Annotated in this window: 56 protein-coding genes (2 of these 56 cut by a window edge); 22 read left to right on the forward strand and 34 right to left on the reverse strand. The window is 51.0% G+C overall.

Annotated features, from left to right (window positions below):
* From OGX86_RS10865 to apbC, 5 genes are all read right to left on the reverse strand, one after another.
* Positions 1–299, reverse strand: partial view of a fimbrial biogenesis outer membrane usher protein gene (locus tag OGX86_RS10865; protein WP_286640032.1) — the start only. Its footprint begins 2,188 nt before the window's first position; the window shows 299 of its 2,487 coding nt (coding positions 1–299); it begins with the start codon at positions 297–299; the stop codon falls past the left edge of the window.
* A 14-nt stretch (positions 300–313) separates the two neighbouring features.
* Positions 314–997: a fimbria/pilus periplasmic chaperone gene (locus OGX86_RS10870; protein ID WP_048215930.1), complete on the reverse strand. Its 684-nt coding sequence runs from the start codon at positions 995–997 to the stop codon at positions 314–316.
* Between the two features lie 63 nt (positions 998–1,060).
* Positions 1,061–1,639, reverse strand: a complete 579-nt coding sequence (locus OGX86_RS10875; RefSeq protein WP_071692570.1) for a fimbrial protein — start codon at positions 1,637–1,639, stop codon at positions 1,061–1,063.
* A gap of 272 nt (positions 1,640–1,911) precedes the next feature.
* A complete protein-coding gene (locus OGX86_RS10880) occupies positions 1,912–2,196 on the reverse strand; it encodes a DUF2574 family protein (RefSeq protein WP_153753966.1) in 285 nt (94 codons plus the stop codon).
* A 265-nt stretch (positions 2,197–2,461) separates the two neighbouring features.
* Positions 2,462–3,571, reverse strand: coding sequence for an iron-sulfur cluster carrier protein ApbC (gene apbC / locus OGX86_RS10885; RefSeq protein WP_003027343.1), 1,110 nt, complete (start codon positions 3,569–3,571; stop codon positions 2,462–2,464).
* A 164-nt stretch (positions 3,572–3,735) separates the two neighbouring features.
* Between apbC and metG the strand changes: the two genes are divergently transcribed.
* Complete coding sequence (metG, locus tag OGX86_RS10890) at positions 3,736–5,769, forward strand: methionine--tRNA ligase (RefSeq protein ID WP_048224563.1); 2,034 nt, start codon at positions 3,736–3,738, stop codon at positions 5,767–5,769.
* Positions 5,770–5,974: 205 nt separating this feature from the next.
* A complete protein-coding gene (locus tag OGX86_RS10895; RefSeq protein WP_032943976.1) occupies positions 5,975–6,433 on the forward strand; it encodes a YehR family lipoprotein in 459 nt (152 codons plus the stop codon).
* Between the two features lie 43 nt (positions 6,434–6,476).
* Here OGX86_RS10895 and OGX86_RS10900 read toward each other — a convergent pair whose 3' ends face one another.
* The 3 genes from OGX86_RS10900 to OGX86_RS10910 are packed head-to-tail and all read right to left on the reverse strand — an operon-like array spanning position 6,477 to position 9,395.
* Entirely contained in the window at positions 6,477–6,947 is a 471-nt protein-coding gene (locus OGX86_RS10900; RefSeq protein ID WP_003834454.1) for a YehS family protein, read from the reverse strand.
* Positions 6,948–6,993: 46 nt separating this feature from the next.
* Complete coding sequence (gene btsR, locus OGX86_RS10905) at positions 6,994–7,713, reverse strand: two-component system response regulator BtsR (RefSeq protein WP_003840155.1); 720 nt, start codon at positions 7,711–7,713, stop codon at positions 6,994–6,996.
* Complete coding sequence (locus OGX86_RS10910; protein WP_003834458.1) at positions 7,710–9,395, reverse strand: sensor histidine kinase; 1,686 nt, start codon at positions 9,393–9,395, stop codon at positions 7,710–7,712. The genes btsR and OGX86_RS10910 overlap by 4 nt, the downstream gene beginning before the upstream one ends.
* 225 nt (positions 9,396–9,620) lie before the next feature.
* Here OGX86_RS10910 and mlrA point away from each other — a divergent pair, with 225 nt between their 5' ends.
* On the forward strand, positions 9,621–10,352 hold the full coding sequence (gene mlrA, locus OGX86_RS10915) for an HTH-type transcriptional regulator MlrA (RefSeq protein ID WP_048224569.1): 732 nt from the start codon (positions 9,621–9,623) through the stop codon (positions 10,350–10,352).
* Between the two features lie 51 nt (positions 10,353–10,403).
* On the forward strand, positions 10,404–10,511 hold the full coding sequence (locus OGX86_RS10920; protein ID WP_003027354.1) for a protein YohO: 108 nt from the start codon (positions 10,404–10,406) through the stop codon (positions 10,509–10,511).
* Here OGX86_RS10920 and OGX86_RS10925 read toward each other — a convergent pair.
* The 5 genes from OGX86_RS10925 to bglX form a co-directional block, all read right to left on the reverse strand.
* The gene (locus OGX86_RS10925) at positions 10,492–11,223 is read right to left on the reverse strand and encodes an ABC transporter permease (protein ID WP_128316781.1); all 732 of its coding nucleotides are present in this window, start codon (positions 11,221–11,223) and stop codon (positions 10,492–10,494) included. The genes OGX86_RS10920 and OGX86_RS10925 overlap by 20 nt on opposite strands.
* Complete coding sequence (locus OGX86_RS10930; protein WP_286640035.1) at positions 11,207–12,154, reverse strand: ABC transporter ATP-binding protein; 948 nt, start codon at positions 12,152–12,154, stop codon at positions 11,207–11,209. The genes OGX86_RS10925 and OGX86_RS10930 overlap by 17 nt, the downstream gene beginning before the upstream one ends.
* Positions 12,147–13,313 (reverse strand): ABC transporter permease, encoded by a 1,167-nt coding sequence (locus OGX86_RS10935; RefSeq protein WP_275052637.1) that lies wholly within the window; start codon positions 13,311–13,313, stop codon positions 12,147–12,149. Before OGX86_RS10935 ends, OGX86_RS10930 begins: the two co-directional genes overlap by 8 nt.
* Positions 13,314–13,328: 15 nt before the next feature.
* Positions 13,329–14,246 (reverse strand): glycine betaine ABC transporter substrate-binding protein OsmF, encoded by a 918-nt coding sequence (gene osmF / locus OGX86_RS10940; RefSeq protein WP_103014210.1) that lies wholly within the window; start codon positions 14,244–14,246, stop codon positions 13,329–13,331.
* Positions 14,247–14,478: 232 nt separating this feature from the next.
* Complete coding sequence (gene bglX / locus OGX86_RS10945) at positions 14,479–16,776, reverse strand: beta-glucosidase BglX (protein WP_075551243.1); 2,298 nt, start codon at positions 16,774–16,776, stop codon at positions 14,479–14,481.
* 232 nt (positions 16,777–17,008) lie between these two features.
* On the opposite strand from bglX, the gene dld reads away from it, so the two are divergent.
* On the forward strand, positions 17,009–18,718 hold the full coding sequence (gene dld, locus OGX86_RS10950) for a D-lactate dehydrogenase (RefSeq protein ID WP_020996666.1): 1,710 nt from the start codon (positions 17,009–17,011) through the stop codon (positions 18,716–18,718).
* Positions 18,719–18,819: 101 nt separating this feature from the next.
* Here the strand turns inward: dld and pbpG are convergent, their stop codons facing one another.
* Both pbpG and OGX86_RS10960 read right to left on the reverse strand, forming a co-directional pair.
* On the reverse strand, positions 18,820–19,767 hold the full coding sequence (gene pbpG / locus OGX86_RS10955; protein WP_048215922.1) for a D-alanyl-D-alanine endopeptidase: 948 nt from the start codon (positions 19,765–19,767) through the stop codon (positions 18,820–18,822).
* Positions 19,768–19,947: 180 nt separating this feature from the next.
* Positions 19,948–20,535 carry a Yip1 family protein gene (locus tag OGX86_RS10960; RefSeq protein ID WP_003834475.1) on the reverse strand — a complete coding sequence of 196 codons (588 nt, stop codon included), beginning with the start codon at positions 20,533–20,535 and terminating at the stop codon, positions 19,948–19,950.
* 240 nt (positions 20,536–20,775) lie between these two features.
* Here OGX86_RS10960 and OGX86_RS10965 point away from each other — a divergent pair, with 240 nt between their 5' ends.
* Positions 20,776–21,345 carry a DedA family protein gene (locus OGX86_RS10965; RefSeq protein ID WP_003834476.1) on the forward strand — a complete coding sequence of 190 codons (570 nt, stop codon included), beginning with the start codon at positions 20,776–20,778 and terminating at the stop codon, positions 21,343–21,345.
* 37 nt (positions 21,346–21,382) lie between these two features.
* Here the strand turns inward: OGX86_RS10965 and mdtQ are convergent, their stop codons facing one another.
* Positions 21,383–22,822: a multidrug resistance outer membrane protein MdtQ gene (mdtQ, locus tag OGX86_RS10970; protein WP_286640038.1), complete on the reverse strand. Its 1,440-nt coding sequence runs from the start codon at positions 22,820–22,822 to the stop codon at positions 21,383–21,385.
* A 169-nt stretch (positions 22,823–22,991) separates the two neighbouring features.
* Here mdtQ and OGX86_RS10975 point away from each other — a divergent pair, with 169 nt between their 5' ends.
* Positions 22,992–23,726: a class I SAM-dependent methyltransferase gene (locus OGX86_RS10975; protein WP_286640040.1), complete on the forward strand. Its 735-nt coding sequence runs from the start codon at positions 22,992–22,994 to the stop codon at positions 23,724–23,726.
* 70 nt (positions 23,727–23,796) lie between these two features.
* A complete protein-coding gene (gene yohP / locus OGX86_RS22840) occupies positions 23,797–23,880 on the forward strand; it encodes a small membrane protein YohP (protein ID WP_015572324.1) in 84 nt (27 codons plus the stop codon).
* 103 nt (positions 23,881–23,983) lie between these two features.
* On the opposite strand, the gene dusC is transcribed toward yohP, so the two are convergent.
* The 6 genes from dusC to mhbT form a co-directional block, all read right to left on the reverse strand.
* Positions 23,984–24,928 (reverse strand): tRNA dihydrouridine(16) synthase DusC, encoded by a 945-nt coding sequence (gene dusC / locus OGX86_RS10980; RefSeq protein WP_048215919.1) that lies wholly within the window; start codon positions 24,926–24,928, stop codon positions 23,984–23,986.
* Between the two features lie 61 nt (positions 24,929–24,989).
* On the reverse strand, positions 24,990–26,183 hold the full coding sequence (locus tag OGX86_RS10985; protein ID WP_032943986.1) for a 3-hydroxybenzoate 6-monooxygenase: 1,194 nt from the start codon (positions 26,181–26,183) through the stop codon (positions 24,990–24,992).
* Positions 26,184–26,197: 14 nt separating this feature from the next.
* Positions 26,198–26,842, reverse strand: coding sequence for a maleylacetoacetate isomerase (gene maiA / locus OGX86_RS10990; RefSeq protein ID WP_048224588.1), 645 nt, complete (start codon positions 26,840–26,842; stop codon positions 26,198–26,200).
* Between the two features lie 8 nt (positions 26,843–26,850).
* Positions 26,851–27,552: a fumarylacetoacetate hydrolase family protein gene (locus OGX86_RS10995; protein WP_204192145.1), complete on the reverse strand. Its 702-nt coding sequence runs from the start codon at positions 27,550–27,552 to the stop codon at positions 26,851–26,853.
* Positions 27,553–27,567: 15 nt separating this feature from the next.
* On the reverse strand, positions 27,568–28,605 hold the full coding sequence (gene gtdA / locus OGX86_RS11000; protein WP_048215915.1) for a gentisate 1,2-dioxygenase: 1,038 nt from the start codon (positions 28,603–28,605) through the stop codon (positions 27,568–27,570).
* Positions 28,606–28,616: 11 nt separating this feature from the next.
* Entirely contained in the window at positions 28,617–29,975 is a 1,359-nt protein-coding gene (gene mhbT / locus OGX86_RS11005) for a 3-hydroxybenzoate transporter MhbT (RefSeq protein ID WP_008785261.1), read from the reverse strand.
* Between the two features lie 126 nt (positions 29,976–30,101).
* On the opposite strand from mhbT, the gene OGX86_RS11010 reads away from it, so the two are divergent.
* The 6 genes from OGX86_RS11010 to OGX86_RS11035 all read left to right on the forward strand — a co-directional run bounded on the left by OGX86_RS11010 (position 30,102) and on the right by OGX86_RS11035 (position 34,396).
* Positions 30,102–31,010 (forward strand): LysR substrate-binding domain-containing protein, encoded by a 909-nt coding sequence (locus OGX86_RS11010; RefSeq protein ID WP_048224594.1) that lies wholly within the window; start codon positions 30,102–30,104, stop codon positions 31,008–31,010.
* Positions 31,011–31,141: 131 nt separating this feature from the next.
* Positions 31,142–31,546 (forward strand): CidA/LrgA family protein, encoded by a 405-nt coding sequence (locus OGX86_RS11015; RefSeq protein ID WP_003834497.1) that lies wholly within the window; start codon positions 31,142–31,144, stop codon positions 31,544–31,546.
* Positions 31,543–32,238, forward strand: coding sequence for a CidB/LrgB family autolysis modulator (locus tag OGX86_RS11020; protein WP_003027380.1), 696 nt, complete (start codon positions 31,543–31,545; stop codon positions 32,236–32,238). Before OGX86_RS11015 ends, OGX86_RS11020 begins: the two co-directional genes overlap by 4 nt.
* Before the next feature lie 148 nt (positions 32,239–32,386).
* Entirely contained in the window at positions 32,387–33,271 is an 885-nt protein-coding gene (gene cdd / locus OGX86_RS11025; protein ID WP_008785263.1) for a cytidine deaminase, read from the forward strand.
* Between the two features lie 163 nt (positions 33,272–33,434).
* Entirely contained in the window at positions 33,435–34,154 is a 720-nt protein-coding gene (gene sanA / locus OGX86_RS11030) for an outer membrane permeability protein SanA (protein WP_003027383.1), read from the forward strand.
* A gap of 2 nt (positions 34,155–34,156) precedes the next feature.
* Entirely contained in the window at positions 34,157–34,396 is a 240-nt protein-coding gene (locus OGX86_RS11035; RefSeq protein WP_003834502.1) for a DUF2542 family protein, read from the forward strand.
* A 51-nt stretch (positions 34,397–34,447) separates the two neighbouring features.
* On the opposite strand, the gene mglC is transcribed toward OGX86_RS11035, so the two are convergent.
* The 6 genes from mglC to folE all read right to left on the reverse strand — a co-directional run bounded on the left by mglC (position 34,448) and on the right by folE (position 41,367).
* Positions 34,448–35,458, reverse strand: a complete 1,011-nt coding sequence (mglC, locus tag OGX86_RS11040) for a galactose/methyl galactoside ABC transporter permease MglC (RefSeq protein WP_003027393.1) — start codon at positions 35,456–35,458, stop codon at positions 34,448–34,450.
* A gap of 15 nt (positions 35,459–35,473) precedes the next feature.
* Positions 35,474–36,994, reverse strand: a complete 1,521-nt coding sequence (gene mglA / locus OGX86_RS11045) for a galactose/methyl galactoside ABC transporter ATP-binding protein MglA (protein ID WP_003027396.1) — start codon at positions 36,992–36,994, stop codon at positions 35,474–35,476.
* Positions 36,995–37,065: 71 nt separating this feature from the next.
* A complete protein-coding gene (mglB, locus tag OGX86_RS11050) occupies positions 37,066–38,064 on the reverse strand; it encodes a galactose/glucose ABC transporter substrate-binding protein MglB (RefSeq protein WP_003027399.1) in 999 nt (332 codons plus the stop codon).
* Positions 38,065–38,356: 292 nt separating this feature from the next.
* A complete protein-coding gene (gene galS, locus OGX86_RS11055; protein WP_032943995.1) occupies positions 38,357–39,382 on the reverse strand; it encodes an HTH-type transcriptional regulator GalS in 1,026 nt (341 codons plus the stop codon).
* A gap of 144 nt (positions 39,383–39,526) precedes the next feature.
* Positions 39,527–40,684 (reverse strand): DUF418 domain-containing protein YeiB, encoded by a 1,158-nt coding sequence (gene yeiB, locus OGX86_RS11060; RefSeq protein ID WP_286640043.1) that lies wholly within the window; start codon positions 40,682–40,684, stop codon positions 39,527–39,529.
* Between the two features lie 14 nt (positions 40,685–40,698).
* Positions 40,699–41,367 (reverse strand): GTP cyclohydrolase I FolE, encoded by a 669-nt coding sequence (folE, locus tag OGX86_RS11065; protein WP_003027410.1) that lies wholly within the window; start codon positions 41,365–41,367, stop codon positions 40,699–40,701.
* Between the two features lie 322 nt (positions 41,368–41,689).
* Here folE and fghA point away from each other — a divergent pair, with 322 nt between their 5' ends.
* Entirely contained in the window at positions 41,690–42,526 is an 837-nt protein-coding gene (gene fghA / locus OGX86_RS11070; RefSeq protein ID WP_008785267.1) for an S-formylglutathione hydrolase, read from the forward strand.
* Here the strand turns inward: fghA and OGX86_RS11075 are convergent, their stop codons facing one another.
* Both OGX86_RS11075 and OGX86_RS11080 read right to left on the reverse strand, forming a co-directional pair.
* Positions 42,527–42,916: a helix-turn-helix domain-containing protein gene (locus OGX86_RS11075; protein WP_048224602.1), complete on the reverse strand. Its 390-nt coding sequence runs from the start codon at positions 42,914–42,916 to the stop codon at positions 42,527–42,529.
* Entirely contained in the window at positions 42,894–44,276 is a 1,383-nt protein-coding gene (locus OGX86_RS11080; protein ID WP_095533120.1) for an L-serine ammonia-lyase, read from the reverse strand. The genes OGX86_RS11075 and OGX86_RS11080 overlap by 23 nt, the downstream gene beginning before the upstream one ends.
* Positions 44,277–44,492: 216 nt before the next feature.
* On the opposite strand from OGX86_RS11080, the gene serB reads away from it, so the two are divergent.
* From serB to OGX86_RS11095, 3 genes are all read left to right on the forward strand, one after another.
* Positions 44,493–45,380 (forward strand): phosphoserine phosphatase SerB, encoded by an 888-nt coding sequence (gene serB / locus OGX86_RS11085; protein WP_128316792.1) that lies wholly within the window; start codon positions 44,493–44,495, stop codon positions 45,378–45,380.
* Positions 45,381–45,411: 31 nt separating this feature from the next.
* Positions 45,412–46,734 (forward strand): MFS transporter, encoded by a 1,323-nt coding sequence (locus OGX86_RS11090; protein ID WP_286640047.1) that lies wholly within the window; start codon positions 45,412–45,414, stop codon positions 46,732–46,734.
* 335 nt (positions 46,735–47,069) lie between these two features.
* A complete protein-coding gene (locus OGX86_RS11095; protein ID WP_128316793.1) occupies positions 47,070–49,055 on the forward strand; it encodes a ligand-gated channel protein in 1,986 nt (661 codons plus the stop codon).
* Positions 49,056–49,127: 72 nt separating this feature from the next.
* Here OGX86_RS11095 and lysP read toward each other — a convergent pair whose 3' ends face one another.
* Positions 49,128–50,597, reverse strand: a complete 1,470-nt coding sequence (gene lysP / locus OGX86_RS11100) for a lysine-specific permease (RefSeq protein WP_003834517.1) — start codon at positions 50,595–50,597, stop codon at positions 49,128–49,130.
* A 193-nt stretch (positions 50,598–50,790) separates the two neighbouring features.
* Positions 50,791–51,672 (reverse strand): DNA-binding transcriptional regulator YeiE, encoded by an 882-nt coding sequence (gene yieE / locus OGX86_RS11105; protein WP_003834519.1) that lies wholly within the window; start codon positions 51,670–51,672, stop codon positions 50,791–50,793.
* 315 nt (positions 51,673–51,987) lie between these two features.
* On the opposite strand from yieE, the gene OGX86_RS11110 reads away from it, so the two are divergent.
* Both OGX86_RS11110 and nfo read left to right on the forward strand, forming a co-directional pair.
* The gene (locus OGX86_RS11110; RefSeq protein WP_008785269.1) at positions 51,988–53,037 is read left to right on the forward strand and encodes a YeiH family protein; all 1,050 of its coding nucleotides are present in this window, start codon (positions 51,988–51,990) and stop codon (positions 53,035–53,037) included.
* A gap of 71 nt (positions 53,038–53,108) precedes the next feature.
* Positions 53,109–53,966: a deoxyribonuclease IV gene (gene nfo / locus OGX86_RS11115; protein WP_286640048.1), complete on the forward strand. Its 858-nt coding sequence runs from the start codon at positions 53,109–53,111 to the stop codon at positions 53,964–53,966.
* 32 nt (positions 53,967–53,998) lie between these two features.
* Here the strand turns inward: nfo and hypT are convergent, their stop codons facing one another.
* Entirely contained in the window at positions 53,999–54,910 is a 912-nt protein-coding gene (hypT, locus tag OGX86_RS11120) for a hypochlorite stress DNA-binding transcriptional regulator HypT (protein ID WP_284105874.1), read from the reverse strand.
* Positions 54,911–55,263: 353 nt separating this feature from the next.
* Here hypT and cuyB point away from each other — a divergent pair, with 353 nt between their 5' ends.
* Together cuyB and OGX86_RS11130 are read left to right on the forward strand one after the other, a co-directional pair.
* Entirely contained in the window at positions 55,264–55,983 is a 720-nt protein-coding gene (gene cuyB / locus OGX86_RS11125; protein ID WP_048224619.1) for a cysteate racemase, read from the forward strand.
* 75 nt (positions 55,984–56,058) lie between these two features.
* Complete coding sequence (locus OGX86_RS11130; protein WP_008785273.1) at positions 56,059–57,357, forward strand: anaerobic C4-dicarboxylate transporter; 1,299 nt, start codon at positions 56,059–56,061, stop codon at positions 57,355–57,357.
* 105 nt (positions 57,358–57,462) lie between these two features.
* Here OGX86_RS11130 and fruA read toward each other — a convergent pair whose 3' ends face one another.
* Positions 57,463–57,671 carry the end of a PTS fructose transporter subunit IIBC gene (fruA, locus tag OGX86_RS11135; protein ID WP_048215908.1) on the reverse strand. 1,480 nt of this gene lie beyond the right edge of the window, so 209 of the gene's 1,689 nt are visible here — the last part of the coding sequence; its start codon lies beyond the right edge, outside the window — the gene reads right to left on this strand; its stop codon occupies positions 57,463–57,465.

Below are 57,671 nucleotides of genomic sequence, written 5' to 3' on the forward strand. Positions count from 1 at the left end.
ACTTTAATCCCTTCAGACTTAATCCCAAGACGATGAACGAGATCCCACGTCAAACACGTGTCATCAGGTTCATCTTTGACATTCAATTCATATTTCCCACGCCATTGGTTGTTAAGATAAATATCTAGATCATAGGTTCCGGAAATCGGTTTTTCACCATCAAATCTAAAGTCACTGACCTTTTCACCCTTTAATCCCCCCATCATAAAATAGGTATCAAATGTTTCTTCTTCAGCAAATAGTTGACCCGAGAACAACAGAAAAAATATCGCGGAAGCAAGTGGAGTTATCCTTAACATGGCCACACCTCATATTATTTAACTCTGATCGTATCGCTAACATAATTACCGCGATCATCAATAATAGTCACAACATACTGATTGCTGCCATTGTTTCTCAGTTGGAGAAGTTGACTGGATAATGGTGGCAATAAAATAGTTTTACCATTTAACTGAACTTTGTTCGCTTCAATCTTGGGGATGGTAATCCAGTTCGCAGTAGCATTATTTAAATTTAACCCGCCATTGCCGCGAGAAAAACTTAACTTTTTAATGCTATTTTGTGTGACCGACTCAATACCCTTAGGTCGGTACAGCATTTTTAATCTGTTCTGCATGGCAAATTTTAGCGTATTCTTCCCATCTTGATTATTTGTATTTGGGGGTATATCCAGCACATTAAAATAAAAAAGACTTTCTTTATCATTTGGTAAGTTATTGGCGATTTTTTTGATTTTTATTTGCTGACCTGAATTACCTTTAACACGGATAACCGGCGGAGTCAGCAAAAATGGTACATCTATTTTTTCCGGAGGTAATGTAGTATCGCCATCATCAATCCAAGATTGTACCAGTGATGCCCTGGTACTCTCATTCATCAACTGAACGACAATTTCTTTTTGATCAGCCGGATAAATAACACGGGTGCCATAAATCACGATATCAGCGTGTGCCGGGAGCGTCAGTGCTATCAGGCCTGAAAGTAAAATCCGTTTCATAATACACTACCTTATTGATAGCGCTATATTGTCGAGTCATCCCGACAATATAGCCATTTAGAATTAATCAGTTTCAACAGTAAATTTTATCGTAGATTTTACATCGCCAGCTTTAACAACCTGAGCCAGTCGCGCCCATCGCGCATCAAATTTCAAGGTGTACTTGACACCTTCATTTCCAATGGACTCACCTTTCAACCCGCTAACATCCACAACCTGGTCGTTCTCGTTGATATTAACGAAACTCGTGGCGGTGTTATAAAAATCAACAGCGAACCCTACGCCGGTAGTATCGCCACCATCATCCTGTAATAATCCCGGATGTTCCGAGAATTTAGTTGGTGAAAAGGTAATATTTTTCAACTCTACCGTAGACGGACAAATAATTTCAATTGAATCTGCATCGGTATTCCACACTTTTGTACTGCTAACAGCACCGATACCAATTTTATACACATCAGAAGTTGAAATTGTACCCATGTCAATAATTGCAGAGTCACCACCATTGGAATTAAAATGACAAGATGACCCTTCTACTGTCGCTTGAATGATTAACTGTCCCTCATCAGTAATTTCAGCAGCATGCGCCATACCGACAGATAAAAATGGTAACATCGCCAAAGAAATAATGGATCTTTTCATAGGTCATTCCTTATTAATTTTAATAAATACATCCTTTTAACAACTTCGAAATCAAAATGTCACGAGAATAATTTTGACGCAATGTGAAATGATGTTTTATTTGATTTAACGCAAATTTCACTAAGCATTATTTAAGCATAAGATAATACTTATTTAAGTAATTCACGATAATAATAAATAACGGAAAGCAAATGTAATAGAAGGGAAAATTAAAGAAGCGGCAGTATTACGCTGGGTAAAACTGCCGTTTGACAAGATTCATTCTGAGGTCATTAATCGTAGGTATTGAGCACTATTTGCCGTGTCGTATCACCCGGTAACATCACACGTTGCGTATTGACACCCCGGTAGTTTGGTTTGTCGCTTCCAACCGTCAATCGAGCCGCATCTGCCTGGCAATCATTTTGAGGCTCACCACCTGTCATATCGATATGGCAGGTGGACTCAACAACATGCCCGATGATTGTTAACTTTCCATCGATTGTATCAGAAGCCAAAGCCTGCAAACTCATTCCATAAGCCAGAGTAATAACTCCCAAGAATAAACTTTTCTTCATTGTGTTCATTATTCCTGTAATGGGTGGGAAACAGCGTACAAGCCGCCTGCACTGAGTATTATCAGTTAACTCCCCTATTTGAACCAATTGAAATTGTAGATTAATGGGATAGATTTGATCAATTGTAATGATGCATTGAGGTGATTTATTCGGAAAAAGGCATGAATTATAAACGCAGAATGAACAATATCGTGAGATTTTTAAATTTAATATATTCACCGCATCAATAATACATTGATGCGGTGAATATCTGTAACGCTATAAATTACACCGCGCGGAAGGCAATTTCGCCCGGAATAACCTCTCCCTGCCAGTAGAGCTGTGCAGCCACTCGTCCTGCCAGGTCGCGGTAAATAGCAGTAAATTCGCTATCAGGACGGCTAATCACCGTCGGCGTACCACGATCGAGATCCTCACGCAGAGAAATATGCAGCGGCATCTGTCCCAGCAGTTGAGTGTGATACTGCTCGGCCAACTTCTGTGCCCCACCGGTACCGAAGATCGGTTCATGGTGACCGCAGTTGCTGCAAATATGCATACTCATATTCTCAACAATACCCAGTACCGGCACTTCGACTTTTTCGAACATCACGATGCCCTTTTTCGCATCGATCAGCGCGATGTCCTGCGGCGTAGTGACAACAACCGCGCCCGTTACCGGAATGTTCTGCGCCAGCGTCAGCTGGATGTCACCGGTGCCCGGCGGCATATCCAGTACCAGATAATCAAGATCCGGCCATAAGGTTTCCTGCAACATCTGCAGCAGCGCTTTGCTGGCCATCGGGCCGCGCCATACCATCGCGTTATCGTCAGTGACCAGATAACCAATGGAGTTCGTTGCCAGACCATGAGACATGATCGGTGCCATGTGGGTACCATCTGGCGAGGTTGGACGCTGGTTTTCCGCGCCAAGCATTGTCGGGATAGACGGACCATAAATATCGGCGTCCAGAATCCCTACCTTCGCCCCTTCTGCAGCCAGCGCCAGCGCCAGGTTCACAGCGGTAGAGGATTTACCCACGCCACCTTTTCCTGAACTGACGGCGATGATGTTTTTCACACCATTAATACCCGGCTGGTTTTTCACGCGCTTCAGCGTCGCGATGTTATGCGACAGTTTCCAGTCGATCGCTTTCGCACCGGTAATACGCAGCAGATCGGCGCTACATTGCTCTTTTAAGTCCTCAAACGCGCTATGCCAGACAAACGGCATGACCAGCTCAACGTGCAACGTGTCATCCATCCAGGCGACGTGGTGCAACGCTTTAAGCGTCGTCAGATTATGCTTCAGGGTTGAATGCTGAAAATTCGCCAGCGTCCCGGCAACCATGGCGCGCAGGGTCTCTGGTGATTTGGCCTGGGATTGTGCGTTCATCCCGACTCCTTTTTGTTGTTCTGAATATACAATAGTCACCAGGTAGTTTACTCCAACCGCAACAATTATTCATTTACGGATAAATGCCCTTATCGCTTGGCGCAGTAATTACCATTTTGGTACTATCAAAGCCCTTTTCACTACAAAAGAAGTAATTGCCCACTATGACTCAAGTCGCGAAGAAAATTCTGGTAACGTGCGCGCTGCCGTACGCCAACGGCTCAATCCACCTCGGCCATATGCTGGAGCACATCCAGGCTGATGTCTGGGTCCGTTACCAGCGAATGCGCGGCCACCAGGTTAACTTCATCTGCGCGGACGACGCACACGGTACGCCAATCATGCTGAAAGCACAGCAGCTTGGGATCACGCCAGAGCAGATGATCGGTGAAATGAGTCAGGAGCATCAGACTGATTTTGCAGGTTTTGACATCAGCTATGACAACTACCACTCGACGCACAGCGAAGAGAACCGTGAGTTGTCTGAGCTGATTTATACTCGCCTGAAGGAGAACGGTTTTATTAAGAACCGTACAATCTCCCAGCTTTACGATCCGGAAAAAGGCATGTTCCTGCCGGACCGTTTTGTTAAAGGCACCTGCCCGAAATGTAAGTCTCCGGATCAGTACGGCGATAACTGTGAAGTCTGTGGCGCAACCTACAGCCCGACCGAACTTATCGAGCCGAAATCCGTCGTGTCTGGCGCAACGCCGGTGATGCGTGACTCCGAACACTTCTTCTTTGATCTGCCGTCATTTAGCGAAATGCTGCAGGCGTGGACACGCAGCGGCGCGTTACAGGAGCAGGTCGCCAACAAAATGCAGGAATGGTTCGAATCCGGCCTGCAACAGTGGGATATCTCTCGCGATTCCCCGTACTTCGGTTTTGAAATCCCGAATGCGCCTGGCAAGTACTTCTACGTGTGGCTGGACGCGCCAATTGGCTATATGGGTTCATTCAAAAACCTGTGCGATAAGCGCGGTGACACCACCAGTTTTGACGAATACTGGAAGAAAGATTCCGACGCCGAGCTGTATCACTTCATCGGTAAAGATATCGTCTACTTCCACAGCCTGTTCTGGCCTGCCATGCTGGAAGGCAGCAACTTCCGCAAGCCGACCAACCTGTTCGTACACGGCTACGTGACGGTGAACGGCGCGAAGATGTCCAAATCTCGCGGCACCTTCATTAAGGCCAGCACCTGGCTGAAGCACTTCGATGCCGACAGTCTGCGCTATTACTACACCGCGAAGCTTTCTTCACGTATTGATGACATCGACCTGAACCTGGAAGACTTTGTCCAGCGCGTTAACGCCGATATCGTCAACAAAGTAGTCAACCTGGCATCCCGTAACGCCGGCTTTATTGCTAAGCGTTTTGACGGCGTTCTGGCGAATGAACTGGCCGACCCGGCGCTGTATAAAACCTTCACCGACGCCGCAGCGGTGATTGGCGAAGCATGGGAAAGCCGTGAATTTGGTAAAGCTATCCGTGAAATCATGGCACTGGCCGACGTGGCAAACCGCTACGTTGACGAACAGGCACCGTGGGTCGTGGCTAAACAGGAAGGCCGCGATGCCGACCTGCAGGCGATCTGCTCCATGGGTATCAACCTGTTCCGCGTGCTGATGACCTACCTGAAACCGGTTCTGCCAACGCTTGCTGAACGTGTTGAAGCTTTCCTGAACAGCGAACTGAGCTGGGATGCCATTGAGCAGCCACTGCTCGGCCACAAGGTCAACACCTTTAAAGCGCTGTACAATCGCATCGACATGAAACAAGTTGAAGCGCTGGTTGAGGCGTCGAAAGAAGAAGTGAAAGCAGCTGCTGCACCGGTTACCGGCCCGCTGGCGGATGACCCGATTCAGGAAACCATCACCTTTGATGATTTCGCTAAAGTTGACCTGCGTGTAGCGCTGATTGAAAACGCCGAGTTCGTGGAAGGTTCTGACAAACTGCTGCGTCTGACGCTGGATCTCGGTGGTGAGAAACGTAACGTCTTCTCTGGTATTCGTTCTGCGTATCCAGATCCGCAGGTCCTGATTGGCCGCCAGACCATTATGGTGGCCAACCTGGCACCACGTAAGATGCGCTTCGGCATTTCCGAAGGGATGGTGATGGCCGCAGGTCCTGGCGGGAAAGATATCTTCCTGTTAAGCCCAGACGAAGGTGCAAAACCAGGCCAACAGGTGAAGTAAATCAAACATCTCAAGCGCTGCAACCGCAGCGCTTTTTTTTGCTACGCAAGTGCTTCCTCTAATCTTAACCCCTGCTCCATTTTCGGACTGCTTCGTTGTTAATATTAGATTTATTCTATACTGCTCTGGTATCAAGGTAGTCCGGGCTCACCAGATTCGTGGACGTTATTATTTAACATCCGATATTCATGAAATGGAGTTTTACATGAAAGCGTTACAAAAATTATTTTCTCTCGCCGTGGCATCGATTGTGGTTTTTTCCCTGGCGGGATGTGGTGATAAAGAAGAGACAAAAACATTCAATGCCAACATTAATGGTTCTGATATCACCGTCTCCTACACCTATAAAGGTGATAAGGTCCTGAAGCAAATCTCCGAAAGTAAAATTAGCTATGCGTCAGTCGGTGCCAGCAATAAAGAGGAAGCAGCAAAAGTATTCGACGCATTAAGCGCCAAATATCAAAACATTACTGGCATAGAAGAAAAACTCACCTATTCAGATACCTACGCGCAAGAAAATGTCACTATCGATATGGAAAAAGTTGATATAAAAGCGTTGCAGGCCATTTCAGGGATGAAACTCTCTGAAAACGCCGATAAAAACATCAGCATGAAGCAAATGCAAACGGTAATGGAATCGGCGGGTTTTAAAGAAGTGAAGTAAACCATCGGCGACCCGATGTTAATCGGTGTCGCCCATTTTTTCTTTATGGTTTCGCGTTATGTACCCGTGATGTCAAACCACGCAGAAAATAACGCAGGAACTGATCGCCGCATTCGCGATAGTTCTTATGATCAGGGGCACGCATCATGGCGGTAATTTCCGGCATCGACACACGGAATTTCTGCTCGGTCATAATAGCCAGAATATCGTCGGTTTTCAGCGAAAAGGCGATACGCAGCTTTTTCAGCACCGTATTGTTATTAACACGACGCTCCAGCGCCAGTTCCGGTGCAGAATCATCTTTACCACGCAGATGATAAATCAGGCCGTTTAAAAAACCGGAGAGAATGATATCCGGGCAACGAACAAACCCAGCCTCATCTTCTTTTGTCATCCAGGTATCGAAACCTGCGGAGGTGGATTCCATGTCAGCAAGCGCAAGAATACGCACCATGTCGTTATTGTTCGCTTTCAGGGTGTAGCGCAGGCTACGAAGAATATCGTTACTTAGCATAGAGCCTTCAACTGTCGGTGATGCAATGGCGCGCAGTGTATCAGTTTTACAGTCCAATCGCCTCTTTTAGACTTTTAAGATAACGACGACTCACTGGAACGGTCAGTCCGTTACGCAAAATCAGTTCCGCCTGACCGTTGTCTTCCAGACGGATCTCCTGCAATTGTGCCATATTTACCAGATATTGCCGATGACAACGCAGCAGAGGAGTACGACTCTCCAGCGTCCTGAGCGTCAACTCAGTGAAGCCTTCTTTACCATCGCTGCTCGTCACATACACACCACTCATGCGACTGCTGATAAACGCCACATCATCCATTTGCAGCAAATAAATCCGACTATGGCCGCTGCACGGAATAAACTTCAGTGCCTGCTGATTTTCTGGCAGCAGTGATACATCCTGCTTGGTGCGCTCCTGACGCAAACGGATCAGCGTTTTTTCCAGCCGTGCTTCTTCAATCGGCTTGAGCAGATAATCAAACGCATGTTCTTCGAAGGCTTTCACCGCATACTCATCAAAGGCGGTCAGAAAAACAATGTACGGACGATGCTCGGGATCAAGCATGCCAACCATTTCCAGGCCGCTGATACGCGGCATCTGAATATCAAGGAACAGAACATCCGGACGCAATTTATGCACCGCGCCAATGGCTTCCACCGCATTCGAACATTCACCGACAATCTCGATGTCGCTTTGCTCTTGCAACAGGATCCGCAGATTCTCCCGGGCTAACGGTTCGTCATCGACAATCAGCACTTTGATCATGCCAGTTCCTCCAGAGGAAGTCGTAAAGTGATTCGGGTAAAACGGTCAGGTTCACACGCTACGCTGATGCCAAAATCATCACCAAACCGCTCGCGCAGTCGTTTATCGACCAGATTCATACCCAGTCCACTGGCTTCTGAGGTTGGCTGATACAGCCCGGCATTGTCTTCGATATCCAGCATCAGATATTGCCCTTCGCGACGGGCGGTAATCGATACTTCACCGGTATCCAGTAACTGAGAAGTACCGTGTTTAATGGCATTCTCCACGATGGGTTGCAGAGTAAAGGCGGGTAATTGCTGATGCGAAAGTTCTTCTGGCACCGTCAAGGTCACCTGAAGACGCGACTGGAATCGTGCCTTTTCAATTTGCAGATAAGCATTAACGTGTTCAATTTCATCGGCCAGCGTCACAATTTCCGACGGGCGTTTTAAATTTTTACGAAAGAACGTCGACAGATACTGCACCAGTTGGCTGGCCTGCTCGCTATCGCGTCGGATCACAGCTTTGATGGTGTTGAGTGCATTAAACAGAAAATGGGGATTGACCTGGGCGTGCAGGAGTTTTATTTCCGACTGCGTGAGCATCGCTTTTTGCCGCTCATACTGCCCGGCCAGAATTTGCGCCGAAAGCAGTTGGGCGATCCCTTCCCCCAGCGTACGGTTGATCGAACTAAAGAGGCGGTTTTTGGCTTCATAAAGTTTGATGGTCCCCATTACCCGCTGGTTTTCACCTCGCAGGGGGATCACCAGCGTCGAGCCTAATTTGCATTGCGGGTGCAAAGAGCAACGGTAAGGAACTTCATTCCCATCGGCATACACCACCTCTCCGGTTTCAATCGCGCGTTGGGTATATGACGATGAAATAGGTTTTCCGGGTAGATGGTGATCGTCACCAATACCGGTAAATGCCAGCAGTTTCTCACGATCGGTAATCGCCACCGCACCGATATCCAGCTCTTCATACAGCACCTGAGCAACCTTCATGCTGTTAACCTCGTTGAATCCCTGGCGCAAAATACCTTCCGTTGAGGCGGCAACTTTGAGTGCTGTGGCGGAAAAAGCGGAGGTATATTTTTCAAACATCGCCCGTTTATCGAGCAAAATACGCATAAATAAGGCGGCGCCCACGGTATTGGTCACCATCATAGGTGCGGCAATATTACTGACCAACCGAAACGCATCGTCAAACGGACGAGCAATTAACAAGATAATTAGCATCTGCACCAGTTCGGCGACAAAGGTAATCGCCCCCGCAGTCAGCGGACTAAAGACTTTATCGGTACGACCACGACGGGTGAGCACGCTGTGCACCAGCCCGCCGAGCAACCCTTCCACAATGGTCGAGATCATGCAGCTAAGCGCAGTCATCCCACCCATCGAATAACGATGCAAACCGCCGGTAAGACCAACTAAACCGCCAACCACCGGGCCGCCAAGCAGCCCGCCCATCACCGCGCCAATAGCGCGAGTGTTAGCAATAGAGTCATCGATATGCAGCCCGAAATAGGTGCCTAAAATGCAGAAAATGGAAAAAGTAACATAGCAAAGCAGTTTGTGCGGAAGTCGGATAGTCACCTGCATCAACGGGATAAACAAACGCGTTTTGCTCATGAGCCACGCGATAACGAGGAACACACACATCTGCTGAAGCAGCAGCAACACCAGATTAAACTCGTACATACCCGCCAACCACACATCACTTAAAAGCGCGTAACATACATGGGCTGCGTGTAACTTTCTTTGAAGTGTTGCAAAAAAAGACGAATTTGTGAGAACGATCACTCGAAAGCGCGAGCATGGTTACAAATTCACCCATTCATAGATCAAAAAACAGACAAAACTACCTGGTTCGCAAAAGAGCGTCTAAAGTAAAACTGGGACCTCGCGAGCAAGAGTGAGACGACGATGGCGCTTTACACAATAGGTGAAGTGGCTTTGCTTTGTGATATCAACCCTGTCACTTTACGCGCGTGGCAGAGGCGTTACGGATTACTTAAACCGCAGCGGACAGACGGCGGGCATCGCCTGTTTAACGATGCGGATATCGACCGGATCCGCGAGATAAAACGCTGGATAAACAACGGTGTTCAGGTCAGCAAGGTTAAAATGTTGCTCAGCAATGAGAGCATTGATGTGCATAACGGTTGGCGTGAACAACAAGAGACGCTGTTGAGCTATTTGCAAAGTAATAATCTGCATAGCCTCAGACTGTGGATCAAAGAGCGCGGCCAGGATTATCCCGCGCAAACGCTCAACACCCATTTGTTCATTCCGCTGCGCCGACGTCTGCAATGCCAACAGCCGATCCTGCAGGCGTTACTGGGGATCCTCGACGGCGTACTGATCAACTACATCGCGATTTGTCTTGCCTCAGCACGTAAGAAACAGGGGAAAGATGCTCTGGTGGTTGGCTGGAACATTCATGATACGACCCGTTTATGGCTGGAAGGTTGGGTCGCCAGCCAGCAGGGATGGCGCATTGACGTCCTTGCCCATTCGCTGAACCAACTGCGACCGGAGCTGTTTGAAGGTCGCACCTTGCTTGTCTGGTGCGGCGAGAACCAAACGCCCGCTCAGCAGCAACAGCTGAATGAATGGCGCGCGTTAGGTCACGATATTTATCCACTCGGTATTTAATATTCTATTAACAAACGTGTACAATCCTTGAATTCACATAAGGAGTGCATAATGAGCGCAGCTAAAATCGGTGTTATCACCCTCTTTCTGCTAATGGCTATCGGCGGTATCGGCGGTGTCATGCTGGCAGGCTATACCTTTATTTTACGTGCCGGGTAAGATGTCTCGCTAATTTCTCAAACCCGCGGTCAACAATTACCGCCGCCAGCGCGACCAGCAGCGCCCCCTGAATCACATAGGCGGTATTGAACCCACTCAGCCCGATAATAATCGGCGTACCCAGCGTGTTTGCCCCAACGGTTGAGGCGATGGTTGCGGTGCCGATATTAATAATCACCGACGTGCGAATCCCGGCCAGAATCACCGGGGCCGCCAGCGGCAACTCGACTTTACGCAGCCGCTGCCCCTGACTCATGCCCATTCCGCTGGCAATATCCATCACGCTGGGTGAAATTCCGCCGAGTCCCGCCAGTGTTGCCTGCAAGATCGGTAATACGCCATACAGGATCAACGCGATAATTGCCGGTTCAGGACCAAATCCCATCACCGGTACAGCTATCGCCAACACCGCAACTGGCGGAAAGGTCTGCCCCACGGCGGCGATGGTTTCCACCATCGGCCTGAATTCCGCGCCCCAGGACCGGGTTACCGCTATACCGGCCCCGGTGCCAATAAGTACGGCAATCAGGCTCGAAATCCCCACCAGACCAAAATGGCTCAGTGCCAGCACCGCAAAACTTTCCTGCTGATACACGGGACGCGGTAGCGCCGGAAATAGCGCACTGAACAAGGCCTGACTATGAGGCAACCCAACTAACAGGACCAGAAACAGAACAATAAGCCATAACAACGGATCAGCAAGACGTTTCACGGGTCGGCATCTCCGAAAGCAAATCACGAAAATGAAGCGTACCGCAGGACAACCCCTGCGGGGTCACGACCGGCAAGACGTCGCAACCGCGTGCTACGAACACCGACAACGCATCACGCAGCGTCATTTCATCTACCAACGGTTCACCGGCTGTGTGTTCACCGCGACGGATAAAATCCCCTACCGTGCGAAGCGACAACAGACGTACGCCCAGTTCACTACGGCCAAAGAATGTTTGCACGAATTCGTTCGCCGGTGCTGTCAGCATCGACAGCGGCGTGCCCTGCTGTACTACCTTTCCTGCATCCATCAGAACCAGATGCTCCGCCAGCCTTAGCGCCTCGTCGATATCATGCGTCACCAGCACAATGGTACGCCCGAGCAGACGATGAATACGCGTCATCTCCTGCTGCAGCGCACCGCGGGTGACCGGATCCAGCGCACCAAAAGGCTCATCCATCAGCAGAACCTGCGGATTTGCCGCCAGGGCACGCGCCACTCCGACCCGCTGCTGTTGCCCGCCAGACAGCTGATGCGGATAACGATGGCGCAAACTGTCCTCAAGACCCAGCAGCGCCATCAGTTCGTCTGTTCGGTCATCAATACGAGAACGCGACCACTTTTGTAGCTGCGGCACCGTGGCGATGTTCTGCGCGACTGTCCAGTGGGGAAACAAGCCAATCGACTGAATCGCGTATCCCATACGCCGCCTTAACTCCAGCACCGGCAGGCTGCGGATCTCTTCCCCGGCAAAGCGAATCTGTCCGCTGTCATGTTCAACCAGCCGATTGATCATTTTCAGCGTGGTGGATTTCCCGGAACCTGACGTGCCAATTAACACCGAAAAGCTGCCCTCCCCCAACCGCAGGTTAAGGTCGTCAACGGCTGTTTGCTGACCATAGGTTTTACTGACATGGCGAAATTCAATCATTGTTTGTTACCTTCAACAGCGCGAGCCCTAAATCAAACAGCGCATCAATCAATACTGCCAGTACCACAACCGGGATCACGCCCAGCAACACTAAATCGACGGCGCTACTGAGCAATCCCTGAAAGACCAGCGCGCCAAATCCCCCTGCGCCAATCAGCGCAGCAATCACCGCCATTCCCACCGTTTGCACCATCACTACCCGTAAACTGCGCAAGAAGACCGGCAATGCCAGTGGGAACTGCACCGAGACAAACCGCTGGAAAGTGTTCATCCCCATCGCTCGGGCGCTTTCCAGTACATCCTGCGGCACCTGATTCAACCCAGCCACAACGCCACGAACCAGCGGTAACAGCGCATACAGCACTAACGCAATAAGCGCAGGCGTCAGGCCGGTTCCGGCGACGCCGAGCGAACCCAACAAAGGAAAGTGCTTCACCAACCCGGCAAGGGGCGCAATTAACAGGCCAAACAGCGCGACTGAGGGAATGGTTTGGATGATATTCAGTACCGCAAAAACAGGCCCCTGACGGGAGACAGAGAAAGCACACCAGATGCCCAACGGCACACCAATAAGCAGCGCGGGCACCACGGTAGCGAACAGAATTGTCAGATGCTGCGCCAGGGCGTCGTTGAAGACATCCTGACGGTTGGCATATTCTTTAAGCAGGGAAAGATCGTTAAACGTGCCGGAGAACAAAAGCACCAGCGGAAAAATAAACATTTGCGCGTGCAACAGCCAACGCCATGATGCCAGCTCGGTTATGCGACGAATAGCGTCACTGGCGGCCAGCAACATTAGTCCTAGCCCCAACCAGAACCCGCTGCCCAGGCTGGTTCTGGCCAGTGGACTTCCCGTCTGGGCCAGATACGTTGCCGTTGTTCCTGCGGTTACCAGCGCTGCAATCACCAGCAACTGGCTAATAACAAGGGTCAATATATTGCCGGGCTTTCCCGGTACAAAGCATAGAAGAAACAGCAGCAAACAGGCTACTGCCAATCCCCACGCCATGTCGGGCCGGATATCCCAGAGTTGGCGCCCCTCACCGGAGACCAGGCGATTAGGCGCATAGCTAATGAAAGGCAGCGCTGCCGCCGCGAAGGTAAGAAGTACCAGTAACAACAGCACCCGATTAACTGAAATCTTTGACAAAACACCCACCTGCTGCAAACTCCGTTACTTCACCCATCCTTTTTGCTTCAGGTAGTCTGCTGCAACTTTTTTCGCATCCAGCCCCTCCACGGCAATACTGGCATTCAGCTGCTGCAACGTTTTTTCATCCAGGCTGGCAAAAACTGGTTGTAGCCATTCTCCCATTTGCGGGTAGTCTTTCAGCACCGATTCACGTACGACGGGTGCTGGCGCATAAATGGGCTGGACACCTTTTGGATCGCTTAAAGTTTGCAGACCGAGCGCCGCAACCGGGCCATCTGTGCCATAAGCCATCGCCGCATTGACGCCAGAAGTCTGCTGCGCCGCTGCTTTAATCGTCACCGCGGTATCCCCTCCTGCTAGCGACAACAGCTGATTTTGATTCAGTTTGAAATCATAGGCTTTTTCAAACGCAGGCAACGCGTCAGCCCGTTCGATAAATTCAGCAGAGGCAGCAAGTTTGAACGTTCCCCCGTCTTTCAGGTAGCGGCCTAAATCAGCAAGGGACTCAAGCTTGTTCTTTTGCGCGACATCCTGGCGTACCGCAATAGTCCAGGTATTATTGGCGGGTGCAGGCGTTAGCCAGACCAGCTTATTTTGCTCTGCATCCAGCTTTTTCACTTTCTCGAAACCGGCCTGCGCATTTTTCCACGCCGGATCATTTTCATCTTTAAAAAAGAATGCGCCATTACCGGTATATTCCGGATAAATATCCAGCTCACCGGAGGTGATTGCCCCACGCACTACTGGGGTGGTGCCCAGCTGTACTTTATTGACAGTTTTCACACCATGGCTTTCGAGCACCTGCAAAATAATGTTGCCGAGCAGCGCCCCTTCGGTATCTATTTTTGAACCAACCGTGACGGGTGACGCGGCCTGTAAGGGTAGGCTTATCGCGGCTAACAGCGCCAGCGAACCCACCGATACTTTTGAGATTATCATGCTGTACTCCTTATCCTTTTGCGGCCCTTTTCAGAGACTTGAGGAAAAAGCATAGTCGAAAAATCAAGCCTTAACCTGGCAATTGGGTGGTAACGCTGAGAGTTATTAGCGGTAAGGCGATAATAAAATAAAAAAAATCCGGCAAACCCAATGTGAATTTGCCGGATGATACGACTTTGTCGGCCTGATAAGCGTAGAGCCATCAGGCATGCTGCATGACTTTATTCATCTATTACAGCAGTTCAAATTCGCCCTGCTTCACTCTGGCGGAATCCACGCCGATGAAAACGTTAAATTTGCCAGGCTCTGCATCGTATTTCATCTGCTGGTTCCAGAATTTGAGCGCTTCAATATCAATCGGGAAGCTGACGGTCTGGGTTTCACCTGGCTTAAGATTCACTTTTTCAAAACCTTTCAGCTGTTTTACCGGACGACTCATGGAGGCGGTCACATCCTGTAAATACATCTGAATCACCGTTGCACCTTCGCGTTTGCCGGTGTTGGTCACCTGCACGCTGGCCGTCACGGTTCCGTCACGCTTCATCGTCGGAGAAGAGAGCTTCACATCAGAAACCGTAAACGTGGTGTAGCTCAGGCCATAACCAAAGGGATACAACGGACCATTGGCTTCATCAAAGTAGCGCGACGTGTACTTGTTCGGCTTATCGGCGTTATACGGACGACCGGTATTGAGATGGCTGTAATAGACCGGGATCTGTCCAACAGAGCGCGGGAAAGACATCGGCAGCTTGCCTGACGGATTGTAATCACCAAACAGCACATCGGCGATGGCGTTACCGCCTTCCGTCCCGGCAAACCAGGTTTCGAGGATCGCATCGGCTTGTTGATCTTCCTTCACCAGCGCCAGCGGACGACCGTTCATCAACACCAGAACCAGAGGTTTACCCGTGGCTTTCAGCGCAGCAATCAGGTCACGCTGACTCTGCGGAATAGTGATATCGGTGCGGCTGGAAGCTTCATGCGCCATGCCCTGCGCTTCACCGACTACCGCGACAACCACATCAGATTGCTTCGCGGCGTTAACGGCTTCATCGATCATCGCCTGCGGCGAACGCGGGTCAACCTTTACCGCTTCTTCATACAGGTTGAGGAAATCGACAATGCCTTTGTCGTTGGTGATATTCGCCCCTTTGGCGTACAGCACTTTGCCCTGTTCGCCGACGGCATTTTTAATCCCCGTCAGCACCGTTACCGACTGATCGGCAACACCGGCGGCGGACCAACTGCCCATTACATCACGCTTGCTGTCGGCCAGCGGTCCGACAACCGCCACGGTGGCGGATTTTTTCAGCGGCAACGTTTCCAGACGGTTTTTCAGCAACACCAGGCTTTCGCGCGCCACTTCACGCGCCTCTTTGCGATGCAAACGGCTTTCTGCGTTGGTGTCCTGTGGGTCAGATTCTTTGGCCCCCAGATGGCTGTACGGATCGTTAAACAACCCCATATCATATTTCACGTTCAGCACGTGGCGTGCGGCGTCGTCCAGCTCCGCCATCGTCACTTTGCCGGATTTAATCAAGCCCGGCAGATATTTGCTGTAATACTCATCGCTCATACTCATGTTGATGCCGGACTTGATCGCCACACGCACCGCATCTTCAGGATCGGAGGCGGTACCGTGCTTAATCAGTTCCTTAATCGCGCCGTGATCGGAAACGGTAATCCCCTTAAAGCCCCACTCATCACGCAGCACGTCTTTTAACAGCCAGGCGTCTGAGGTTGCAGGCGTACCGTTTAGCGAATTAAGACCCACCATCACCGCACCGCTACCGGCATCCAGCCCGGCTTTATACGGCGGCATATAGTCGTTGAACAGACGCTGTGGGCTCATATCGACGGTGTTATATTCCTTGCCACCTTCAACCGCGCCATAGGCGGCGAAGTGCTTGACGCTGGTCATCACCGAATAGCGGTCAGCCGGGCTTTTCCCCTGCATCGCTTCCACCATGGTTTTACCCATCGTAGCCGTTAAATACGTGTCTTCACCAAAACCTTCTGAAGCACGGCCCCAGCGCGGATCGCGAGAGACATCGACCATTGGCGCCCAGGTCATATTCAGACCATCATCGGCAGCTTCATACGCGGAAATACGGCCAACGGTTCTGACCGCATCGAGATTAAAAGAGGACGCCAGGCCGAGACTTATCGGGAACACGGTACGCTGGCCGTGCAATACGTCGTAGGCAAAAAAGAGAGGAATTTTCAGGCGGCTGAGCTCCATCACCTGATCCTGCATTTTGCGGATATCCTGGCGCGTGACGGTGTTAAAAATTGCCCCAACCTGCCCGTCTTTGATCATCTCGCGGATGGCTTCTTTCGGGTTATCAGGCCCTACGCTTATCAAGCGTAGTTGCCCAATTTTCTCATCCACGGTCATCTGTTTAAGTAAATCGGTAACGAATGCATCCCGCGCTTCTGGCGTCAGAGGATGGTTACCAAACAGCGTGTCCGCCAGCGCTGGTTGCAACGCCAGACTCACCGCGACACCTACAGAACATAGCCATTTCATGTTGATTCTCTCTTTATTTTTTCCCGACGAGGCAGCGAAAATATAACAAAAACCGCAGTTTGCCGTAAGACTAAACGGGAGCGATAAAGAAAGCTAAGGTTATTCTCCTAATTTTCGAAACCAACGCGACTCAGTGGAGGACAACCCAGAGACAATGTGAATGAGAAAGCGTATTGTCATACAAAGCGCTATGCTTGTTCCTGATATTGAGTCCCACCACAAGGAGTGGAGAATGTCTTCCATTACAACAGATAATAAAGCTTTTCTGAATGAACTGACCCGTCTGGTAGGTCATTCACACCTGCTCACAGACCCTGCTAAAACCGCCCGCTATCGCAAGGGATTCCGTTCCGGTCAGGGCGATGCACTCGCCGTGGTGTTCCCTGGCTCGCTTTTAGAACTGTGGCGCGTCCTCAACGCTTGCGTCGCCGCAGATAAAATTATCCTGATGCAGGCCGCCAACACTGGCCTGACCGAAGGCTCTACGCCGAGCGGTAATGATTACGACCGCGAGATTGTCATTATCAGCACCCTGCGCCTTGATAAGCTGCACGTCATCGGCAAAGGCGAACAGGTGCTGGCCTATCCCGGCACCACGCTTTATTCACTGGAAAAAGCGCTCAAACCGTTTGGCCGTGAGCCGCATTCGGTGATCGGATCTTCCTGTATCGGCGCTTCAGTGATTGGCGGTATTTGTAACAACTCCGGCGGCTCGCTGGTTCAGCGCGGTCCGGCATACACGGAGATGTCGCTGTTTGCGCGTATTGACGAGCAGGGTAAATTACAGCTGGTTAACCATCTGGGTATCGAACTGGGCCAGACCCCAGAACAGATCCTTAGCAAACTTGATGACGAGCGTATCAAAGATGACGATGTGCGCCACGATGGACGTCATGCACACGATCACGACTACGTTACCCGCGTCAGAGATATTGAGGCGGACACGCCCGCTCGCTATAACGCCGACCCGGATCGGTTGTTTGAATCATCCGGTTGTGCAGGCAAGCTCGCGGTTTTTGCGGTGCGTCTGGACACCTTCGAAGCCGAAAAAAACCAGCAGGTCTTTTACATCGGTACCAACCAGCCAGAGGTGCTGACGGAGATTCGCCGTCATATTCTGGCAAAATTTGAGCATTTGCCGGTCGCCGGTGAATATATGCACCGCGATATTTATGACATCGCTGAGCAATACGGCAAAGATACGTTTCTGATGATCGACAAGCTCGGCACCGACAAAATGCCCTTCTTCTTCACCCTGAAAGGTCGCACCGATGCGATGCTGGAAAAAGTGAAAATTTTCCGTCCACATTTCACCGATCGGGCAATGCAGAAATTTGGCCATTTGTTCCCCAGCCACTTACCCGCGCGCATGAAAAGCTGGCGCGATAAGTACGAACATCACCTGCTGTTAAAAATGGCCGGTGGCGGCGTGGCTGAAGCGCAAAACTGGCTAAGCGAGTTTTTCAAAACCGCTGAAGGCGACTTCTTTGCCTGTACGCCGGAAGAAGGCAGCAAGGCGTTTTTGCATCGCTTTGCGGCGGCTGGCGCGGCGATTCGTTATCAGGCCGTACATGCCGATGAAGTGGAAGATATTCTGGCGCTGGATATCGCGCTGCGCCGTAACGACACCGAATGGTACGAGCATCTGCCTGCAGAGATCGACAGCCAACTGGTGCACAAACTCTATTACGGCCACTTTATGTGCTACGTCTTCCACCAGGATTACATCGTGAAAAAAGGCGTGGATGCGCATGCGCTGAAAGAGCAGATGCTGGAGCTTCTGCACGAGCGCGGAGCACAGTATCCAGCAGAGCATAACGTCGGACATCTGTATAAAGCACCGGAAACATTAACCCGTTTTTACCGCGAGAATGACCCCACCAACAGTATGAATCCGGGGATTGGTAAAACGAGTAAGCAAAAGTTCTGGAAAGAGTCGTAAACCAGAAAAAGATAAGCGCCACCGGGCATGTTGCCGGGGGCGCTTCGCTTGCCCGGCCTACCGCTACATTAGCTATGTGTATGCCGGATAAGTTGTCTTATTTAATCGTTCTGTGCAGTTTGCTCGCTCGTCACTGAACCCGCCGCTGCCATCTGCGCCGCTTTTTGCTTTTTATAGCTCAGCGCCGCTGCCGGAACCGGCATCACCTTGCCCGTTTCGATCCAGGTACGTAAACGGCTGGCATCAGCAAAGTGGGTATATTTACCGAACGCATCCATCACCACCAGCGCCACCGGTTTGTTATTGATCACGGTGCGCATCACCAGACAGTGGCCTGCCGCATTGGTAAACCCGGTTTTGGTTAACTGAATATTCCAGTTATCGCGGTATACCAGATGATTAGTGTTACGGAATGGCAGCGTATAAGCCGGGTTGGCAAAAGTCGCCATATCTTCACGCGTGGTGCTTAACTGGCCAATCAGCGGATACTGTTTGCTGGCGATCAGCAGCTTGGTTAAATCACGGGCGGTCGAGACGTTATGAATCGATAAGCCGGTTGGTTCCACAAAGCGAGTCTGAGTCATGCCGAGCGCTTTCGCTTTGGCATTCATGGCCTTAATAAACGCGTTATAACCGCCAGGGTAATGATGCGCCAGGCTCGCCGCCGCACGGTTTTCTGATGACATCAGCGCCAGCAGCAGCATGTCTTTACGGCTAATTTCACTGTTCAGTCGCACACGAGAGTAGATGCCTTTCATTTCCGGCGTCTGACTGATATCAACTTTCAGCTTCTCATCCAACGGCAGTCGTGCATCAAGCACCACCATCGCGGTCATTAATTTGGTAATCGACGCTATCGGACGCACCAGATCCGGGTGGTTCGAATAGATAACTTTGTTGGTATTCAGATCAACAATCATCGCGCTACCGGACGCTATCTCAGGCTGAGAAGCTGCTACAGTAGGTGCCGTTTTAGCCACGGCTTGGGGTGCAAAAGGAACGGCCAGCACCAGGGCAAGGCTTAATAATGAAACTCGGAATTTCAGCATGATGAGATTTCTGATAATGGTTCACGCACGTCACAACGCACACCGCCAGAGACTAAGTATTATCTCAAGCTAGCTCAGGCATCATAGCGATCCGGCAGGTTTGCCGCCACAGGAGAATCGTCTCGAAATGCTGCGTTGCTGACTTTTACGTCAACAACGCAGCGCAGACAGGTTTATCCGTCAAAATAACCGATAGCCGTAACCCCACAGGATTACCGTAATCGCCAGCAGAACTTCCAGCACCAGCACACCGATCGCCAGCGTCGAACTGGAAAAGCTCAGGCCTTCCTCTTTAGAGATATTCAGGAACGTCGGAATGCCGAGATAGAGTAAATAACCGGTGTAAAACAGCGCAATGGTCCCCACCAATGCGCACAGCCAGACCAGCGGATAAAGTGCGACCAGCCCGCTTAAAAACAGCGGCGTCGCGACATATCCGGCAAACACCATACAATGCGCCAGCGACGGACGTTGCGGATAATTACGCGCCATCCACCAGATAACCCGGCCCATGACGGCGACGCCTGCCAGCATGACCCCGTAGAACAGAATTGCCATCGCAAATCCGGTCAACAGAGATAACTTCAGGATATTGCCATCGCCAAAATTCCAGCCGATTTGCGTGGTACCGATAAACGCGCAAACAACCGGGATTGCCGCCATCAGCAGTACATGGTGGGTATAGTGATGCGAAACACTTTCGTTTTCGCTGTTGATCACGTGCATTTCACGATCGGGATGGGAAAATAGCCCCCAGACATGGTTCATACCGCCCCCTTCTTGTCAGCTCCGGACCTCAACACTTCAATTATAATTCAGCTTTTGATTATTTTATGTACACAGAGAAAATACCGAAGCGCCGGGTAAAAAGTGTGTAAGCCGTAGGCCTGATAAGCGAAGCGCCATCAGGCATTAGGGAACTGAACGACGTTATGCGCTACTACGCGGCTTTTCCGGCATCAAATAATCATAGGGTGTATGCTATGACCAGTGGAGGTCATACAACGTATGGATATAACGCATTATGTTGCGCAGTACGGCTATGCTGCGTTAATCATCGGCAGCCTGGCGGAAGGTGAAACCATTACCCTGTTAGGCGGCGTCGTGGCGCATCAGGGAGTCCTGAAATTCCCGCTGGTGGTACTCTCGGTCGCACTAGGTGGGATGATTGGCGATCAGTTGCTCTATTTACTCGGACGTCGTTTTGGCGGCAAAATTCTGCGTCGTTTCTCGCGCCATCAGGCGAAAATTCATTATGCGCAGAAAATGATCCAACGACGTCCTTACCTGTTTGTGGTCGGTACGCGCTTTATGTACGGCTTTCGCGTTATTGGTCCCTTACTGATTGGCGCCAGTCACCTGCCGCCGAAGATCTTTTTACCGCTGAATATTCTTGGCGCGTTTGTCTGGGCATTGCTATTTACCACCCTTGGCTACGTCGGTGGTGAAGTGATTGCACCGTGGCTGCACAGCCTCGACCAGCATATCAAGCATGGCATCTGGCTGGTGCTGGTTATTGGGATAGTCGCGGGCGTTCGCTGGTGGATGAAACGCCGAAGCACGCGTAAAGCGCAATGAAGATGGCCCGCCAGCGGAACACCGGCGGGCCGAACAATCAGGATGCGTGATAACCGCCGCCCAGCGCGCTGGTCAACTGGATTGAGGCATCCAGCCACTGGCCTTGTAAAATCAGACCGTTGCACTGTTCACGTAATGCCGGGATCTTTGCCTCACTGACCCTGGAGCCCGCAATAATACCCGCATTAAAGCGCGCCTGCGCCAGCCCCACTACGCGCTGAGCGTCATGTTCAATCTGCTGCTGATGCTGATTTTTCTGCGCCAGTGTTTCTACCTGCGATGCCGCACGTGCCACGTCATTCACCGCATCCACCACAGCTTTGTTGTAATTCGCCACCGTCAGATTACTTTGCGCTTTCGTAATATCGAGATTCGCATTCAGTCTGCCACTGTCAAAGATAGGCAGCGTCAACCCGGCGGTTACGCCCATTTGCTGCGCGGAATGGCGGAACAGGTCACTCAGATGTAACGCATCCTGTTGTAAAAATGCCATCAGATTCACATCGGGATAAAACGCCGCTTTCCCCGCATCAATACTGCTCAGCGATGACTCAATGTACCAGTGTGCTGCCTGCAAATCTGGTCGACGGGCCAGCAGCGAATAACCTAGCTGGGACGGAAGCTGACTTTCAACCACGGGCAGTTTGGTCGAATGGAGCTTCAGGGCAACGGACTGCGAGTTGCTCAACGCGCTTAGGCGCGCCTCAATCACCTTCATTTTACCGCTGACATCATTCAGCTGCTGCTCTGTTTTGCTGGAATCGATATCGGTTTCGACGCCTTCCACCGAAGAAGTGAGGCCGTTTTGATACAGTTGACGATCGACGGTAATCACATTTTGCTGCTCGCTTTCGATTTGCGTCAGCACGGTTTTCAGCGCCGCCTGCGTCTGCCATTCCCAGTAAAGACGGGAGACACCGCTCGCCAGCAGCTGCCGGGTTTGCTCGCGCTCAGCCTCACGTGCCTTAACGGCCCCTATACGCGCAGTCACTTCGGCCCGATTCTTACCCCACAGATCCAGATTCCAGCCGGCGGTTAAACCAAAAGTACCGTTGGTGTACCACGGCCCTGTCGTCCCGGCGGCCGGATCGGTTATGGCGAAAGGTCCCATCAGCCCCTCAGCTGACATTTTCTGACGCTCAACGTCTGCGGAGAAGTCGATCTCCGGGCCATCCTGCGCTTCCACGGCCTTAGCCTGCGCCTCCGCCAGTTGAATGCGCTGTTCCGCGACCTGCATATCAGGAGAATTTCGCAACGTGCTTTCAATCAACGCATTAAGCTGGGGGTCGTGATATGCCTTCCACCACTGGCTGTCCGGCCAGCCATTTTTTAACGCGGCAGGCAATGTGGTATCGACATTTGCGGCAGGCGTCTGCTGTGACAGAGACTGGCGGTCATCATGCATCGGCGCGCAGCCAGACATCAGAACAAAAAGCGGCAACAATGCCGTCGTGACAAACACAGAATTACGATTCATGGAGATATACAGGTAAGAAAAGATGTGCAGAGATTACGACTTGTCGCTGTTGCTTTTTTAGTTACGCGTGGCAATACATCTTTGGCAATAAAAATATATAATCAGAAAAATATACACCTCGTGAATAATATAGATTAAATAATTTTAATAATTAATGGATGGAGATGTTATGTCACAGAATATCTATGACAATCCTGAGTTCTTTGCCGGATATGCCACGCTGGATCGTTCAGTAAAGGGACTCGACGGCGCGCCAGAATGGCCGACAATACAAGCGATGCTCCCCTCTCTTCAAGGCAAAAATATTCTTGATTTGGGCTGTGGATATGGTTGGTTTTGCCGCTACGCGCGCGATAATCAGGCAGCCAGTGTAATGGGACTGGATATTTCACAAAAGATGTTAACCCAGGCACACAGTATGACGCAGGGTAATGGCATCGTTTATCAGCGTGAAGATCTCGAAACGCTAACCCTGTCCCCAAATTCTTTTGACCTGGTTTATAGCTCGCTTGCCCTGCACTATTTGCACGATATAGAACGATTATTCGTAACCATTTACCAGTCATTAACACCAGGCGGTATGTTAGTTTTCTCTGCCGAGCATCCAATTTATACCGCACCGCTTAATCAGGGTTGGATAAAAGATAAAACTGGGCAGCTGTCCTGGCCGGTTAATCATTATCAGCAGGAAGGTGAGCGCATCAGTAACTGGTTTGCTGAAGGCGTCAAAAAACAGCACCGTAAGCTGGCGACCTGGATTAATGCGCTGATTGCCGCCGGATTCGAGATCTTTTGTGTCGATGAATGGGGACCGTCCGCGCAACAGATTGCTGAAAACCCGGCTTTAGATGAAGAAAAAGAGCGGCCGATGGTGTTTCTGCTCAGCGCACGTAAACCTGCATAACAACGCCTCCAGGCAGAATGATTGATACTTTCCTATACTCAATCTGAACTTACCAAAAAAAGGAAAGTTAATGAAAATTCTGCTGTGGGTAATTCTGATTATTTTTCTGATTGGGCTATTGGTGGTAACAGGCGTGTTTAAGATGATTTTCTGATGTCGTCATTTCGCCCAGGCCTGATAGCAGAAATCTCAGGCTATTCTTCTCTCTGATGCCGGATGGCGGCGTAAACGCCTTATCCGGCCTACTGGAACTGAGATCAGGCAGTAATCTCGATAGCCTGAATCGCACGTGCGATATCCGGCGAATTATTCAACGCACGAATTTCCTGAAACAGTTCTGTTGCCTCTGAATATTCTTTGCGCAAATACCCTAACCACTGCTTAATCCGCGCTACATGATACAGCCCGGTGTCCCCCTGCTTTTCAAGGCGGGTATATTTTTGCAACAGCGTCACGACTTCAGGCCACGGCATACGCGGCTCGTTGTATTTCACCACGCGGCTCAGGTTCGGAATATTTAATGCGCCACGTCCGATCATCACCGCATCGCATCCGCTGATGGCCATACAATCCTGGGCGCTCTGCCAGTCCCAGATTTCGCCATTCGCAATAACCGGAATGGACAGCCGCTGGCGGATCTCGCCAATAGCCTGCCAGTTGATATGTTCCGCCTTGTAGCCCTGCTCTTTGGTTCGGCCATGCACCGCCAGTTCACTGGCACCAGCCTGCTGGACGGCATCGGCAATTTCAAACTGCCGGTCGCTGTTGTCCCAGCCCAGACGAACTTTCACCGTCACCGGAAGATGAGCCGGGACCGCCTCGCGCATAGCTTTTGCGCCCCGGTAAATAAGCTCAGGATCTTTCAATAATGTTGCGCCACCGCCGCTACCGTTCACCAGCTTCGATGGACAGCCACAGTTTAGATCGACACCGTACGAGCCCAGTTCTACCGCGCGTGCGGCATTCTCCGCCAGCCACTGCGGATACTGTCCTAACAGCTGAATGCGAACCAACGTGCCGGATGGCGTCCGGCTGTTGTTATGCAGTTCCGGGCAGAGTCGATGAAATACTTTTGCCGGCAGGAGCTGATCCACCACGCGCACAAACTCGGTGATGCACAGATCGTAATCATTCACTTCAGTCAGCAGCTCGCGCACCAGTGAGTCGAGCACGCCTTCCATCGGCGCCAGTAAAACACGCATATCATCACCCGCAAAAAAAGAGGCGCTATGGTAGCGCCTCCGTTCGGGAGATTAAAGAGGCTCAGCGCGGCAACAGACAGTTATCTTCTTTCCAACCGTACAGCCATTCCATACCGCGATAAAACTCTGCCTGCGATTTGTCTTTCCACAGCAGATTACGTACCTGACGCTCGACGCCTGCGGCGTGGTAGACACGGCCCATTTCACGCGTTGACCAGACGATGCGTGCGGTACGCGGAATACGCACCGACTCATACAGCGCAAAGGCATCAGCCGCATCGCCATCACACTGCTGTAGCGCTTTACCGAGCGTTACCGCGTCTTCCAACGCCATACAGGCACCCTGCGCCATATATTGCGCCACCGGGTGAGCGGCATCCCCCACCAGCGTGATGCGGTCGGTTCCCCATTTTTCTACCGGCTCGCGGTCGGCGGTGGACCAGCGCCGCCATGACGTCGGTTTATCCAGCATCTGACGCGGGCGCGGATGAATACCCGCAAAATAGGAGAGCACTTCCTCTTTGCTGCCATCCTTCACGCCCCACTCTTCCTGCTGACGACTGTGGAAGGTCACCACCAGGTTATATTGCTTACCGCCGCGCAGCGGATAGTGCACCAGGTGACAGTGTGGTCCGGCCCACAGCACCGGTGCGTTAATGCGTAAATCCTCCGGCATATCATCGCAATCAATCACGGCGCGATAGACCACGTGTCCGGTAACCCGTGGCGCATCGCCAATCAGAGACTGACGAACGACCGATTTTACACCGTCACAGCCCACCAAAATATCCGCCGTCCAGCTGTTGCCGTGCTCGTCAAATACCGTCACGTCATTCTCTGTCTGGCGGATATCAACCACGTTAGTTGAAGTGCGATACTCAACGTTAGGATGCACCAGCGCCGCTTCCCAAACGCTGGCGTGAATATCAACCCGATGGATAACCGCATAAGGACCGCCAAAGTGATCGCGGAACGCCTGGCCGGTTTCAATGCGGACCACCTCTTTTGCGTTTACCGCATCCATCATTGTGATGTGGTCGGTAAAAACGGCACGCTGACGGGCGACTTCTCCCACGCCAAGGCTGTCGAGCGCAGAGAACGCGTTTGGTCCGAGCTGAATACCCGCGCCAATTTCACCAATCTCGTGCGCTTTCTCCAGCAACATCACTTTAATGCCCTGACGGGCCAGCGATAGCGCGGTCGCCGCGCCGCCAATCCCGCCACCCACGATAATTGCGCGTGTCACTTTAGCCATTGTCGTTCTCCTTATCAGGCTGGAATTTTATCTTGTTGATTCTCGGGCGCGGCTGCAATAAACGCCGGAAGCTGAGTACAGGCATCATATACCGCCTTACAGCGCTGATATCCGCTCAGATCACAGCCCATACGTAACGCGTTCGCCCACTGTGGGATCAGACAGCAATCCGCCAGCGTTGGCGCATCACCCACGCAGAACGTCCCCGAATGGCTCTGGCGCAGCATCTGTTCCACCGCGCTTAGCCCCTGCTGGATCCAGTGCGCATACCAGCGTTTTTTATCTTCTTCACTGACCTTTAACTCTTCGCTCAGGTAGCGCAGTACCCGCATGTTATTCACTGGGTGGATATCACAGGCGATGGCATAGACTATTTCCAGCACCTTACTGCGCATCGGAAAGTCAGCAGGCAGCAGCGGCGACTGCGGAAAGTGGCTATCCAGCCAGTCAATTATTGCCAGCGACTGCCCAAGTGATTCTCCGTCATCGGTCACCAGAGTCGGCACCAGTCCCACCGGGTTCATCCGTCGGTAGGCCAGTTCGTTCTGCTGACCGATGCGAATGTTGACGCCCACCGTCTGGTAATCCAGCCCCTTCAGCGCCAGCGCAATGCGCACCCGATATGACGCCGAGCTATTAAAGAAACTGTACAGCTTCATCATCCACCTCAGACAATCTTCACGGCGATGGGGGTTAAACCGTCTACGTTTCCGGTGATCACATCCCCTTTCACTACCGCCCCCACGCCTTCTGGGGTACCGGTGTAGATCAGATCGCCCGGCTGCAGTTCGAAAAAGCCTGACAGATAGCTGATGGTTTCATTCACAGACCAGATGAGATGGCGAATATCGCTCCGCTGATGATCGTCGCCGTTGACCTGCAACCAGATTGGCGCATGGTTAACATCCACACTTTCGCTGGCTTTATGCAGCGGCGCGATGGGCGCAGAGAGATCAAACGCTTTGCCGATTTCCCACGGACGCCCCATCTGGCGCATCTCCATCTGCCGGTCACGGCGAGTCATATCCAGACCGGTGGCATAGCCCCAGATATATTCGTGCGCTTTTTCCAGCGGTATATCGCTGCCCTTTTTACCTATCGCCACCACCAGCTCTATCTCATAGTGATAGTTATCGGTTTGCGATGGGTACGGCAGTTCAAGGATCTGACCAGCCGCCACCGGGACTACCGCATCGGCAGGTTTACAGAAGAAGAACGGTGGTTCGCGATCCGGATCAAAGCCCATTTCACGGGCATGAGCGGCATAGTTACGGCCCACGCAGTAAACACGGCGCACAGGAAATTGTTCCTCACAGCCAACAACCGGAACGGTAACAGGCGCTTGTGGTTCAAATACGTATTGCGTCATTTTCTCTCTCCCAAATTAATAGCGTGCTTCGCGGAACAACCCCAGTGCTTCCTGAACCGGTCTGTCCGAAAAACTGAATAAGACGGTATCTTCGCGGGTCTGGAACGACACGCCGTGCCAGGTCGGCACCACAAAGATATCTTTTGGCGAAAAGTTGAAGGTTTCGTTGCCGATGGTGACCTGCCCACTTCCTTCCACCACGTGGTAGATAGTGCTGTCGGTGGTACGCGCCATCCGTGAGGAAAAGCCCTGCGGCAACAGTTGCAGGAAGGTTCCCATCGAAGGCATGGGATAACCGCCGGTTACCGGGTTGACGTAACGCATCTTGTAACCGTCCCACTCATCGGCGTCGCCCATGCGGGTCAGGTCATGCAGTGCTTCACGGCTGCGATCGTAGCGATAGTTAAAAATCGGCGATGAGTTACCTTTCTGATGACGCAGCGGCAGCATATTGGCCGCGTAGCGCGGCAAGTAATCCCCCTCCTTGCGCGTGACCGGCTGTTGATCTTCCGGGTAGTCTTCCGCAAAGCCACAGCCCAGCAGGTTCACCAACGGCAGGTCCAGACCGTCCAGCCACACCACCGGTTCACTGCCCGGGTTGCCGTGATCGTGCCAGCGCCACTGCGGCGTCAGAATAAAATCGCCTTCATGCATTTGGGTGCGCTCACCGTCCACGGCGGTAAATGCCCCTTTCCCTTCGACAATAAAGCGCAGTGCAGACTGATTATGACGATGACTCGGCGCAACCTCGCCCGGCATAATTAACTGCAATCCCGCGTACAGCGTTGGGGTGATTGAAGACTGTCCACGCAGCATTGGGTTTTCCAGCACCAGCACGCGGCGAATCGCCTCTTTCGCGCCAATCAGATCGCCACTTTCCAGCAGCAGCGGGCGGATCTCCTGATAGTTCCAGTACGCGGGCGCGCAATGTGCGTTCGGTGTTGGCGGCACCAGGCGGTGCAGCGACTCCCACAGCGGGGTCAGATTCTGCCCGGAAATATGCTGGTAAAACTGCTGACGGCTGTTCTTAACGTCCTGATTCAGTTCAGACATAGGGATTCTCCTTATTCATTCACAACACCTGCGCGTGGCAGAGTATTTGAGGCAGAGGCCGACTGGCGGATAACAACCGTCAGCAGCGTAAGCATTACCGCGCTGATGGCCGCCGGGACGGCAATAATGAAAAACAGGTTATCGAATGAGAAATTCATCGCCATCATCACCCCGCCGGAAAGCGAGCCGACAATCGCGCCGCAGCGCCCCACTGCATTAGACCAGCTGACGCCCGTCGCCCGGCTTTGTGTCGGATAAAGCGTAGCGGTTAACGCATTAAGACCAACCTGAGAACCGCTGATGCCGATGCCGGTGCCAAAAATAGCCAGTGCCATCAGCCACAGACCGTTTTCGCTCAGGCCAATCATGACGATGCACACTGCGCCCAGCGCATAACTCACGGCCAGCACGCGGAAAGGATTGTATTTGTCCATCAGCACGCCCAGCGCCAGTGCCCCCAGCGTTCCTCCAATCTGGAAGGCGGCAGTTACCCAGGAGGCATGCTGCAGATCAATTCCACGATGGTTAAGCAGCGTTGGCATCCAGCTGGAGAGCAGATAAATAATCAGCAGGCTCATAAAGAACACTACCCATAGCATCAGAGTAATAGGCAGCTGTCGCCCAACGAACAGCTGGCGAATGCTGCCTTTAGCTATCGCGGCACCTTCGTTGAGATAAAAATGGGTATTGTCATAACGTTCCCGGGTGATGGCGCTAACGGTTCTGGCAATCACGTTTTGCGGCAGTTGACGACGAACCTGCCAGCGCGGGGATTCCGGTAGCGCAAACAGCAGAGCAACAAACAGCATTAGCGGTAGAACGCCTCCCAGCACCAGAATGCCGTGCCAACCAATCACCGGCACCAGCTGTGCGCTGACGATACCGCCCATTGCCGATCCCAGAGTAAAGCCACAGAACATCATGGTGACCAGTGCGCCACGCCGACGCGCGGGCAGGTATTCCGAGGTCATAGTAATGGTATTCGGCATTGCGCCGCCCAGCCCTAAGCCGGTAAGAAAGCGCAAAATAACCAGCGTTTGCAGATCGGGTGAAAAAGCCGAGAGCAGGCTCAGTGCACCGAACAGCGCCACGCAGAGTTCTATCACACGTTTGCGGCCAAAACGGTCGGACAGCGGGCCACAGAGCAGCGCGCCAGCGGTCAGCCCCAGCAGACCTGCGCCAAACAGCGGTGCCAGATCGCCGGCAGTCAGCTGCCAGTGAGTGCGAATGTCGGGTGCGATAAAACCAATCGCCGCGGTATCAAATCCGTCGAGCATGACAACCAGAAAACAGCAGATGATAACGCGCCACTGGGTCTTACCGACGGGGGCGGAATCGATCAGTGCTTGTAGATCACGTTGTTGAGTCATAGTGAATGCCTCAGTGCAGGTAGAGTAGATGTCTGTTTTGTTTTAGGTATGTTGCGACTTTGTATGTTTGGAGATGAAATGTACAATGGCTTTTCATGCAGAGGCATAACCTGGAGGTTATAGCAAATGGCAAACTGGGCGCAGAAACTGAAGTTGCAACACCTGCAAACGCTTATCGCGCTGGGCGAACAGGGAAATCTGACGCACGTCGCCCGGATGATGAATATCACCCAGCCCGCATTGTCGAAATGGTTATCACAGCTCGAAGATGAGATTGGCATCACGCTCTTTGAACGTCATAGCAAAGGTTTGCGTCCTTCCGAAGGCGGCAAGTTGCTACTGCAACATGCCCAACGCCTGATCAATGATATGGAGCGTTCGCAGTATGAAATCGCCCGTTTTAAGCAAGGCGGACTTGTAGGGAGTCTGAAGATTGGCTGCTCGCCGGTAGCGACCGACTGTGTTTCACAGGCAATACTGGGTTTGCTCACAGAACTGCCAACCCTGCATCTTAATATTGAAGAGAAAGTGATGACCCCGCTGTTGCACGATCTGCTCGCGGGTTCGGTGGATGTCGTCGTCGGTCGGGTCGGCGGTCGGGCGCTTCAGTTGCCGCTCAATTATCAGGTGCTGTATACCGAGCCGGTCTGTTTCGTCGCCCGCCCCGACCATCCCTTAGCAAAATATCCCCTGCTCACCTGGCACGATCTGGCTAACTGGCGCTGGATTGTCTGGCCGACAGGAACCCCTATCCGGATGAGCATTGATAACGCGCTGGTTGATAACGGCGTAATGTTGCCGGAAAACATCATTGAATCGGCATCAATCAACGTCAGTACCAACCTGCTGCAAAGTAGCGACATGATCTCTATTCTTTCTTTGCGCCTGGCACAACGGTATGCCGCCCAGGGACAACTGGCTATCCTGAATCTGCCGAAGATTGAACAAAAAGGCAGCGTCGGCGTATTCTGGCGCAACAACGAAACGCCGACTACCGCCCTGAATCGTTTTCTGTACTACCTGGCACAGGTTTAGCGCGGAGAGTTAGGGCCATCGCCCGATGTTCCAGATATCTATTTCCTCTATGCTTAGAATTCATGATGTGATCGGTAGCACGTTTTTAAGTTTAATTGTATGATGAATGAATCTCGTCAAGGGTTTCAACTATGAGCAAAGCACTGAACGTTATCTGGCAATATTTGCGCGCATTCGTCCTGATTTATGCCTGCCTCTATGCAGGTATTTTTCTTGCATCGCTACTCCCCATCACCATTCCGGGCAGCATTATCGGCATGCTGATTCTGTTTGTCTTACTGGCTTTGCAGGTGTTACCGGCAAAATGGGTTAACCCCGGCTGCTACGTGCTGATTCGCTATATGGCCCTGTTGTTTGTCCCGATTGGCGTGGGGATCATGCAGTACTTTGACCTGCTGCGCGCGCAATTTGGTCCGGTGGTGGTGTCTTGTACCATCAGTACGCTGGTCGTTTTCCTGGTGGTGAGCTGGAGCTCGCACATTGTGCACGGTGAGCGCAAAATCGTTGGGCAAAAAGAGGCTAAAGCAAAAAAATGATGTCGTATATCTGGTGGTCGTTACCTCTTACGCTGGCGGTATTTTTTGGCGCACGTAAGCTGGCAGCTCGCTTTAAAATGCCTTTGCTGAATCCGCTGCTGGTTGCCATGGTGGTGATTATTCCCATTCTGCTGCTGACCGGTATTCCCTACGATCACTATTTCAAAGGCAGCGAAGTGCTGAACGATTTGCTGCAACCCGCCGTGGTCGCGCTGGCCTATCCGTTATACGAACAGTTGCACCAGATTCGCGCCCGCTGGAAATCAATCATTGCTATCTGTTTTGCCGGGAGCGTTGTGGCGATGGTAACAGGTACAACAATCGCCTTGTTGATGGGCGCATCACCGCAAATTGCCGCGTCTATTATGCCAAAATCGGTCACTACACCTATCGCTATGGCGGTGGGTGGCAGTATTGGCGGCATTCCGGCGATCAGCGCCGTATGCGTCATCTTTGTCGGTATCCTGGGGGCAGTGTTTGGTCATACGTTGCTTAATGCGATGCGTATCCGCACTAAGGCCGCACGTGGGTTGGCAATGGGCACCGCGTCGCACGCCCTGGGCACCGCACGCTGTGCGGAACTGGACTATCAGGAAGGTGCGTTTAGCTCACTGGCGCTGGTCATCTGCGGCATTATTACCTCGCTGGTAGCCCCGTTCCTGTTCCCGATTATTCTGGCAGTGGTGGGTTAATCTTCATTTTTTAGCTATTTATTTGCGATGCGTTGCACATTTTTCATTTAAGTTTCATAAGTTGCACACACAATGAGATTTGGATCACATATAAAGCCATAACAGGCCCGTAAACTACGATTCCATTACATTGTTATGAGGCATCGCCATGCATCCACGTTTTCAAACTGCTTTTGCCCAACTCGCGGATAACTTGCAATCAGCCCTGGCCCCTGTTCTGGCGGATGCACATTTCCCCGCCATGCTGACTGCTGAGCAGGTCTCTTTGCTGAAACGCGAATCGGGACTGGACGAAGACGCGCTGGCATTCGCTCTGCTGCCGCTGGCTGCGGCCTGCGCACGTACTCCGCTGTCCAACTTCAACGTTGGGGCAATTTCTCGCGGCATCAGCGGCAACTGGTACTTCGGTGGGAACATGGAGTTCCTGGGCGCGACCATGCAGCAAACTGTTCATGCCGAGCAAAGCGCTATCAGCCACGCCTGGCTGCGCGGTGAAAAAGGGCTCGCCGCCATCACCGTCAACTACACGCCGTGCGGCCACTGTCGCCAGTTTATGAACGAACTGAACAGCGGACTGGATTTACGGATTCATCTGCCGGGACGTGCGCCACACATGCTGCGTGATTACCTGCCAGATGCCTTCGGCCCGAAAGATCTGGAGATTAAAACGCTGCTGATGGACGATCAGGATCACGGCTTCGCGCTGCAGGGCGATGCGTTGACCCAAGCGGCAATCACTGCTGCCAACAGATGTCATATGCCGTACAGCAAATCCCCAAGCGGCGTGGCGCTGGAGTGTAAAGATGGCCGTATTTTTAGCGGCAGCTATGCTGAAAATGCCGCCTTTAACCCGACCCTGCCACCGCTGCAAGGCGCGTTAAACCTGTTGAATCTGAACGGTTATGATTATCCAGATATCCAACGCGCCGTGCTGGCTGAAAAAGCCGACGCGCCGTTGATTCAGTGGGATGCGACCTCCGCCACGCTGAAAGCACTGGGCTGCAATAATATTGAGCGCGTTCTCCTGGGTTAATCGACTCAATAACGCCGGTTCGTAGGCCGGATAAGGTGTTTACACCGCTATCCGGCACTATGCAGAATGCCTAAAATCCCCTCAATCAGACTGCTGTTTCTTGCGCTACGTCTTCCGGTACAGTAGCCTGATTGAAATTCCATCCAAATAACGAGTTTTCTGCATGTTAAAGCGCGTGTTTTACAGCCTGTTAGTCCTGCTAGGCTTGCTGCTTTTGACTGTGCTTGGACTCGATCGGTGGATGAGCTGGAAGACGGCTCCCTACATTTACGACGAACTGCAGGATTTGCCCTACCGCCAGGTCGGTGTGGTTCTGGGCACGGCGAAGTATTACCGTACCGGCGTCATCAATCAGTATTACCGCTACCGTATTCAGGGCGCATTGAACGCCTATAACAGCGGGAAGGTAAACTATCTGCTGTTAAGCGGCGACAATGCCCAGCAAAGCTATAACGAACCCATGACGATGCGTAAGGATCTGATTGCCGCAGGCGTCGATCCCGCTGACATCGTGCTTGATTACGCCGGGTTTCGGACGCTTGACTCCATCGTGCGTACCCGCAAGGTGTTCGATACCAACGATTTCATCATTATTACTCAACGATTCCACTGTGAGCGCGCCTTGTTTATTGCGCTGCATATGGGTATCCAGGCCCAGTGCTACGCCGTACCTTCGCCAAAAGATATGCTCACCGTGCGGGTTCGTGAATTTGGCGCGCGTTTTGGCGCACTCGCCGATCTCTACATTTTCAAACGTGAGCCCCGTTTTTTAGGTCCACTGGTGCCCATCCCTACCATGCATCAGGTACCGGACGATGCGCAGGGGTATCCGGCGGTCACGCCTGAACAATTACTCGAATTACAAAAGAAACAAGGAAAATAAGCATGGAAGGAAAAACGATCTTTATCGTTATTGGCGTACTGATGATTGTTCTCTGGACGTGCAGAGAAGGCCTGAAGGGACTACGTTCCGGTATCGTCGAGAAAACAGTGAAAGGTTCGCAGACGCCAATGATCATTTCTCGCGCTAAAGAACCCAGCACTTACTGGAGCTATATCATCGTTTATTTCGGTATGGCCATTGGTGCATTGTTCACTGGTATCTGGTTACTCTTTATCAAATAAAAAAACCGATGCAGAACGCCTCTGCACCGGTTTTATTTTTCTCTTCCCAGATTACTTCTTACGCGCGTACTTCAGTGAGTCCAGCGCGACCGCGAAGATAATAATGCCGCCCTTGATAATATACTGCCAGTATGGGTTCACGCCGATGTAGGTCAAACCGTAGTTGATGACGGTGAAGATAATCACACCGGTCACTACGCCAAACACGGTACCTACCCCGCCGCTGAACGACACGCCGCCAACCACGCACGCCGCAATCGCATCCAGCTCATACATAAAGCCGAGGTTGTTGGTCGCTGAGCCGATACGTCCGGCTTCCAGCAAACCACCGAAGGCATAGAACACGCCAGACAACGCATAGATAATCAGCAGGTTCAGCGCAACGTTTACACCGGACACTTTCGCAGCTTCCGGGTTTCCGCCGATGGCGAAAATGTTTTTACCGAAGCGAGTCTTGTTCCACAGCACCCACACAAAGGCCACCGCAATCAGCGCATAGAAAGTGATGTAGGAGAGTCGGAAACTGCCCAGTGCAATAAAGCCCTGCGCAAAGGTTGAGAATCCGCTGTCAAAGCCAGAAATTGGCGATGCGCCGACGAAGTCGTAGTACAGGGAGTTGATCCCGTAAACGATAATCATCGTACCCAGTGTGGTAATAAACGGCGTTACGTTCAGATAAGCAATGATAATACCGTTCACCAGACCGATAATGGCGCCAATCACGCAAACAATCAGCACCACTACAATGATCGGCATCGTCGCCATTTCCGGGAATACCTTGTTGGCATTCTCCATCGACTGCAACAGAGTTGCCGCCACCACTGCCGCCAGGCCAACCTGACGCCCCGCCGACAGGTCGGTCCCTTGGGTAACAATCAGTCCAGCCACACCCAATGCGATAATAATACGCACCGAGGATTGCGTGAGAATATTACTCAGGTTCAGTAAGCTTAAGAAAGTGGGATCCTGGAAAATAATAATCGCCAGCAAAACCAAAAGAACAACGTAAATTCCGCCTTCTTTCAGGTAAGTAAGAAAACTTTTCTTATTTAACGCACTCATGAGGAGCCCCTAATCTTAAAGGTGCAAAGACGCAAGACGGAGGATTTCGTTTTGCGTTGTTGTTTTAGTGTCAACAATTCCAGCAACGAGACCATTGCTCATCACCAGAATACGATCGGTAATACCCAGCAGCTCCGGCATTTCAGAGGAAATAATAATAATCCCCTTATCCTTTTTCGCGAGTTCGGCAATCAACTGATAAATTTCAAATTTCGCGCCAACATCGATTCCACGCGTCGGTTCATCCAGCATCAGAATTTCTGGCTGCGTTAATAACCAACGACCAATAACCACTTTTTGCTGATTACCACCAGAAAGTGAACCGATTTGCGTACGATGACCCGGTGTTTTTACCCTCATGGAGTCAATTACCCACTGGGTATCACTCTTCATGCGGGAATTATCCAACAGACCAACTTTGTTTTTATAGTTTTGGATATTGGAAATTAACGAGTTAAAACCAATGTCCAGATACGCATAAATACCGGTTGAACGGCGCTCTTCCGTGACCAGTGCAAAACCATGGTTGATGGCTTCATTTGCACTGTGGTTATTAATTTTTTTGCCGTGTAGCGTAATCGTACCTGATGATTTCTCACGAATACCAAAAAGCGTTTCAACGATATCCGTGCGTTTTGCGCCTACCAGACCTGCAATCCCAAGAATCTCCCCTTTGTGCAAATCAAACGAGATATCACGAATCGACGGCTGGCGCAGCGAGGTCAGGTTACGCACTTGCAGAATGACTTCACCAGGTTTGTTTTCTTTATCCGGAAAACGTTGGTTCAGTGAACGTCCGACCATCATGGCGATGATCTTATCCATATCCAGCCCTTCCAGCGGCTGGGTCGCAATCCACTGGCCATCGCGCAGAACGGTAATTTCATCGCACAGCTGGAAGATTTCTTCCATTTTGTGAGAGATATAAACAATACCGCATCCACGCTCTTTCAGCTTACGGATGATGGTGAACAGATGGTTAACTTCTTTTTCGGTTAACGATGAAGTTGGCTCATCCATGATGACGATTTTGGCGTCATAGGAGAATGCTTTCGCAATTTCAATCATCTGCATTTGTGAAACAGATAATGTGCCGACACGCGCACGCGGATCGATATCAATATCCAGTTCATCAAATATCGCTTTGGTATCACGGTACATTTTTTCCTGATCGACAAACATGCCCTTGGTGGGATAGCGTCCCAGCCACATGTTGTCCATTACAGAACGTTGTAATACCAGGTTTAATTCCTGGTGTACCATCGAAATACCATTTTCAAGCGCTTCTTTCGCAGAATGAAAATCGATTTCTTTACCCTGAAATAAAATACTGCCGGAATCTTTTTGATAGATGCCGAAAAGACATTTCAATAATGTTGATTTCCCCGCGCCATTCTCTCCCATTAGGGCGTGAATAGAATGCGGGCGGACTTTTAAATTAACATTATCAAGCGCCTTAACGCCGGGGAAGGACTTGTTGATGCCGGTCATTTCCAACAAGTATTCGCCTGACGACTGAGTATGTGTGCTGACCATAATTATACCTTGTTGGCCTTGCAGAGTGCGTTATTAAGGGCGCAATGAAATTGCGCCCACATACGGAGTATTTATTTGTTGGTGAACTCTGCCAGATTATCTTTATCGACACCTACGTACGGAACGCGAACAATCTTGTTCTCAATTTTCCAGTTAGTGCCATCTGCCGCACCTTTGCCGTCAGCCAGGTTTTTCGCCAGATCGAAGGTGGCTTTCGCCTGGTTGTTGGCATCGTTCAGGACGGTACCGGCCATGGCGCCAGATTTCACCAGAGCCAGCGCTTCAGGCAGCGCATCCACACCAAATACTGGTACGCTGGTTTTGTTGTGCGCTTTCAGCGCTTCAACTGCACCCATTGCCATCGCATCGTTGTTAGCGATAACCACTTCAATTTTGTTCGCGTTTGGACCAGACATCCACGCATCCATCTTATCTTTCGCCTGAGCGGTATCCCACATTGCAGTATCTAACTGCAGCTGCTCAGTTTTAATGCCTTTGTCGTTCAGCTCTTTAATCACGTAAGTGGTACGTGCTTCAGCATCCGGGTGTCCCGGTTCGCCTTTCAGCAGAACAAACTGAATTTTGCCGTCTTTGTTCAGGTCCCAGTTCGGGTTAGCTGCCCAGTGTTTGGCAATCAAATCACCCTGAATAATGCCGGACTCTTTAGAGTCGGTACCGACGTAATACGCTTTGTCATAGCTGTCCAGCGCTTTACGAGAAGGTTCTTTGTTGAAGAATACGATCGGTACGTTCTGTCCGCGTGCTTTTTCAATGACCGTGCCAGCAGCTGCCGGGTCAACCAGGTTAATCGCCAGTGCTTTAACGCCTTTTGCCAGCAGCACGTCGATCTGATCGTTTTGTTTGGACTGGTCGTTCTGCGAGTCGTTCATCAGCAGCTGTACATCTGGTGCCGCTTTGGCATCTTTTTCAATAGCCTTACGTACTACAGACATAAAGTTATCGTCATACTTATAGATAGTCACACCAATGCGGGTATCAGCAGCGTGCGCAGCCGCGCCGAATAACATGCTTGCCATTACAGCAGACAGGGTCAACACCTTCTTATTCATGGTATCTCCGGTTTTATTATGCAGGGTAGTACTTGAGATAAATGCTCGGCAGGCAGAACGTTACTGAAGTGTTACTGAACGCCGAAGCTCACTTTTAAAAAATATTTCTTCCGTGTCTGGCAACGCTCCAAAAACAGGCTTTAATTTTTGTTTAAGGCACCTAACCTCGATGAAAGTGATTATTCACCGTTACATAGTAGTTACAGCGCAACAAACAGTGTCATCATAGCTATCGCATTGTTAATATACTGTGAATTTACTCACATATTGAAAGCGGTTACATCGCGCAACGTTATGAGTTAGTGATCGGTGCCGCATTCTGCCGCAGCGCTACTGAATGACGACGCACCAGCGTTGGCATAAAACAATGCGACGCCTGCGGATCCAACGTGCCAGCCGCCCCCTGTAGCGCAAGCTCCGTCGCCATTTTTGCCATTGAGGCAATGGGATAGCGCACAGTGGTTAGCTGCGGATCGGTGTAACGTGCGATGGGAATATCATCGAAGCCAATGATAGAAAGGTGTAATGGAATAGCGATGCCGTTATCTTTTAGCGCGGTCAGTGCGCCTGCTGCCATATTGTCGTTATAAGCGAAGACCGCCGTCAGTTGTAAGTTACGCCCCAGCAATTCCACCATCGCGGACTCTCCGCCCTGCATATCGGGCGAACCGGTGCCGACCCAGCTTTCTGCCGCAACAATCCCTTGCTCTTTCAGGGCAGTTAACCATCCTTCTTTGCGCATGGCGTCATCTTCAATGCGGTGGCTTGATGCCAGATAACCGATGCGTTGATGACCATTATTTAGCAGCATTCGGGTAGCCATTTTGGCACCGCTGATGTTATCCAGGCAGACGCAACGGTGGGCGTAGCCAGGAACAAGGCGGTTGATCAGTACCATGCCGGGGATTTGATCCATAAACTCGGCCAGTTCCCGATCGCTCAGCGCTTTAGAGTGTACAATCAGCGCGTTACAGCGTTGGCGAATCAACACCTCAATGGCATGACGTTCTTTTTCCGCCTCATGGTAGCTGTTGCCAATCAGGACATACTTCTGATGCTGCTGGGCAACCATATCCACGGCTTTTACCAGCGCGCCAAAAAACGCATCTGATACATCCATGACGACAACACCAATCGTGTCGCTTACCTGCGTCGCCAGTGCTTGTGCGTTGGCATTAGGTCGATAGCCAAGCTGAGTGACTGCTTTCATTACCGCTTCACGCGTATCGGGACTCACCAGCGCACTGTTGTTCAGTACGCGGGAAACGGTCGCTACAGAAACGCCAGACTGCCGTGCCACATCACGAATGGTTACCATATTCACTGCCCTGTTTTAGATTGCGGCTGCCCGCAGACACCCCAGGCTGGGTATTTTGTCAGCACAATGAAACGGACTGCGTGAGTGAAGTCACAGGAATGAAAGCGCTTACATCCATTTTGTTAATGAATGTGATCCAGATCGTTATCTGGATGTTCGCGGTAATGATGTCCCCGCAGCACGCAGGGTTAATTGACGCCACAGCCATTCCACCGGACCCTGCCGGTAGAAACGCAGCCATATGACAGAGAAAAGTAAGTTAATCGCCCAGACAGGGATGACGAAAAACAGCAGCTCCAGCCGGTCAAATTTCATAAATAAACCGGCCTGATAAAACAACGTGGTGCAGATTAAGGTTTGTAACAGATAGTTGGTTAATGCCATGCGCCCCACACAGGCGATAGCAATGACCCATTTGAAGCGACTAAGCTGTGGCCAGAAACCAAACATCAGCGCAGCATAACCAATGGTTTGCAAAGGTGCCCCCAGCTCTCGCGGGGCTTGTAACAGGAAGGCACACCAGCGGTAGGCCCAGTCCAGATGCCACTGAGCGATGATAGCAGGCAGGTTAATCGCCATGCCGATAATAACCAGCAGAACGCCAGTGCGTCGATAATGCTGCAAACTGTACTGCCCTTTTAGCCAGCCGCTACGCATTAATGCCGCGCCGAGCAGCATCATCCCCGCCAGTTGCCAGCCATATTGCGCGCCTAACGCCAGCAAGCTATTGGACATCATATCCACGCGATTGCTGATTGCTTCCATTCCGCCGTTCACTTTCCAGTATTTTTCATACAGCAGCGCTGAAGCATCCGGCGTCCAGGCCCGGCTGGTTTCGCTCCCGGAGATCATACCCAACATCAGCAATACACCAACGCCCGCCAAATAAAGCACCACGCCGGTGTTAAACAAGCTTTTCACCGACGGCGCATCCCGGATCAGCCGCCAGCAAATCAGGCCGATCAAGCCATATGCCAGCAGGATATCGCCATCCCAGAAGAGTAAACCGTGAAGGAATCCCAATAGCACCAGCAACGTAAGCCGCGACTGGATCCAGCGTTTACCACGCGGGAGCAGCATTTGCAGACCAGCACCAAACAGCAGAGCAAACAGCGTGAGGAATTTTACCTGCGCGAAGAGATCGAGGAGCGCCCAGGTCCAGGCGTCAGATAAGGTAATGTCGCCATACCAGGCGGGGTTGAGATATGCCGCCTTCGGCAAGCCAAAGGCGCTAATATTGAGAAGCAGGATACCAAGAATGGCAACGCCACGAATAAAATCCAGCGTGACATTACGCTCCATGGTTCCTGTCCTAATCAGTTGTGATGACGTACTGCGCGCAGAAATTCCTGACGCGTGTTCTGGCTGGACTTAAACAATCCGCCAAGAGAAGTGGTGGTGGTCGCACTGGTCGCATCACGAATGCCGCGCGCTTTCACACAGTAATGCACCGCATCAATCGATACCGCCACATTATTCGTCCCGAGCAGCGTTTGCAGCGCGGTGAGAATTTGCTGGGTCAGACGTTCCTGTACCTGCGGACGCTGCGCAAAGAACTGCACAATGCGGTTAATCTTCGACAGACCAATGACCGAATCTTTCGGAATATACGCCACCGTCGCTTTGCCATCGATAGTGACAAAGTGGTGTTCGCAGGTGCTGGTCAGCGTGATATCGCGAACCGTGACCATCTCGTCCACCTTCATTTTGTTTTCAATGACGGTGATTTTCGGGAAGTTGGCGTAATCGAGGCCGGAGAAAATCTCATCGACATACATTTTCGCAATGCGATGCGGAGTTTCCATCAGACTGTCATCGCTCAAATCGAGATTGAGCAATTGCATAATCTCGGTCATATGGCCAGAGATAAGACGTTTGCGTGTTTCGTTATCCATCTCTTGCACGGGCGGGCGCAGCGGGGTTTCGAGACCACGCGCAACCAGCGCTTCATGAACCAGTGCCGCTTCTTTACTGAGTGATGACATTTCTTCTTCTCCTGCAGGTGGGGCGCCTCTGCCCTGCATGGGGCAAAGTTTTTAGGCTGTGTCACAGCCAGAACATTGTGCGTGAGGCGGCGCACATAATCCAGTATTCACCGTGATAATTATTGAAATTGGCACAGCCTTTCAGCGTTGCTGATTTCACTTGTCGTTCAGCCCGGTGACGTCGAGTGTTAATGTAAAGTTATATAGATGATGAAGTATGTTTGCTCAATGCGGAAGTGAAAGTTACTCACAGTGCTATGAATAATCTGTATTATGATGAGTTCGCAAACACATTCAGGTTCAACACAACAAGGAGCCACGCATGGAAATGCTTGAAGAGCACCGCTGTTTTGAAGGCTGGCAGCAACGCTGGCGTCACGACTCCGCCACGTTAAATTGCGCCATGACCTTCAGTATTTTTCTTCCACCACCCCGTGATAACGCCGCGCCTCCGGTGCTGTACTGGCTGTCGGGCCTGACCTGTAATGATGAAAACTTCACCACCAAAGCAGGCGCGCAGCGCATTGCAGCTGAGCTGGGTATTGTTCTCGTGATGCCGGACACCAGCCCGCGCGGCGAGCAGGTTGCCAACGATGATGGCTACGATTTAGGTCAAGGGGCCGGATTTTACCTCAATGCCACCCAGCAGCCGTGGGCAACGCATTTTCGTATGTATGACTATCTGCGTGATGAGCTTCCGGCACTGATTCAGTCGCAGTTTAACGTCAGCGATCGCTGCGCCATCAGCGGACACTCCATGGGCGGCCACGGCGCATTAATTATGGCGCTGAAAAATCCCGGGAGATACACCAGCGTTTCCGCCTTTGCGCCGATCGTAAACCCTTGTCGTGTTCCGTGGGGTGAGAAGGCTTTTAGCGCTTATCTGGGCGAAGATAAAACACAGTGGGCAGAGTGGGATAGCTGCGCGTTAATGCTGGCCAGCAAACCCGCAGACGCGATTCCGACGTTAATCGATCAGGGAGACAGCGATCAGTTTCTTGCCGATCAGCTGCAGCCCGCGGTACTGGCCGAAACTGCCCGTCAGACCGCATGGCCAATGACGCTACGCATCCAACCTGGTTACGACCACAGCTATTACTTTATTGCGTCGTTTATTGAGGATCACCTGCGCTTCCATGCCCAGTATTTGCTGAAGTAATCACCAGTAAAGAGTGTTTTCTATTGCCGCGCTGTAGCTCATCTCTTCTGATTGCGGCGCGGATGCTTTACGATTTAGATCGGCCGCCTGTTGGCGTACCTGTAATCGCCCCACGCTCTCACCGCCTTCATGACCTTCGTTAAAATTACGCACTTCAGACTCGAATAAGATTGCATCCAGATGGTGCAACTTATTCAGTGCCCGCAGCAGGGAGATAAGCGTGTCCAGATTGAGGCCGCCGCCTTTCTCAATGCGTTTAATGGTCGCAATGCCCACCTGTGCGCGATCAGCAAGCTGCTGCTGCGTTAGCGCCAGAGAAATCCGCGTTTCTCTGATGCGAGCGCATAATGACAAGATGATTTCATCATTATTCATGGTGTGATATTTCATGCCGCCCTCCCCGATTTTTTGGCTGAATTTTCCCAAGGCAGCCGTGATACGTTTCACGGTACTTCGCACTCATGTCTTTACCCGTTTCATACATGGCTGCAATCACCTCATCGAGCGAAACACATGGCTCGCTGACACGGCTCATCGCCATCGTTGCGGCATTAATCGCTTTTACGGACGAAATCGCGTTTCGTTCGACACAGGGAATTTGTACCTGCCCGCCAACCGGATCGCAGGTCAGCCCAAGATGGTGCTCCATGGTGATTTCTGCAGCGTTCAGCACCTGAGCAACTGACGCTCCCATCAGTTCCGCTAATCCGGCCGCGGCCATCGAACTGGCCACACCGATCTCTCCCTGACACCCGACTTCAGAACCTAAGATAGACGCGTTTTGTTTGAACAGTAGCGCAATGGCGCCAGCAGTGAGGAAAAAACGGATAACCGATGCGCTATCCAGCTTACAGACAAACTTATCGTACCAACTGAGGACCGCTGGGATGATACCGCTGGCACCATTGGTCGGCGCTGTCACCACTCGCCCTCCAGCGGCGTTTTCCTCGCTGACGGCAATCGCAAACGCATTCACCCAGTTGAGGTTGGTGAGAAAGTCGTTAGCAGAGGGTTTCATTGCCAGTAATTTATAGAGCGAGCAGGCCCTGCGCGGCACCTGATACGAGCCAGGCAGTAGTCCTTCAGTATGCAGACCACGATGGACTGCCTGCTGCATTATCGCCCAAACATGCGCGAAATAGTCATGCAACGCCGCCTGAGAATGCATCTGTAACTCATTTTTCATCATTAACGCCGCAACGGATAATCCATTACGCTGACACAGCGCCTGCAGCTGCGCGGCATTTTGAAACGCAAAAGGAAATGCGTTTTTTTGCGCGGTTCTCTCGGGCACCGACTCGCCGGGTTTGCGAACCTGGCCGGCGCCGGTTGAAAACCATGTTTCTTCATACAAGGTAAAATAATCATCCCTGGCGCGAAACGTCATCGCGTAGGGATGACCAGAATGCGGTTGTTGATTCGGCTTAATTACGACCGTCACGGTAACTGAAGGAGAAAGCGTCAGGGTGCCGTCCTGTTCAGCACGTTTAATGAGATCCATCTGTTGGCGTAATTCAACATCATCCGGCTGATTGCCCAACAGCCCCAGATAAAGAGCGATATCAACGTTATGACACTTGCGGCTTAATGAGAGCGCGCCATATAGCTCAACCTCGATCTCTCGCGTTAGCGGTAAGATCTCCTGTAGCTTTAATTGTGAAATGAAGTTAAACGCGGCACGCATTGGCCCTACTGTTCTTGAACTGGAAGGCCCAATGACGACTTTAAAAATATCAATACAACTTTCCATTTTAGACCCATCCCTGTTAGTCAAAATAGAATATACCGCCAGTAGCAACAGACCGTGACGTGTATATCAAAAATGATACCTTTCAGACTTTGTTTATTTGTTGGTATAAAAAACAATACTATTTTAGCTTTTTTTTAACATTCACATCTGTGATAAAGCTGGATTCAATCGTCACTCCCCACTATTACAATAACCTCAGTTTACAGGAGTGACAAAATGGCAATTATTTATTTCATTAGTGCAAAAGATACTGAAAAACTTCAGACATGGCTGCACAATACATTTCTAAATACCGAGACCAAACAATATCCGTGCGCACTGGAACAGTTATCTATAGCCGCATTCAATAAACCATATTTAAAATTATCAATAGCCGATGAAATATTCACCGATGACATATACAAGAAACTAAGGGCTACATCGTTCACTAAGCAATTTGATTTTTTCCTTAAACCACAAAAGATCCCGACGAACGGAATCATCGCCTTTGACATGGACTCGACGTTTATCGAGGAAGAAGGTGTGGATGAGATCGCCCGCGCGCTAGGCATCACCGATCGGATAACGGTACTGACGCAGCAGGCGATGGAAGGAAAACTGGATTTCAATAGCAGTTTCACTCAGCGCATCGGAATGTTAAAAGGGACGCACATCGATGTCATCAATGCCGTATGCGATCGGATGACGGCCTCTCCCGGCATCACCACCATTTTGCCATTCCTCAAACAGAAAGGATTTAAAACAGCAATCATTTCCGGCGGACTGGATATTTTCACCCGCCGTTTACAACAGAAATATAATCTGGATTATGTATTTTCAAATACTGTTGAAGTCAGGGATGGCATGCTGACGGATAATATTTCCACGCCAATCATGAACTCAGAAAATAAGAAAAAAACATTGGCCGGACTTGCCGAGTCTCTGCTGATACATCAGCATAATATTATCGCCTGTGGTGATGGCGCCAACGATATTCCCATGCTCACGTATGCTGGCACAGGTATTGCCTGGCAAGCAAAGCCCGCGGTCAGGGATTTAATTACCAATCAGATTAACTTTCACGGATTCGAGTCGCTTTTGTTCTTTATCGAAAATGGATTATAACCCCACGAGCACTGTCTGAAGGGAAGATCATATGAGCTTAAAATCATTTATATTCAGCCAGGCTGATAAGCCGGTTGTAAAAGAAAAAAAAGAGATTGACCATACTTACAAAAAATTCAGGATAGAGATTATTAGCTCGGTTTTTATCTCTTACGCCGTCTTTTATTTAACACGTAAAAACTTCTCAGCCGCCATGCCGGCCATGCTGTCAGATACCGCTCTGACCGCAGAAGATTTTGCCATCATGTCTTCACTGTTTTACATCCTGTATGGCTCAATGAAGTTTGTTGGCGGCATGCTGGTTGATAAAATCAATCCGAAAGCCATGACCGGCCCGGTTCTCATTGGCGTGGGGATCGTTAATATTCTGTTTGGTTTTTCCGACAGCGTTGCCGCGTTTTATGTGTTGTACAGCCTCAATGCTATCCTCCAGGGCACCAGTTTTCCGCCAATGGCAAAAATCATGGCATCCTGGTTTTCCAAGAATGAACGCGGACGTTGGTGGGCGGTCGTTGAGGCGGCACATAATATTGGCGGCAGTCTCGCCCCACTGCTGACGAGTTTCGCGATTGTCTGGAGCGGTAGCTGGAAAATGGGTTTTTATGTACCGGGCGCGATCTCCTTGCTAATGGGGGTCATTGCGCTCTTTACAATTAAAGACCGTCCCGGGACCTTAGGTTTGCCTAACGTAGGTGAATGGCGCAAGGATCCAACAGAGCTAGCCCAGGTTGAAGCCAGTCCGGTTAACCTCTCCTTTTGGCAGATTTTCGTTAAATATATCCTGATTAACCCGCTGGTGTGGATTATCATCATTGGTGATATGTCGGTTTATATTGCCCGCACTATTCTCAACGACTGGCCGCAAATTTACTATTCTCAGGTGCATGGCTGGAGCCTGATTAAAGCCAACTCCATTATCTCGTGGTTTGAAGCCGGTGGACTTGCCGGAGGTTTACTGGCAGGTTACTTATCGGACTTTATGTTTAAAAGTAATCGCTGGATGACAGGTTTAATATTCGCATTAATGTTGTGCGTATGTATTACCTTAATTCCACTGGTTCAGGATACTTCATATACCATTACGGCCATTCTCTTCACCATTATGGGTTTCGCCCTGTACGGCCCACATATGCTTTTTGCCGTAGGTTGTCTGGACGTCACTCACAAAGATGCGGCGGGATCAATAACCGGCTTCCGAGGATTGTTTAGCTATGTTGGTGCGGCGCTAGCGGGCGTACCTGTGATATTAGTGAAGAACAGTTGGGAGTGGTCTGGAGTCTATCTCTATGCCGTGATCGCTATCCTGTTAACCACCTTGTCACTGGCCTTACTCGCCAAATTCCATCGGTTATAAGTAAGCCATAACCGGACAGCGGTGCAATTGCCGCTGTCCTTCAGCCTGGTTCTTCCAGCATCAAAAAAGATTCCCACCCTCTTCATTTCTCCATCATTCCTTCACTTTTTCTCCTTTTTTCTTTCCCCACTATCTTATTGATTAAAAAAGCATTTCACGCAAAACCATATCAAACACAAATGATTTCTATTATCATTTGTGTTTACAAACATTCATACTTTTGTACAATCTCCCCCGCTTCTTTACTGAAAAGAGTCCTTAAAAGACAAATACATACAATTGTCATGGCCTTTCACATGACGCGCAGTTTGATTCATTTAAATGGAATGATACAAATGACTATACCTCACGTTAAGGCTGTAGCTGCCGCAGTATGCGTCGCCTGCCTCCCATCACTCGGCCATGCCGCTGAACAAGACACCGTGGTCGTTACCGCTACCGGTTTCGAGCAGAAAATTCAGGATGCCCCGGCTTCAATATCTGTTATTACCAAGCAGCAGATTGAGGACAAAGCCTATCGAGATGTCACCGATGCGCTAAAAGATGTCCCTGGCGTCGTCGTCACTGGCGGGGGAAGCAGCAGCGATATCAGTATTCGCGGTATGGCTTCGCAATACACGCTGTTCCTGGTCAATGGCAAACGTATCAGCACACGCGGCACACGACCTAACAGCGATAACTCAGGTATTGAACAAGGCTGGTTACCGCCGCTGGAATCCATCGAGCGTATCGAAGTCATCCGTGGCCCAATGTCATCGCTTTACGGCTCCGATGCGATGGGTGGCGTTATTAACGTCATCACCAAAAAAGTGTCGAATACCAAAGCCTGGACCGGATCCTTACACGGCGATGCCACTTTCCAGGAAGACAGAGATTCCGGTGATATTTACCAGACCAATGCCTATGCGTCCGGGCCGCTGGTTGACGGATTACTTGGCGCGAAGGTGACCGGATTATTCTCCCACCGCGCGGAAGATGAAATCGTAAATGGCTACAACGAACAGCGTATGCGTAGCGGGGGATTAACCCTGAACTTTACGCCAGATGATAAAAACGACATCGATTTCGATTACGCACGTGAATTGCAGGATCGCGACAGTACGCCAGGCAAATCCAAGGCTCAAGAAAACTGCCGCAACGGAAGCTGTAAGCCCAACAGTAAAAGCGAAAGCAAGTATGTGCACACCACATATTCACTCACCCATAGCGGCTATTACGACGACTTCAACTCCACCAGCTATGTCCAGCAGGAAGAGACCGACAACCCTGGTCGCCAGATGAAGTCTTACAACACGATTTTCAATAACCAGAACCAGGTCTTCCTTGGGGCACACACCCTGACGCTAGGCGGGCAATACCGTTATGAAAAACTGCGCGATAACGGTAACCAGCTGCAAGCGGCTGATGGGCTTAACAAACTAACTCGCTGGAGCTGGGCGCTGTTTGCTGAAGATGAATGGGCCGTAACCGATACCTTCACGCTGACCGGCGGTCTGCGTATGGATAAGGATGAAAACTACGGTGACAACTGGACGCCACGCGGCTATGGCGTATGGCATCTGAGCGATCAGTGGACCTTAAAAGGTGGCGTTTCCGCGGGCTATCGCGCACCGGATCTGCGCCAGTCCTCTGCCAGTTGGGGACAGGTTACCGGCGGCGGCCGTCTGAACGGAATCATTGTCGGCAACCCGGATCTGAAGCCGGAGAAAAGCCTCAGCGAAGAGATCGGTTTACTGTGGGATAACGGCAACGACCTCAACGCAGGCGTTACATTGTTCAATACCGACTTTAAAAACAAAATCACCGAAGTTCGCCGTTGTAACAGCAGTTCCGATCCGGCCTGCACCATCGGCAATACGACTTATGACTTCGTCAGCGATCGCGTTAACGTCGATAAAGCCAATATGCGCGGCGTAGAATCCACCTTCGGCTGGAAAATAACCTCCGACGTCAACTGGACCGCGAACTACACCTACACGGAATCTGAGCAGAAAAGCGGTCAGTTCTCCGGCCAGCCGTTGAACAAAATGCCGAAGCATATGTTTAACACGACGCTGGACTGGCAGGCTACGCAGGATCTCGGTTTCTGGAGCCGTCTGAATCTGCGCGGGAAAACGTCTGAATACCTGAGCCGAACCTCTATGGCACAGGGCACCCCGTCCTATACTCAGGTCGACGTTGGTTTACGTTACTATGCTACCAAGGATCTGTTGATGACCGCTGGCGTGTATAATGTGCTGGATAAACAAATCGATTACGATACCTACGACACCGTCCTTGATGGACGTCGTTACACGGTTGGCATGACTTACAGCTTCTAAGTTAGGCGCAATAAAAAACCCCGGCACTCATCATGCCGGGGTTTTGTTTTTTCTGCCGTATCTGGTTAAGAATTACTTCTTCACGCGACCCGGGAATTTCATTTCGCTGTAGCGAACAAAACGGGTTCCTTTGGTCAGCTTATAGCCAAACCAGATAATCAGGAACAGCGGGATACCGATATAGGTAGCCATCACGCCGCCCCAGTCAATGCTGTCTTTCAGGAACGCTTCGTAGTTCTGACCCAGGGTGATAATCAGGCACAGCACAAAGGCGAAGATCGGACCCAGCGGGAAGAAGCCAGAACGGTACGGCAGATCCTTCACATCGTGACCCTGCAGCACATAACCGCGACGGAAGCGATAGTGGCTAATAGCAATCCCCAGCCAGGCGATAAAGCCCGTCATCCCGGAAGTATTCAGCAGCCACAGATACACGGTCTGGTTGCCAAACATTGAAGTCAGGAAGCACAGCCCCGCCACCACGGTGGTCGCATACAGCGCGTTACGCGGTACGCCGCCACGAGACAGTTTACCGAAAATACGCGGTGCTTTACCGTCACATGCCAGGGTATAAAGCATACGCGTGGAGGCGTACATCCCGGAGTTACCTGCCGACAGCACCGCCGTCAGGATAACTGCGTTCATCACCGCTGCCGCAGACAGCAGACCCGCATGCTGGAATACCAGCGTGAACGGGCTAACGCTGATGTCTTTTACATCGTTACGCAGCAGGCTTGGATCGGTGTACGGAATGATCAGGCTGATAATCAAAATCGCGAACACATAGAACAGCAGGATTCGCCAGAATACCTGACGTACCGCACGTGGAATGTTCTTTTCAGGATCTTCAGATTCGCCAGCCGCGATACCGATAAGCTCTGTCCCCTGGAAGGAGAAGCCAACGATCATCGCCACGCCAATCATCGCAGCAAAACCACCGGCAAACGGTGCATCACCGGTCGTCCAGTTGCTCCAGCCCACCGGCTGAGCGCCTTTGAAGATACCGAAAATCATCATCACACCAACCACGATGAAGATAATGACGGTGGTAACTTTGATCAGTGAGAACCAATATTCCGCTTCACCAAACCCGCGAACGGAAATGTAGTTCAGCAGGAAGATAACGCCGAGGAACAGCGCACTCCAGATCCAGCCCGGCGTGTCCGGGAACCACCAGCTCATCACCAGCTGTGCGGCCACCAGGTCAACGGCAATGGTTACCGCCCAGTTGTACCAGTAGTTCCAGCCCAGCGCGAAGCCAAAGCCCTCTTCTACGTAGTTCTGACCGTAGGTGGAAAACGAGCCGGAAACCGGCATATAGGCAGCCAGTTCACCGAGGCTGGTCATCAGGAAGTACACCATCAGACCGATCAGAATATAAGAGAACAACGCGCCGCCTGGACCCGCTGCAGAAATAGTTGCACCAGATGCAACGAAAAGACCTGTACCGATGGAGCCTCCAATGGCAATCATCGTCAGGTGACGCGCCTTCAGTTCACGACGTAGCGTGGGCGCTTCTGTGGTTTTAGTTTCGGAAACCATGTGAAAATGCTATCCATCCAAAAAATGAGGCGCGATTGTAGCAGACGAAATGGCATTCTTCCGGCACAAATACGCTGTTATAAGAGACCTTCATGACTGGCCGCGGATTATAAGTAAAGCAGAAAATATGCGGCGCACAGCGGTTAAGATATAACCGCCGTTCTACAGAGATGACCTTACGACAGTAAGCGCCCTATTCTCCCAGCTCGACCTGATCGCTGTAATGTAAAAAACGCGTAATGGCATTGGAGATGTGTTTTTGCCTGTGATGCACGCGCCAGAGAGTACGGACTAAACGCGGCAGCGGCACGGGAACTTCGCTCAGCGTTCCCGCCTGCAGCTGCTCCGCAATGACCCGACGCGACAAGCAGCTGATCCCGAGACCATGGCGTACCGCATGCTTAATGGCCTCTGAGTTACCCAACTCCATTGCCATCTGAAATCTCGGCAGATGAGACAACAGCAGGTAATCCACCAGTTCACGCGTACCGGATCCTCGCTCACGCAGGATCCACGGCGAAGCCGCCAGCTGTTCCAGCGTAACAGGCCCCTTTGTGAGCGGTGACGACGGTGCGGCAAACACCACCAGCTCGTCTTCCAGCCACGGTTCAGAGATAATTTCAGTACTGTGACACGGCCCTTCGATCAGCCCAATGTCTACCCGAAAATCAAGCACAGCATTGATCACATCCTGACTGTTACCCACGCTCAGCTCGAGCGGCAAATCAGGAAAATCCTGCCGATAGCGGGCGATCATAGCAGGCAAGATATAGTTACCAATGGTGCTACTGGCATAGACCCGAATGGCACCATTATCTTCGCGAAAAAGCTGCTCGATTTCGGTCGTTTGCTCAAGTAACGCCAACGCTCGTGGGTAGAGCAAACGCCCGTGCTCATTGACCACTAGCCGTTTGCCGACGCGGTCAAACAGTTGCACGCCGAGTTGCCCTTCCAGATCGGTAAGTGCCGCACTCACCGCCGATTGCGACAATGCCAGCATGACAGACGCCTGGGTCGTTGAACCGCTTTTTAGTACCTCAGCAAACACTTCAAGTTGTCGCAAGGTGATATGCATAGTCGTTTTCCACCGGATATCCGTTACTTATACCCTAAATAATTCGAGTTGCAGGAAGGCGGCAAGAGAGAGACAAATTCGTCAGGAACGAATTTGACCAGCCAAAGGCTGGCCTCTGGTGAGGGACATGGATGTCCCTCATTAATCCCCGGGAGCGTACTTAAGTACGTGACTGGGGTGAACGAGCGCAGCCAACGCACATGCAACTTGAAGTATGACGGGTATACCACTTATATAGATTAATTATAAATATATAATCAATTTTATTTTTAAACCACTTCGCCGTACTCTTTTACCCAGATAAAGGAGAAGGATATGACAGAACTCACCTTGCAGACTCATCGTCGTACAGCGTGGCATTTTATTCCGGGGCTTGCCCTGAGTGCAGTTATCACTGGGGTCGCCTTATGGGGTGGATCTATTCCCGCCGTCGCAGGTGCCGGGTTCAGCGCCCTCACCTTAGCAATCTTGTTGGGGATGGTCCTCGGCAACACCGTCTATCCGCACATCTGGAAAAGCTGTGACGGCGGCGTGCTGTTTGCTAAACAACATTTATTACGTTTGGGGATCATCCTCTACGGCTTCCGTCTCACCTTCGCGCAAATTGCTGACGTCGGCGTCAGCGGTATCGTGATTGATGTGTTAACGCTGAGCAGTACCTTTTTGATTGCCTGCTTCCTGGGGCAGAAAGTGTTTGGTCTGGACCGCCACACCAGTTGGCTGATTGGTGCGGGGAGCAGCATTTGTGGGGCCGCCGCCGTGCTGGCAACCGAGCCGGTAGTGAAAGCGGAAGCCAGTAAGGTAACCGTCGCTGTCGCCACCGTGGTGATCTTCGGTACCATCGCTATCTTCCTGTATCCGGCAATGTATCCGCTGCTGGCACACTGGTTTAGCCCAGAAACCTACGGCATTTACATTGGTTCCACCATGCATGAAGTAGCACAGGTAGTGGCTGCCGGGCACGCCATTAACCCGGATGCAGAAAACGCCGCGGTTATTGCCAAAATGCTGCGTGTCATGATGCTGGCACCGTTCCTCATCCTCCTGGCCGCACGCGTTAAACAGTTGTCTCCGGCTACGGGCGGTGAGAAAAGCAAAATCACTATTCCATGGTTTGCCATCCTGTTCATTGTGGTCGCGATTTTTAACTCGTTCCACCTGCTGCCGCAGTCGGTTGTGAACATGCTGGTAACGCTGGATACCATTTTGCTGGCAATGGCGATGGCTGCACTGGGGTTAACCACTCACGTTAGCGCACTGAAAAAAGCCGGTGCCAAACCGTTACTGATGGCCCTGCTGCTGTTTGTCTGGCTGATTGTCGGTGGTGGTGCGATTAACGTCGCTGTCCACGCCCTGATGGCATAAACGATCACGACTCACCTCCATTAACCCGCTATACTCTCCCTTTTTGTATTTGAGTATGGCGGGTTAAATTTATGAAATATATCGGAGCGCACGTAAGCGCCGCTGGCGGTCTGGCTAACGCCGCTATTCGAGCCGCAGAAATCGAAGCGACCGCATTCGCCCTGTTCACCAAGAATCAGCGCCAGTGGCGTGCTGCGCCGCTAACCACCGAAATCATTGATGATTTCAAATCTGCCTGCGAGAAATACCACTACACCTCCGCACAAATCCTGCCTCACGACAGTTACCTGATTAACCTCGGTCACCCGGTCAGCGATGCGCTGGAAAAATCGCGTGATGCGTTTCTTGATGAAATGCAACGCTGTGAACTGCTGGGCTTATCCCTGCTGAACTTTCACCCGGGCAGCCATTTGATGCAGATCCCGGAAGATGAATGTCTGGCGCGCATTGCCGAATCCATCAACATCGTCCTCGCTCAGACCCAGGGCGTTACGGCAGTTATCGAAAATACCGCCGGACAAGGTAGTAATCTGGGATTCAAGTTTGAGCACCTGGCCGCCATTATCGACGGCGTCGAAGATAAGTCCCGTGTTGGCGTTTGTATTGATACTTGCCACGCTTTCGCGGCGGGTTACGATTTGCGTTCCGCAGAAGAGTGCGAAAAGACGTTTGCGGAATTTGAACGCATTGTCGGTTTCAAGTATCTACGCGGTATGCACCTGAACGACGCCAAGAGCGCGTTTGGCAGTCGCGTTGACCGTCATCACAGCCTGGGTGAAGGTAATATTGGCCATGATGCCTTCCGTTGGATTATGCAGGATAATCGTTTTGACGGTGTTCCGCTGGTACTGGAAACCATTAATCCGGATATATGGGCCGAAGAGATCGCCTGGCTGAAAGCCCAGCAAACAGAAAAAGCAGTGGCGTAACGATCTCCGCGCGCCAGACAAGCTGGCGCGTATCAAGTGAGCGTAACCAGATCCTCTGGCATATGGTTGTACAAAATCCGCCAGAAATGCTCTGCCGTTTTATTCAAACGGGTATCCATTCGGTAAATATAGGCCTGAATTGGCACCATCAACTCCGGCGTGTCCAGACAAACCAGGCGCTTATCCCGTAGTTCGTTCACGATCGTCCACGCTGGCAGCCAGGCGATACCATGACCATCCAATGCCATATTCTTCAATAGCTCACTCATCGAAGACATAAACAGCGTACGCGCTGAAATACTGCCCACCTCCGCCAGGTGACGGTTAACCAATCTTCCCATGTAGGAAGTGCTGGTATAGTTCAGAATCGGCACCTGCGGCTGATAGATATCAAACAACGCCTTACCCTGTGCATCCGCAGCACAGACGGGATACAGCTCAGACTCAAAAACCTTCAAGCCGCAGAAAGGCGACTGCATTAAGTCTTCATCGCGAAAGGAGATAATGAAATCACTTTTCCCTTCGCGCAATGTATTCACCGCCAGGACTACGTCAATCGCTTCGACGTGGTAAACAAATTCTTCGCCCCATGCCGACATTGAATGTACTAATCTGGGCAACATCGTCAGCGACAGAGAATGTGCCGCCGCTATTTTGATATTGGGAACGCCAAGCAGGTTGTGACCACTTAGCTCATCTAAATTGCATTCCAGCTGTTGTAGCAGGCTACGGGTCTGCGAATGGAATAACTTACCCTCCTCCGTCAGCTGCAGTGGACTTGTCGTACGGTCAAACAGCAGCACCCCAACAGCGGATTCGAGCGCCTTGATCCGCCGGCTAAATGCCGGTTGGGATAGGTTGCGCTCCTCTGCGGCCTGAGAAAAATGACGACACGCTTCCAGCGTCAGAAAATCATATAACCATTTTGTCTCGATATTTTTCATGCCTGTCACGCGGATGTTTAAATATGTCGATTAGTCTTAAGCATCATGCCTGAATATTCCCGGAGATGATATTCAACATCAGCATCTGGTGATTCGTTTTTTGCATAATACCTTCGTTTTTGACATTAACATGTTTCTTTACCCATCGACCACGACCGCTCATCCACCGCTGAATGACGGGCCTCTGGCTGATTACCGGCCTGCCGAGGTGGTAAAAGACATCACACTCATGCGTTTTTTGCATTGAACAAAACATTATTGCATTTCTCCTCACGACACTCTGCTGTTAAACATAAGCACCAGATAGACACCAGCTCTGAATATTAAATATCGGTAAATTAGAGGTATATATCGTGAAAGGTTTAATTGGCGTACTTGGTGGTATGGGGCCTGCTGCAACCGTCGATCTTTTTAATAAATTCGTCACCTTTACCGCAGCGCAACGCGATCAGGAACATATCCCATTAATTATTTCATCCATCCCTGATATTCCAGACCGAACTGATGCGTTAATGCATCATGGTCATTCCCCACTTCCGGCAATGCGTGATTATATGCACAAACTGGAAGATGCTGGTGCGGAGTGTATTGTGATCCCCTGTAATACCGCCCACTTTTGGTTTAATGAATTAAAAGAGTGCTGTCATACAGAGTTACTCAGTATCGTTGAAACAACCATGAATGAGGTCAAAAACTGCGGAAAATCACGTATCGGTTTACTTGCTACTAACGCCACCCTTTACATGGGACTCTACCAAAAAGGCATAGAATCTCTTGGTTTAACCTGCATCAGTCCTGATTCATCCGGTCAGGATAAGGTCATGGAAAGTATTTATTGCTTAAAAGCTGGCGACCTTAAGCGGGCACAAACGCTGATGAATGAACAGGCTGAAGTGCTCTTCTCACGCGGCGCACAAATCATTGTACTGGGATGTACTGAAGTCCCCGTCATTCTTGCCGACGCAGTCAGAAAGTATCCAGATAAATATATTGACTCAACCGGATCATTAGTTCGCGCCGGTATTAAATGGTACGAAAAACGAGTTGGCAAACATCATCTTCTGGCGCAATAACAGCCGTCACCAGATTAATAAAGCATTAAACAACCACTTATTTTAATAACAAATTATTCTCTGGCGGAGGCCATTATGGTTTGGTTAGAAATTATCGTCGTGTTGGGTGCAATATTTTTTGGTATCCGCCTCGGCGGAATAGGTATCGGTTTATGCGGTGGTCTGGGGCTGGCTATTTTAACGTTGGGATTTGATCTGCAAATTGGCTCGCCACCCGTTGACGTTATCCTCATTATTATGACAGTTGTCGTGGCAGCATCGGCGCTACAGGCCGCAGGAGGTATGGATTATCTGGTTCGCGTTGCCGGTAATTTCATGCGGCGTAACCCTAAATATATCAATATTATTGCACCGATTATCACCTGGTCGATGACCATTATGGCCGGAACAGGGTTCATTGTATTTTCTACCCTGCCAGTGATTGCCGAAGTCGCCAAAGAGTCCGGTATCCGCCCTTCTCGTACGCTCGCCGGATCCGTAGTCGCCTCCCAGGTGGCGATATCCGGTTCGCCGATCAGTGCCGCAATGGCGGCTATGCTGACCATTATGGAAGGCAACGGTATCACTTTTATTCAGGTCATGGCTGTATGTCTGCCAGCTTCTTTTGTCGCCGCGATGGTTGCCGCTTTTATCGCCTCACGTCAGGGATGCGAGCTACAGGATGATGAAGTCTATCTGGAACGCCTGCAAAAAGGATTAGTGCGTAAATATGAAGGGCAAAACAGCACCACGCCGGGTGCCAAACTCTCAGTCGCCCTGTTTATGCTGGCAACGGTCGTCATCGTTATTCTTGCCGCCTGCCCGCAGCTACGCCCTGGATTCGATGCAGGCAACCCAATGAATACCCGGGATATCATCATTATCTGTATGCTGGCTGCCGCTTGCCTGATGGTGGTGTTATGCAAAACATCAACCGATGCTATTGTCCTGACATCCACGTTTCGATCGGGGATGAGTTCACTGGCGGTCATTCTCGGGATTGTTACACTGGGAACGACCTTCATTGATGCCCACTTAGCGGAGATTAAGGATATCGCAGGCGATATTCTACGGGCTTACCCCATGCTGTTGGCACTGGTGTTGTTTGGTACCTGCGCGCTTCTTTACTCGCAAGGCGCCACCACGCCGCTGATCATCCCTCTGGCCGTTGCGCTCGGCGTGCCTACATGGGCAATTCTGGCCTCCTATGTGGCGGTAACCGGGGTGTTTGTTCTACCAACATACCCGACTTCGCTGGCGGCAATGGAGTTCGACACCACAGGGACAACGCGCGTGGGCAAGTATGTCTTAAACCATCCGTTTATGCTTCCAGGACTGGGTGGGATCATTGCTGGCGTTGCCTTTGGTTTTATCATCGCGCCAATGATTGCCTGACCCGTTTTATTAAGGCTGGATGGATTATTGTGGCGATGCTGCAACGTATAGGTAAATGCATAAAAAAGGGGCAGAGAATTCTCTGCCCCTGCTATTGACGTTAAATCAGGCCGCCTTTGCCACAACCTCAGCTTCCGGGCGCTTCAGCACCGCGTAGGAGAGACCGGCTACCAGCGTACCAGCAATAATTGCCAGCAGGTATCCCAACACCGGCGTGATTGCGCCTGGGATTAACAGGACAAACAGCCCGCCGTGTGGCGCCATCAGCTTCGCACCCACCGCCATCGAGATAGCCCCGGTAATCGCACCACCAA

It is taken from the genome of Citrobacter sp. Cpo040, from assembly GCF_030332915.1.
Taxonomy (GTDB): Bacteria; Pseudomonadota; Gammaproteobacteria; order Enterobacterales; family Enterobacteriaceae; genus Citrobacter; species Citrobacter portucalensis.

Coding starts and splice junctions, on each gene's coding strand:
- bglX (WP_075551243.1), bottom strand. CDS start 16,776: ATGAAATGGCTATGTTCTGTAGGTGTCGCGGTGAGTCTGGCGTTGCAA.
- OGX86_RS10875 (WP_071692570.1), bottom strand. CDS start 1,639: ATGAAAAGATCCATTATTTCTTTGGCGATGTTACCATTTTTATCTGTC.
- OGX86_RS10870 (WP_048215930.1), bottom strand. CDS start 997: ATGAAACGGATTTTACTTTCAGGCCTGATAGCACTGACGCTCCCGGCA.
- mlrA (WP_048224569.1), top strand. CDS start 9,621: ATGGCGCTTTACACAATAGGTGAAGTGGCTTTGCTTTGTGATATCAAC.
- fghA (WP_008785267.1), top strand. CDS start 41,690: ATGGAAATGCTTGAAGAGCACCGCTGTTTTGAAGGCTGGCAGCAACGC.
- OGX86_RS10900 (WP_003834454.1), bottom strand. CDS start 6,947: ATGCTAAGTAACGATATTCTTCGTAGCCTGCGCTACACCCTGAAAGCG.
- yieE (WP_003834519.1), bottom strand. CDS start 51,672: ATGCATATCACCTTGCGACAACTTGAAGTGTTTGCTGAGGTACTAAAA.
- OGX86_RS11095 (WP_128316793.1), top strand. CDS start 47,070: ATGACTATACCTCACGTTAAGGCTGTAGCTGCCGCAGTATGCGTCGCC.
- OGX86_RS11080 (WP_095533120.1), bottom strand. CDS start 44,276: ATGGAAAGTTGTATTGATATTTTTAAAGTCGTCATTGGGCCTTCCAGT.
- mglB (WP_003027399.1), bottom strand. CDS start 38,064: ATGAATAAGAAGGTGTTGACCCTGTCTGCTGTAATGGCAAGCATGTTA.
- folE (WP_003027410.1), bottom strand. CDS start 41,367: ATGTCATCACTCAGTAAAGAAGCGGCACTGGTTCATGAAGCGCTGGTT.
- cdd (WP_008785263.1), top strand. CDS start 32,387: ATGCATCCACGTTTTCAAACTGCTTTTGCCCAACTCGCGGATAACTTG.
- OGX86_RS10920 (WP_003027354.1), top strand. CDS start 10,404: ATGAGCGCAGCTAAAATCGGTGTTATCACCCTCTTTCTGCTAATGGCT.
- OGX86_RS10975 (WP_286640040.1), top strand. CDS start 22,992: ATGTCACAGAATATCTATGACAATCCTGAGTTCTTTGCCGGATATGCC.
- osmF (WP_103014210.1), bottom strand. CDS start 14,246: ATGATAATCTCAAAAGTATCGGTGGGTTCGCTGGCGCTGTTAGCCGCG.
- serB (WP_128316792.1), top strand. CDS start 44,493: ATGGCAATTATTTATTTCATTAGTGCAAAAGATACTGAAAAACTTCAG.
- maiA (WP_048224588.1), bottom strand. CDS start 26,842: ATGAAGCTGTACAGTTTCTTTAATAGCTCGGCGTCATATCGGGTGCGC.
- OGX86_RS10895 (WP_032943976.1), top strand. CDS start 5,975: ATGAAAGCGTTACAAAAATTATTTTCTCTCGCCGTGGCATCGATTGTG.
- mglA (WP_003027396.1), bottom strand. CDS start 36,994: ATGGTCAGCACACATACTCAGTCGTCAGGCGAATACTTGTTGGAAATG.
- gtdA (WP_048215915.1), bottom strand. CDS start 28,605: ATGTCTGAACTGAATCAGGACGTTAAGAACAGCCGTCAGCAGTTTTAC.
- OGX86_RS11010 (WP_048224594.1), top strand. CDS start 30,102: ATGGCAAACTGGGCGCAGAAACTGAAGTTGCAACACCTGCAAACGCTT.
- OGX86_RS11090 (WP_286640047.1), top strand. CDS start 45,412: ATGAGCTTAAAATCATTTATATTCAGCCAGGCTGATAAGCCGGTTGTA.
- OGX86_RS11035 (WP_003834502.1), top strand. CDS start 34,157: ATGGAAGGAAAAACGATCTTTATCGTTATTGGCGTACTGATGATTGTT.
- yeiB (WP_286640043.1), bottom strand. CDS start 40,684: ATGGAGCGTAATGTCACGCTGGATTTTATTCGTGGCGTTGCCATTCTT.
- sanA (WP_003027383.1), top strand. CDS start 33,435: ATGTTAAAGCGCGTGTTTTACAGCCTGTTAGTCCTGCTAGGCTTGCTG.
- mhbT (WP_008785261.1), bottom strand. CDS start 29,975: ATGACTCAACAACGTGATCTACAAGCACTGATCGATTCCGCCCCCGTC.
- dusC (WP_048215919.1), bottom strand. CDS start 24,928: ATGCGTGTTTTACTGGCGCCGATGGAAGGCGTGCTCGACTCACTGGTG.
- dld (WP_020996666.1), top strand. CDS start 17,009: ATGTCTTCCATTACAACAGATAATAAAGCTTTTCTGAATGAACTGACC.
- OGX86_RS11110 (WP_008785269.1), top strand. CDS start 51,988: ATGACAGAACTCACCTTGCAGACTCATCGTCGTACAGCGTGGCATTTT.
- lysP (WP_003834517.1), bottom strand. CDS start 50,597: ATGGTTTCCGAAACTAAAACCACAGAAGCGCCCACGCTACGTCGTGAA.
- metG (WP_048224563.1), top strand. CDS start 3,736: ATGACTCAAGTCGCGAAGAAAATTCTGGTAACGTGCGCGCTGCCGTAC.
- nfo (WP_286640048.1), top strand. CDS start 53,109: ATGAAATATATCGGAGCGCACGTAAGCGCCGCTGGCGGTCTGGCTAAC.
- OGX86_RS10995 (WP_204192145.1), bottom strand. CDS start 27,552: ATGACGCAATACGTATTTGAACCACAAGCGCCTGTTACCGTTCCGGTT.
- OGX86_RS10910 (WP_003834458.1), bottom strand. CDS start 9,395: ATGTACGAGTTTAATCTGGTGTTGCTGCTGCTTCAGCAGATGTGTGTG.
- galS (WP_032943995.1), bottom strand. CDS start 39,382: ATGGTAACCATTCGTGATGTGGCACGGCAGTCTGGCGTTTCTGTAGCG.
- OGX86_RS11015 (WP_003834497.1), top strand. CDS start 31,142: ATGAGCAAAGCACTGAACGTTATCTGGCAATATTTGCGCGCATTCGTC.
- apbC (WP_003027343.1), bottom strand. CDS start 3,571: ATGAACGCACAATCCCAGGCCAAATCACCAGAGACCCTGCGCGCCATG.
- mdtQ (WP_286640038.1), bottom strand. CDS start 22,822: ATGAATCGTAATTCTGTGTTTGTCACGACGGCATTGTTGCCGCTTTTT.
- yohP (WP_015572324.1), top strand. CDS start 23,797: ATGAAAATTCTGCTGTGGGTAATTCTGATTATTTTTCTGATTGGGCTA.
- mglC (WP_003027393.1), bottom strand. CDS start 35,458: ATGAGTGCGTTAAATAAGAAAAGTTTTCTTACTTACCTGAAAGAAGGC.
- OGX86_RS11075 (WP_048224602.1), bottom strand. CDS start 42,916: ATGAAATATCACACCATGAATAATGATGAAATCATCTTGTCATTATGC.
- OGX86_RS10960 (WP_003834475.1), bottom strand. CDS start 20,535: ATGAACCATGTCTGGGGGCTATTTTCCCATCCCGATCGTGAAATGCAC.
- btsR (WP_003840155.1), bottom strand. CDS start 7,713: ATGATCAAAGTGCTGATTGTCGATGACGAACCGTTAGCCCGGGAGAAT.
- OGX86_RS11020 (WP_003027380.1), top strand. CDS start 31,543: ATGATGTCGTATATCTGGTGGTCGTTACCTCTTACGCTGGCGGTATTT.
- pbpG (WP_048215922.1), bottom strand. CDS start 19,767: ATGCTGAAATTCCGAGTTTCATTATTAAGCCTTGCCCTGGTGCTGGCC.
- OGX86_RS10880 (WP_153753966.1), bottom strand. CDS start 2,196: ATGAAGAAAAGTTTATTCTTGGGAGTTATTACTCTGGCTTATGGAATG.
- hypT (WP_284105874.1), bottom strand. CDS start 54,910: ATGAAAAATATCGAGACAAAATGGTTATATGATTTTCTGACGCTGGAA.
- OGX86_RS10965 (WP_003834476.1), top strand. CDS start 20,776: ATGGATATAACGCATTATGTTGCGCAGTACGGCTATGCTGCGTTAATC.
- OGX86_RS10985 (WP_032943986.1), bottom strand. CDS start 26,183: ATGGCTAAAGTGACACGCGCAATTATCGTGGGTGGCGGGATTGGCGGC.
- OGX86_RS11130 (WP_008785273.1), top strand. CDS start 56,059: ATGGTTTGGTTAGAAATTATCGTCGTGTTGGGTGCAATATTTTTTGGT.
- OGX86_RS10930 (WP_286640035.1), bottom strand. CDS start 12,154: ATGATTGAATTTCGCCATGTCAGTAAAACCTATGGTCAGCAAACAGCC.